Consider the following 57,671-nt stretch of genomic DNA (forward strand, 5'->3'; position numbering starts at 1 on the left):
CAATACATTAAGTATTATAATGATGAAAGAATCAAATCAAATTTAAACAAAATGAGCCCGATAAAATATCGAGCTCACTATTATCAAAATTAATTATAAATTTGTCTAACTTTTTGGGTTCAGTCTAGAACGGATTAGGATTTATTACTTTAGATTATATTATTAGTTTTAATAAATAGTTTGATATCATTAATAATTTGATTTGTTCTGTTATTCAACTTCACAGATTTATTAGTGTTATCAAATTTATCCCAATCCGATGTTCCAATAGAATTTGAGAGATTATAAGTTGCGACTGCAAAATTATTTCTATTTAGAAAACTTATTGTATCTGGATAATTAGCTCCACCTAATTGCTCGGCAATTATTAAAACTTCTGGAATAAAACTGGGAAATCTTATAGATAACATTTTTTTTGTTTCAGTGGGTGAAGCGGGTACACAGAAAAAATTAAGTTTAAGATATTTAAACGATGAATCTAAAAATATACTTTGCCATCCAGCTCTCATTACGTTTAATGATTTGTCACTATGTGTATTCACAAGATGTTTGATAGTTGATGTTTTTCCAGAATTCTGCACTCCAATTATTAATATTGCTAATCGCATACTATTGATTTAAATTTTTGTTTAATGATGGATTTTATTTTAACCCAAAAAATATTATCCCAAAACAATAGGCTTAATCAGCTTATCTTTAATGTGAATCAAGTTGAAATTAACATCTTTTGTGGCCGTGCTAAATGCTTGGTCGGAATTTTCAAACGACGCAAAAATTAACACTTGGGATTCAACATACAAAGAAGCTCTTTTTAAGAAACTATGGAAATTTTCAATAGCGGCATCTTGCTGTTTTGGTTCATCCATCATGATTAATCTAGGGTGATTCCCATCGAATTTAATTGATGCATCTAATAAACTAAAAGTGTAAGCCCAAATACATCTTATAAAGTCACTCCCAGACGAATCAAATCTTATACTGTAATCTTTTGTTTCTTCTCCGAAAGGCTTACTAATAACAGGTAAATAATTTTCTCTTGAAATATGTATAAATTCATTTTGTTGACTAGTGTAGTTAAATTCTTTCAGTAAACCCTTAAACTGTATTTCTAAGAATGTTAACTTTTCTTCATCAGAGGCTGAAAAAAAGTTCTTAGGTAATTTGCTTTCATCAATCACAATTTTTTTCCAATTTTCTGATAATTCTTTTAAATCTTCAATCAATTGGTTGAAGTCTTCAAGGTATTTATTGTAAAATTCTATGCGTTTTTTTAGATTAAGTCTATGCTCAATTTCTATAATTGACGGCAATCTTTCATCAGATATTAACTCCTTTTTTATTTGTCTAACACTTGCTCTTGCCTCTGATAGTTTAGCCCTATATAAATCTAATTTTTTGTCTTTTTCACTTATTGTTTTTTCCTGACCTTCAATATAAACGGTAACCATTTTGATTTGAGCATCAATAAAATCAATATTATCTTCTAAACGCATTGGAACCTGTTCAACTTCTAAAGGTAATAAAGAATCACTGATATCTTGATTACATGTTGGACAGGTTTCAATAGAAGTTTTTAAATTAAAGTCGGACCCAAGCTTTTTTACTTTTAAAGCTCCTTTATTCTTTCCTAAATCAATTTTCAGCAAACTTAATTGTGATTTATAACTGCGTAATCGGTCTTTGTCAAAATTTAATTCAGTTGATAGTAATTCATAATTTAAAGATAAACTATTAATGAAATTATTTAATTTTCCAAGTTGCGTTTCATCATTTGAAATATTTTGACCAACTGAAAACACAGCTTTATTTTGTGTCAATCTTAATTCTTCAACTTGTAAGTCGATATAATTTGAAATAGAATATTCTTCCTCATCATTAGTTAAAAAAATATTTAATCCTCTATAATCATTAATTATTGTTGGTTTTTGCTCAAGTCCCACAATTTTTCCGCCACCTTTTTCCGCAAGTCGAATGAACTGATTGTTTAAATTACTCCATTTATCTTCAACGATTCTCTTATTAAAGGCAATTTGTTGTTTCCTTTTTTTATTTTCAGTTACATCTAATTTCAAAAGAAACTCTATTGCTCTTGCTTCTTTATTTGCTAAACCAAAATGTGGCATTGTCGCAAAAAAATCAGACCATCCTGACTTTTGTTCAATCATAAATGAAGAAGCAATTTGTTGAATATACAGTTTTCTCGAGTCACCTGAATTTGTCAAAACATTTGGTAAATTCCAATTTAAAAAATTTTCTAAAAAGAGATGAAATCCATATATTTCATCAGTAGCGCCTCCTTTATCGTGAATGTACATTGGTTTAGATTCAGGTAATATTTCCTCTGTATCATCAATCAATTTCCCAAAATAAACATCTACTAATTGTGGTTTTCTGTCTGAATTACTTACCACGCTTCTTTTAATGGTAATGATTTCATTCTTACTGTTTTCTATTTCTAAATAAACGAAAGATTGCACTACTTTATGAAATGAATCTTTAGGATATTCTACTTGGTCTCTAAAGACAGACTGCATAGTTTTTTCATTTTTACCCCCTATTATCTCTTCAAAACCTAGACAATAAGATATTGCTTGAAAAAGGCTACTCTTCCCGCTAGTATTATCAGCTCTAATAATATTGAGCCCATTACTAAACTCGTAATTTGAACCAAACAGTCCCGAGTCAGTATTTACTTCAAACTTTATTTTGTTAATTTTTAACATTGAATAATGACCATTTATTTGAAATAGATTCTATTCTATTATCTGTTATTTTCTTTTTCCCTACAAATTTCAAAAACTCGAATTCTTCTTTAAAAATTTCTGCGGTGACAATTAACTTGAAAAACTCTTCTCCTTTTTTCGTCAACAAATATTTTCCGTTTTCTATAATACAGATGTTTTCTGACACGCAAAACAAAAGTGCTCTATTGAGTGCTGGTTCAATTCCCCAAACAGCAATATCTGTATCATAATTATTTTTTATTAATTCTAAAACTTCGTCTTTATTCTTGTCATCTTTTAATGCCCAACTCAATAAATGCAATTTTAATAGGCTAGATTTATTACCTATACATGTAGTTGATAGTATCATAACTATTTGAGCAATCTTATACATAGGCCTATAATCAACAGGAATTGAGATAGGCTTTTTCGAAAATTTTAAATCTTTTATTTCAAAATCTTTCATTTTTATTCAAAATTTATTGGGCATCGCAAAATCCAATCAGCAAGTACCTGATTAGTTAAATTTATAATCATTTCCTGCTCTAACTTTGGGAAAGCAATGTTTAACTTGGTTTCCACCAAACTTCTAAAACTATAATATAAATCATTTTTATTTTGAACTGGAAACATGCATTTCTCTATAACTTCATTTTCTACTAAACTTACAATTGATAAAAATTTTTCATATTCTGTAGGGTATTCTGTTTGCCATAATCTCAACAAAATATTCCCGCCTAAAAAAGAAGCTATTGTTTTTTCAGTTAAATCATCAACACGTTCCTCAACGTTAGGCGCATTTTTATCAAATCTTGATTGATGTTTTCTTTGAGCATTTTCAACTAAATTTATTTTTTTACCTTTCCATTTTAGCTTTTCCCCCTCTGATATTTCTTCAGTTGGAGATAAATTTACTTTTTGGTTAGTGGCATCCAAAGCAAGGCTTAAATGCGGATGTAGAAAGCTAATGTCTTCAAAAATAACTTCAAAATTATCATTATCTATTATAGATAACCCCCAAGATTTAACTTCATCTCGCTTCGAAGTACAGTGGGCAATTATATCATTTTTACCATAAGTAGGTGTGACAAAATACCATTTATTAATTCTTGCATCTCCCAAAAATTTTTGTAACTGTTTTTCATAAGTTTTAAGCTTTGTTAAATCCTTTGTGATTTTATCTCTGTGCTTTTCATATAGTTCTGAACTTGAATAGGACTCATCTGGACAATAGCATTGAAAAACTTTTCCAGTTCTGGTGAATCCTTCAATTCCATAATCTCCTGGGGTAGCCTTAACTTCCTGATAACCTTCTTCTCTAAAATTTTGTTTAAAGCAAATTTGACTTATAGATTCCCATCTATCTCCGTCAAAAGTTCCAAATTCAGTTTTTATCATTTAATTAATCTTAAATTTAAATCTCCATCTAATCAAGTTATATTGATTAAATGAATGCTTACAGGATAGTTAGCGGTGAACAATATATAACAATAAACACACATTAAACAATCACTAATTTTAATGATATTTTATCTAACTGAAATAGGTGAGTTCTACTCAATAATGAAACAAATATTATTCTTTATCTCATAGTTTTTTTCGAAAAATCTCATTCTCTAATTTTCAGAAAATTCATTATTTATCAAAAATATCCATAAAGCATGATGAAATAATTACGTATTTATACTGAATTTATTTATCCGCAAAAAAGTGCAATATTTACAGGATAGCAATAACCCTAAAAAAACTTAGTACTCAAAATGGACTTATTGGATTATCCAAATAGAGAAAATTGGCAAAAGCGAAGGGATTGGCTTGACACAGAACTAGAGAATGCTCAAACAGGATTCTCATATCTTGTGAGTGACCATTCAATCGCACTTTTTATAGATATGGAAATTGCATTTTGCTCTGGTGCATGGATATCCGTTGTAATCATGTCTGTTTCTGTAATTGATGCTCATTTGAGAGAAACTGAAGCTATGGATAATAAAATTGGGACAGCAAAATTGTTATCAGAATATTATGAAGGAGAAGACATTGATTGGTTAAGACAATTAAGAAATAAGTATGTTCATCATAATCTTGACAAGCCTATATTTGAAATAAATGACTGGTATAGCAATCAAGAACAATTGGAATTAGAAGCAACAAAAGCAATTTTAATGACAATTAAAGCAATATTTCAAAGCCCTGGAACATAAAACGGAAATATGGGCTGTGCAAACGATGGTTTACTTTCATGTATTGAAAAATACCTAAAACAAGAAAAAGCTTCTAATAAAGAATTATTTATGAAACGAATTGATAAATTAAACAGCGACGAAGTTTTTAAAGGAAATATTAAAAAAATCTGATTTTTGATTAAATAATAGCTGTACAGCAGAGTTTTGTAATGTTAGGTGTTTACGGAAAAATTTGTATTTCTTTTCTTTTTGAAATCTTTACTTCAACCCTTTTCGGTACATTTGTAAGTATCAGTGGTAAAACCAACCACTATAACTTTAAATCATGGAAAGTTTTATTTAATGTTATGAAACACGAGTTTGACCATAAAGCCAATGTAGAAGACCTCATGCGAAATGCCTGTGATTTTGAAGCAAATGCAACAATCGCAAGAGAAACTACAAAAGAAAAATATAGAAAGCTAGAATCTGACGGACACAATACTTTCAGAATAACTTTGGATGGTTTAATTGCAAGAACAATTCAACAGCTTGCAAATAAAATGAACAACCCTACTGAAAAGATTTCGTATCAAATCAGCCTTGCTATATCTTTTGTTCGAACACATTACATTATTAACGATATGATAATGCATGGTGATTTAATTGAAGCCTTTACACTTATTAGAAAGAATTTCGAAAGTGTAACAAGACTTCATGAAATCGACAAAAATCCACTTCTTAAACTACTAAAAAAAACACCAAATGTTATAAATATCTTCAAAGATGGTGGAAAACAACTTTATCCGACATTGTCCGAAATAGCACATTTTGGCACTCCTAGGGTTGGCGAACTGTTGACAGTTAATTCACATGAAGATGGAAGAATTGGTCCAAGTCTTCATCCTGATTTCAATGATGATGCCTTAGGTTGTTATGACAGACATGCTTATGTGTCTATATATTTTTCATTTTGGCTTATTCAATTTTTAAAGTCTGTATATGGTGAAAATTATGACCATGATAAAGATGAAAAGACTTTTTTTATTATGACTAGTATAGCAGAGGACAATGGCATTATACGAAGGAAAGACTAAACATTCATACAACATAGGTTGTGTGCTATTATGATTTGTATTTTCGAGGTCAATACTTAACCTAAAATTTAGGAAACATTAATAAACAATTATGAAAGACAAAAGACCTATTGACAAAATTCGAGAATCATCTGGACATGCTGAAATTGGTTCCGCCGAAGACGGCGCTATAATTGAAATGAAAAATATAGGTAATCGAATATTGATAATTAAAGAAAAATCAATTTATGAAATGGTTATGGCTGACTCTATCGACCCAGACAGAACAAACATCAATCTACCTACAACAATTCATAAACTTATCATAGACAAAGGTGCAGAATCGGAAACAGTTTCAAGAACTTTATTAACTGCTATGACTTTGTTTAGGACAGAATATATGTTAGGTTCTATTGATTGTAACAAAGTAATTGGTTTAACAATTGATATACTTTCAGAAATTTCAATACTCGAAAAAGAAATCGATGAATATCAAAAAACTGAAAATAAAGTTTCAGAAGAATATGAAGAAAGAAAAAATCAGAATGTTTCATATAAACTCCCTTCTATTATCAATCTTGAATCAAAATGCAAAACTATTTTTCAAAAAGCTGACCATATTGAACAAACCTTAATGGAAATAATAACAGTATTTTACCCAAATCAAGGTTTGACAAAACAGTCACATTTTCCAAATTTTTGCGAAATATTAAAAACAAAATATGGTGAAACTGACCCTTTCGTAGAGTTTATTAAAAAAACACTTTTCTTTATGCAAGTTATTCGAGAATTAAGAAATGGATTCGACCATAGACTTGAGCATACAACTGTTTTAGATTTTGAGTTACAAACTGATGGAAACATACTTAAACCGACAATTGAATTAAAGCACAAAAAAATCAAGTTGGAAAGAACTTCATTAAGTGAATTTTTAGAAATCACGACTAAGAATATGCTTGATATCACTGAGTTAATATTTGTTTTATTAGCTTCAAAAAACAACAGAAATATTGGAATTCCACATGAAGTAAGGCAAATACCTGAAGACCAAAGAAGGAACAAATTTGTAAAATATTGTTTTTGGTCTCCTATTGGAAACGGAGGATTTTACAGCCAATAAATGAAAAATTACCACTAACTAACAAGTTAAGGTAATTTTATTACAATTTTCAAAAACAAAAAACTAATACCAAATACTTCATCCAGTTTTAGGCTCGCTTTTACAAATCTATTAAAATCCTAATAAAAATTTACATAAAAGTTTTTCTCAGGATTTATATCAGCATCATTTAAACCCTTGTCAAGTGAAGAAAAATCACGATTATTTCTTTTCTCTAAAAATACCACTAATTCATCTCTGTTCATTTCAAACCAAGTTTCATCAACCTTAATTTTACTAAATTTAAGGCTGAAATGCTCGGTAACGGAATAAATAGTATTATTGTTTTTTCTAGATAAAACTTGCTTACTCAAGTAGTTTAAAATCTCTTTTTCCTTTAGGCTGTAAGAATCGTTCATTAATTTTATAGGTTATAATAATTTATTTAATATCTGAATTTAAAGTCCAGCCACTATAAAAAGCCCCCTTACAAGTAAATTTGACCTTAATCCATTTTCCATTATCCTGTACAATATCCATTTGAGTGCCAATTGGAATTATGAACTTCACTTTTAGTCTATTGTCTGCTTTATCTTTTAGATACTTTATTGCCGTAGTAACCACTTGAAGCGAATTTTCGATTGTATAGTTATTATTTTCAATCTTTGACTGATTTATAATTAAACTTGGTTTATCATCTTCTAGTCCTAAAATTTCATTATGATAATGTTCGATTACGGGTTGAAATACATAACATAAAAGTACAAGAGAATTAAATATCATACCGTTTTTCTTCCATTCGTCAACAAGACTTTTAAGTTTGTTTAATAACAATTTCTGTTCATTACCAAGTGTAAAATCAACTGATATATTACTTAAATTATCTAACATACTTTGAAATATGTAAACAATTGCTATTTTCTTGTCTTCTGTTATGGCATTATCAACATCATAGGCAATAGCAGCAGTCAATTGGGAATTAATATCTATTTCAAAATCATCATAGTCTTCATCAATATTATTAATAAATTTATAAAGTTGATTTATACTGGTATCAAACCGCAAAATTGATTCTGAAAGCTTGGACATATCGGCAATGCTTTTTGCAGCTACATTTAAACCTGCTAATCCTGAGACAATATCCATTGCGCTCTTCACAGCGGAATTTTCTGGAATAACTGGAAAAGCCTTTTGCCAATTACTTTGAGCTGTAAAAGCACCTTTTAAAGCGTTATGAGAACTATTCAAATCTAGAATCCATTTTGGAATTGTTAATGGCTTGGGATAATTTTCTAAGATTTTGTAAGCTATTGCACTAGAATTGAAATTTGAATATCCAACCATTGCATCATTTCTCATCCATGCGGTAGAATCTAACATAGGCATAACACCCATTGTATATTTCGTTGCACTCTCTACATTGCGCATGAAACTAGTTGACTTCTGAAAGGCAAGGGAAACACCCATAGCTTTTTCAAACATCCTATCTGTTTTCGTAACCATACTGCTTATTGCGGTATACGTTGACATAGACCTTAGTAGTTTATCGTTCATCATGATTTCCAAATATATAGTAACAAATTTAACGATAAACAAAATGGCAAACAAGGTGACTTTTCAACATAATGTTAGTAACTATTTTATTACTAATACGATAAGTAGCAATACATAGAATCTACCTTTGTGTAAATTTATGATTTATGCTTAGAGTTTATTTAGATTGGAACGCATTTAGCAGATTGGATGATAATGATGAAACCTATAAAAAGGCATCAGCATTTTTGATAGATAATTCAAAATACATTATTCCTTTTTCTCATGCTCATTTGCTTGATTTACACAGAAGTTATCTCAAAGTGGGGATAGAAGGAATTACAGGTAAGTTGAATATTCTTCAAAAATATTCGAGAGATTTATTAATTGCTGATACCGACCGTGATGAATTGGAATTCATCAATCCAATCTGTTCTAAGAAAGCAATGGAAATGTACATTCAAACTTACGACCACAACAAAGCATTAAATATTACTATTGATGACTTACTTGAACCATTAGAACTTTTAAAGCCATTATTCAATATTCAAATCTCCAATCCAATAGTAAAGTCTCCTGAAAACATAGATGATAAAGAATATCAAAAACTCCTAAATACAACTCCACGAACAGCGAATAAAATTCAAATGTTAGTAGGTGATTCTGAAACCACATCTTTAGCAGATATAACAGAAAATCTCATTAAGATGTCAGGCAATTTACATCAAGATAATACATATAATGAATTTAGGGAGGCATATCAACAGGATTTGAAAGTTAATACAGGTCGAATGAGGGATAAGCGTTTTGACCCTATTGAATCACTTGACGAGAATGCCAAGAAAATGAATTTAGAAAATTTCATGGAACTGTATGAACGCTTCTTACCAGAAAAAGACAATAGCAGTATCTTTAAGAAAATTCAGCAATTATGCCGTATTTTGGATTTTAACGGATTTTTCTCTGATAAAATAAAAGAGGGACATCATTTAGATAATATTGAAACCGATTATCAACATATTGGATATGCTTCGACTTGTGATGTTTTTATTAGTGCAGATAATAATACAAGAGAAAAAGCCAAGCTTACATATCGATTGTTAAAACTTGATGTAAAAGTATTTACACCTAAAGAGTTTGTTGATTTTACTGAAAAAAACTCAAGTGAATTAGAAAATGGCTACTTATTTTTAGATTTTCTTTCTTGGGTAATTGATGCTCCGCCTACTGTTATTACGGACGAGTTTAAATATCATTATATTCCTTCCTATATTTTAGGATACTTTAATGCTGTTTATCACCCAGTGGATAACGAAAAGCACTTAATCCTACAAAAGTTTGGTTCACCAAATAGAATATCAACGTTCGTAAAAGAAGTTTCTTCAGTTCGTGAAAAACTCTTAGATTTTTATGGGAAACCAACTCTTGAGCAAAACGAAATAAGTGATTATTTCTATGCTATATGCTGGTTAACTGAAAACCTAGTATTGATTGAATTAAAATATGTTGATAAAAATCTTGAATTACACATCAAACAATGCCAAAAAATTCAAACGGAAGATATTGGGCTTATTTAGAGAGCTAGAAATATTTTAAGCAAAAATCCAACACCTGATTCATAATCCAATGTTAGGTTTCTATGATTCAGCAATGCTATTGCCCCTGATACGTTTGTGGACATAACAAATAAAAATTATATTTGAAAAGTATATAAAAGAATCGTTTGACAATTCATTTTTACACATTGCGTGTTTTTTATTGTCGAATACAAATAATTAAAATCAACATCTTAAATTCATACTTCTTTTGTAAATTACATATATTTAAGAGTTGTGCGAAATGATTTAAAACGATGAGCAAAAAAATCAAGAAACGGATTCTATTCGACATATACTCAAATAACCTATCGGACTTTAAAACAAATTTAAAGCCCAACAAAATAATACCAACTGAAATTGGTCTTTATTGTCCATTATGTACACAATATTATGGAGAAGATAAATACGAACAGTTAACGTTAGAGCATAATCCTCCAAATTCATTAGGCGGAAAAGACAATATATTGACATGCAAGCAATGTAATAATTCTTCCGGCTCAAAAATAGACAGTGAAATTTTGCTCGCATTGAACGAATTAGATTTGATGGGTTTTAAACCAAATGCGTCCTTGAAAACACGATTATATAACCAATCAACTGGTGAAAATGGTGTCAACGCAACTGTAAATTTAGATTCGGAAGGAAAATTTATAATAAATATCAGCCCTGCTAATAATCCAGCTGTTAAGGATGCATTTCTTAATAGTTTCGAGTACGAATACAATTCAGGTTTGCCATTGATTTCTAATTTTGAATCTGCAGGGTTAAGTCAAAAATTGAATTTTGAGTTTAAAAAACCAAATAAAAGGAATGAACGATTAGCAAGTATTGGCCTTTTAAAAATTGCCTATCTAATAGGATTTGAAAAGCTAGGGCATGCATTTGTAGTTGGCAAACACATGGAATTAATACGTAGCCAAATAAAATATCCAGAAAAAGAAATTATCAGTAAACCATTTTGGATTCATAACAATTATACTGACGATTTACTCGGTGTAAATATTATCACCAAACCAAAAGAATTAAAAAGCTTCCTTATAGTTTTCGATTTGCAAACTAAATCGGATGTTTACAGAATTGGAATTTGCATTCCGGGATATGATGAAAACGACATAAATGTTTACAATAACATTGAAACCCTTCTTTGTCAAGGTGAAGGAGATTTGAAAGTTGAAACCAATAGTTATTTAAATACAGAATTCGATATCAAGGGCGAAAATAATTCTTTGTTACCGATTAAATTTTGGGAGGAAATAACCAAATAATTATCACTTCGCACAACAGCGGTTTGGCGAAATATTCGAATCGTTCGGTGTTAAAATACCACTCTAAACTTGAGATTCTATTTCCATTTTAGCTCGAATAACTTCTTTAATATCTAGAATCATTTCTTTAAATGAAGTTTTCAACATGATTTCAGTAACATGATTTTTTAAAATATCTAAATCGTCTTTTATCAAGTGATGAGAATATTCTTTTTTATTATCAGAATCCTTGTAATCCGCTAAAATCTTATCTCTTCTTTTTACTACAATCTCATTAAGTTGCTCTAAAAAAGCTTTATTTGTAATTAATTGTTTGTAATAAATATCAAATAATTCAGTTTCTGAAAACTTTATAAAATCTGGATTACGACCGTATTTTTTCCTGAGTTCTGAACCCATCATAAAAAAAGACATAAAATCTCCCTGTCCAGCGCAACCTTCTTTATTGTTAAAACAGTCTTCAAACCGAACATTCTTTTGTAGAAATTCGTTGAGAAAAACTGTTTCAAATACACATCCGGATATTGAACCTAACATTGAGAATGAAGTTTTATCTAAATCTTCAACTAAAACATTCCATTTAACAGATGGCATCATTCTTACGCCACCACCCCATTTGTGTTTGGAGATAGCATTTTCATTATACATAACCCAAAAATCATCAACTACGAAATCTGGATTAGCTTCAGATTCTAAAAGGTCAACACAAAAATGCCCAACCTCGTGCCATAAAACTCGCAGTAAATCCTCTGAAAAATCCATAGTTATTATATTTAGAAAATCAAATTTAAACATAAATACTTCCCCTAACAGCGGTTTTATGAAATTGGGGGTTTTAGTGTTTAATGGAACGAGCTTTTTGTATATTTGGCTTCAGTCCTAAATGGAATGGTTCAGGAGTAAATTTCCCCAACTTCATAAAGCCGGCGGGACGTTTGCGTAATTTTAAACAGACACCGTAAATGATAACAAGAGGATACATCGTTGGAAAAATAGTTGACGATTTAGCTGGACTAAAATATCAAGTTGAAACTCGTAACAGACTTCAGTTATTTGATTTGACAAAATTTTGTGAGGATTTCTTTAAAGACCTTTTAAATATTGTTTATAGTCTTAACTTGACAAATATTAATACTGAAAGAAGCAATAACCCTGGTATTGATTTAGGCGACAGTAAAAAGCCAATAGCATTTCAAGTTACTTCAACAAAGACATCTCAAAAAGTAACTGACACACTTGAAAAACTGACACAAGTGCAAATTGATACTTATAAAGACATTAAGGTTTTCATTGTTGGCTCAAAGCAAGGGTCTTATACAATTAACCAAGCTCTCATTGATAAAACACAGTTCAACGTTGACACTAATATTATTGACATTGACGACCTTCTAAAAGATATTGTGGTTCTGGAAACAGAAAAGTTAGACGAAATATTCAGTTTATTTAAACGAGAATTCCGACAACTAAAAATTGAATTGGAGCCAATTGATTCACAAGGAAACTTCCAATCTTCTTTATACAATCAATTAGAAGTTACACCTAATCGCCCAGCACTTAATGCAAGTAAACTTGCGGACAGATTTGACGAAGATGATGTTAATCTTGCTTCAATACAGGAACTTTATAAAAAACTATTGGGAGTTCCGCGAGTGACGAGAGAACTTCTTGCAATAATTGCAGACAAAGGAAAGTTTAAAGGATATAATCACGACTGCCACGAATGGGGAGTTTTGCCACAGGTTTTAAAAAACTTCCTTAAAATGTCAGATGACGAACTTCAAAGTGAATTAGCAATTTTAGAAGATGCAGGTTTAATTTACTATGGTGAAGATTGGATAGGAGAAAAGCTTTTTCACTATGTGACATTATCTTGGTATACATTAAATGAAGTTGTTAATTGGGCAAAAGACAATAACGTTTCGTTAAGGCGACTTTTTAATACTATGGACTTTACAGAACTTGATGAATAAAAAAACTACGCATAACAGTCGTTTGGCAAGATTGCGAATTTTGTAGTAAATTCAAGTTTATTTTTCGCAAGAAATTTTATCTTTAACAGAAAATAATCAGTTCCGTAATTCGCAACCTCGCCAAGCGTCGGAACGCTATAAGCAATTGTAAAAAAAGGATTACCTTGAGTTAAGAAACAATGAATGAATTTCAATATCGATTATCACAAAATCAAAAGACTGAAATAGCTCAAAATCTAATTGACATTTTACACAGAGATGCTGACATTTTCGATTCTACTGTAACATTTATTTGTAATTGGATGCGCACTGGACCTGATGGAAAAAGAAAAGCTTTTTTCGATGTCTGGGATATTGTTTTAAAGAATTATCTACCAGCAACAAGACCGATTTTATTTCGCACGTGCGGAAGAATTAGTAAGAACGGTAAGATTGCAAGTTTTACTGGACGACTAGAATGTGCACGAAGAATAAGTGAAAGTAGTGGCTTTTTAATTATTTGTGATACTAAAGAAACTCTTGAATATGAAGAACGTTTTTACAAGCTAGGTAGTTACAAACATACATTTTACCCTCTTGTCAATGTTTTAATTAAGGCAAGAGATTCTGGAGGAAGTGGATTTTCTGAAAGCTTCTTGGATGAGTTTATTGGCGAAGATGAATATATAATGAGGATAAATCTAGGTTACTCGTGCAGTTTTAAGTGGGTGAAAAATGTTTGAAAAACATTAAAAAAACTGCCCATAACAGCGGTTTTAAGCAAGTAGGGGTTTAAGGTGTATCTAGAAGAGCCAGTGTTTGCATTTCTCCTTTTTTTCGACTTTTTTCTTTCAATCTTTTCGGTATATTTGTAAACATCAGTAACAAAAGTCCCCACCTGCTCAAAGCAGGCGGGACGTTAGCTGTCATTAGTTTGAAATCCGTAAGTATCAAATCTACCCTATCAGAAAGTTAGAGCAGAATAAAAGTGACTGCTTGTTTACTTAATTTTTGTAAAAAAACAATATGGCATTTACAAATATTATTAACCAATCTATTGCAATTATAAAGCTTTATTGTCCAAATTTATTAGAGTTTATATCTGAAAAAGAGTTTGGAGAATTTATAAGAAAATCTATTAACCATACTAGTCAAAATGGTGGTGGCACCACTAATAATAACTTTTTAGTAACCTTTTTTCGTCTTGTAGGAGAACATTCTACAAATGAATCAGAAATAACAAGAACGGAGTTTAAATACTTCAATTATGTACTCGGTAAGTTTTTAAAACTTGGAAAAAATAAAGCGTTTAAAGATTTATTAATAGGTGTCATATTTAATTTCGAACAAAGTAGTTTTAAAAATATTTTAGGTGAGATTGGTGCAGGTCTGACGTTAAGTACAATATTTAAATTGAATAAATATGAGAAAAGTTTGTCGAATGGAAAGAGTGTTGATTTTGAATTTATCGATAACTCGAATAACATAATATTGGTAGAAGTTCTTAATATAGAATTTGACTCAAAAAGATACCATAACCCACAACTTTTTCAAAAATTTATTTGTGGACGTTTACAACAAAAATTCAATGATAAAACTTTAAATTTAGATGATACGGAAAAAGCTAAACTATATATTTTTCCTGTTTTACATGGATTTACAATTGAAATTATTCGTGAAAATGCAGATTTTTTAAATAATTTATACAAGCGTGAGTTTAAAGAAATAGGTTTTAATAGTTGCATGCCAAGAGTATTTATTAATATTCAAGGTACATATTTCGATTTTTTTACCACAAAACAGATTTCAAATCATGAATTACAATAACTCTAATGTCAGCGAACAGCAGTTTGCCATAATTTAATATACAACCTTTTAAAAAACATCATATCTGATTTTAAATCCAGATTTCGAAATTTAACTATTAGATTAGATATTCGTTATAAAATGATTATTTGCAAACTCAACAATTTTATAATAATCAACCAATAATTGGTTAGATAACTGAATGTTCTCTGCTACTAAGAAAGCTCTGCATTTGCAGGGCTTTTCTGCTTTTATAGCGTTTTGTATTTCACAAACGCATACGATTTTGTATACGATTTGAATCCAAATAAAAACATTCTATCCCAAAATCTACAATATAGATAGAGCTTTATCTGAACGCCACTACATTTAACATGTTGCTATTAAACGGGTCTAATAGTTGTTTAAATTCACATAAATTACTTAGTAAATTTCAAAAAACTATTGTTTTATTTATCTCAAAATTTAAAATGGTTGTGTATATTTATTTAGTTTAGCAGAAATTATATATGAAAACGATATCCTTTTTAATATTCCTATTCTTATCTACAAGTATTTGTCATGCACAAGAAATGTTTGAATACGAAAAGAAAATCAGAGGCATTGAAAACTTTAAAACTTCTGAATTAGAGTTTTACAATTCAAAAGAAAACATAAAACTATATGGAACTTTAATAGAGCCTAAATCTCCGTATGATAAAATTATAATTATTGTTCCCGGTTCTGGAAAGGATACAAGAAACAATCATCCTTTATTGACCGAGAATTTTCTTTCGAACGGAATTGCAGTATTGCGATATGATGAAAGAGGAACTGGACTGTCGGAAGGTGTGTTCAGCACCGCAAACTATACTATTACGGATATGTCCGATGACTTGACGGTTATATTCAACACTATTAAAAACAATACTGCTTTTGCATCAAAGAAAATTGGATTAATCGGACATAGTCAAGGTGGAATGGTAACAATGACACTAATTGAAAAGGGTTTAAAACCAGATTTTTTATTACAATGGGCGGCACCGGTACAAAAGCATGGCGCTTTTTTTAAATATCAGCTAAAAACAGGGATTAATAAGTTTGAAGATGAATTGATTTTTGAAAGTGATGAAAAAAAGCTGGAAGTAATGGACATTTTTCAACAAGCATTTGGAGGAACTCCAATAGAAGAGGACTGGAAAACCAACTGGAAACCCGATTGGAAAATATCAAAAAAAGCTTTAAAAGAAGCTACGAAAGCAGGCTATACTAGTAAAAATTACAAAAGATTTCACTACGCAAATTTTGTATTTTTCAAACATATTCTTAAGAAAAATTTCGAGGACGTTTATAAAACCATTGAAATCCCTACACTTTATGTTATTGGCACTGACGACAAATACGTTGACCCAATATCAGAAACAGCAGTTTTAAAGTCATTTCAGAATGATAAAATTAAAATATTAGTTTTTGAAAACTTAAATCATTACCTCACTAGAGGCGAATTATCTTTATCTACAATGTATGAAATTGACAATTTGCCCAAAAATGAAATTACAAACTGGATTAAAAATCAATAACATCTGCTAACAACGATTTTGAACTATTGCGAAAAATGCACAAAATTCGCATTTTGCTTATCACAAGATATTATATATTTACAGAAACAAACGTTTTCCGAACTTCACAACAGCGTAAAACCACAGAATGTTACCAGCAATATTAAACAAGAAGCACATAAAAACGTAATAATAATAAAAATCAGGAGTTTAAACCTCTAATAGTTGTCAAAAAACAACTAGAAGTAGCGACCTTACAACTAACAATAGCGGTATTTATTTGCATTCCCGTAAGCTGACAAAATACCTTTGTGGCATCACAAATTAAAAATATCATGATGCAAAATTCAAAATCAATTGGCAATAAAATTGCAGAAGCAAGAAAGAAAATCAATCTTTCGCAAGCAAACCTTGCACAGCAAGTATCTATTAGCGCACAGGCTGTTGGAAAATGGGAACGCGGCGAATCTATGCCGGACATAATGACCCTAAACCGACTCGCTGAAATTCTAGGAGTAGATTTAAACTATTTCTCCGAAACTTTCAAATCATACAAATCAGAGAACTCATCTGAAACAACAGAAAAGCAATCTGTAGAAATACCAACTACAAAATCTAAAAATAATTCAGGTTTAAATTGGAATATGTCTTCAGGAAACTGGGTAGATGCTGACTTTTCAGGGCTTAACAATCTTAAAGATAAATTCAGTACTTCAAATATGAAAAACTGTAAATTTATTAGCTCAGACTTATCGGACTTAACATTAAACTCCAATAATATTGTAGGTTGTGATTTTTCTAATTCAGATTTGAGAAACAGTAAGATTAAATCTTGCGACTTATCGAACAACCTCTTCATAGAATGTTCACTTATAGACACGGAGGTTTCGTCAAGTGAAATTAAAAACTGTAATTTTTCAGAGTCCAATTTTTCTGGAATCGAATTTAAGACAACAGAACTTAAAAATTGTATGGTAGAAAATGTAATTTGGAATCTGTCTTCATTTGAATTGTCTCATATTTCTAATATAGTTTTCAATGGCACAATAGAAGATTGCTCTTTTAACAACTGCTCTTTTTCAAAAGTAACTTTTAAAAATGTAACACTTCAAAATACTTTTTTTAAAGGCAGCAAACTAAAAGGAATTCAATTTATTGACTGCCAGGCTGACCGAATGACGTTTGAATTTCTTAAAAACGGGAAAGCTGATTTAACTGGCCTAACATTATTAACTGAGTAACAATAAAACAGTTCCGCTACTAAGACAAAGCTTCAGAGAAATCTGAGGCTTTTTTGTCTGTATTTATTTCTTTAATTCTCTTTGCGTGCGGGTACCTGTGCTAACGTTGTATACCTATCTGCATGATCGGGATAGAAATCCAGAAATGTTTTTGCAACAACCTTTACAAATCAATACGTCATTTTAGTTAATCATTTCTTAACCCCTAAAGAAAATCATCAGCATTAATATAAATTCGCCTTGTCAATTCGTACGAAATAAGCTATATTCCAGTAAAAGACTAATTACTATGATATCCCAAAACAAATCTTAAAAACCACTTTTAAAAATTGATTTATACAACACTTTTAAATATTGCGATTTTTCAGGGAATAGTCTTAGGCTTAATTATTTTAAAGTCTTCCTTATTCAATAGTAATTCAAATAGATATCTGGTGTACTTACTATTTACACTCTCCATTATTTTACTGAATCATGTTTTTGAGATTGAAGAAGTATTTACCTCCTATCCTCTTCTACTCTTTATCGACCATGTCGAGTGGGTGTTTCTATTACCAGTTTTCATCTTCCTGTTCATTATAAACCGGATTGATGAAACTGTAAAAAGCAAACAAAAAACGTATTTGTGTTTTATTCCATTTGTCTATTCCGCCACCCTTAATATTACACGTGATCTTGATGGTGTTGCAGGAATTTATACTATTTCTGAGTCAGGAAACGATCTATTGACCATACTTGGCCTTATTCACCTTTTTTTGGCCCTTACATTCATCCCATTTCTGTTGTTTTATTCTTATTTTATGATAAAACATTTAAAAGATTCAAAGGAAAGAAAATGGATAATTACCTTACTAACAATTATTTCTTCATTGATATTTGCTTTTCTCATTACCTATCTAGCCGGTTTGTTTCTTCAATTTGACATTTCTCCTACTATGAGTGTTCTGGCTTTATCTGCAACATTCATAATTCACTGGACTGCTTATGTAGGTATTTACAAATACAAATTGGCCAAAAACAAAGATGCTGTTTATAATTTTCTAAATAACGATTTAGCAATTTCGTATACCAATCTGCCAATTGTAGAAAATAATATATCTGAAGAAAATAGGGAATCGATCACAGCAGATAATCTTTATTTTCAAAAACTGGAACTTCTTTGCAAAGAAGAGCACATTTATACTGACAGTACATTAAACAGAGAAAAAGTCGCTGAAAAACTAGGCATAAGCGCAGGATACGTTTCACAAATTGTAAACACAATAACAGGAGACAACTTTGCACATTACATTACTCAATATCGAATTGAAGCCGTCAAGGAAATGATTTCAAATTCTGAATATGAAAACTATAATTTATTGACCATGGGATTAGAATCTGGGTTCACTTCAAAAACGACTTTTTATAAAGCTTTTAAAAAAGTTACTGGTCAGACACCAAATGAATATAAAAATACCAGCAAATAAGTACCATTTTATACATTTTTAAGCTTTTGAAACCTCTTGCAATTTCTATTATGTGAATTTTGGATCAAAATAATTCAAATCACTTTTTATGAAAAAAAACTTTTTATTACTTGCCATTCTGTTGGCTTTTTATTCTGTCAATGCTCAAAATGAAGCCGATGCAAATCCTTATCAGAAAAACAATGAAATTAAATTAAATGCATTTGCTCCTTTATTAGGGTCTTTTCAGGTCAGTTACGAAAGACATTTAAATCATCATTCATCATTAGGACTTTCTATTTATAAAGTGTTTGACAATACCACAAATGAGATAGATTTAAATTATTCAATTTCTCCTTACTATAGACGATATTTTGGCAAAAAACATGCAGCTGGCTGGTTTGTTGAAGGATTTGGAATGCTGACTTCAATTGATGGCAAAAAAATATATCCCTCAGAAGATCATTCAATTTATACTGAAAACCCTGACGTTATTGATTTTGCTCTCGGTGCTGGTGGAGGTTGGAAATGGGTCAGTAAAAGCGGATTTCTTTTTGAAGCGAATGTTGGTTATGGCGGACTACTATTCAACGCAAATAAAACAGACCATAATATTGTTGCAAAATTTGGACTGAGTGCTGGATATCGATTTTAAAACAATAATTTCAAAATAATCATCCATGCTGGTTAGCTATTTGAATACTTCACGCTACTAAGACAAAGCTTCAGATTTCTCTGAAGCTTTTTTTGCTTAAACTTACTTTTAAAAAATTTGTTTAACAAGCTATAGCTTTGCAGTGCTTTTTTAGTTTTTCCGTACTATTTGACCCGTAACAAGCTCACCTCTTTCTTTAAATTCATTATCAGAATAATAATTTAAAAATTGTACAGGAAGACCAACACCTGTTACAAGAGATGAGGTTGTTTGCAGGTGGTAATGCAGATGCGGACCTGTAGAATAACCGCTGTTTCCAGCCAAACCTACCTTTTGACCTCTGACCACAACATCTCCTACTGCCCCTATTATAGAGCTTTTTTTAAGATGAAGCATAAAGGAAAACTCTCCATTCAAATGGTCAATAATAATATAATTCCCTAACGATTGCTTGCTATTTTTAATTCCCGGAACATTATCCGGAATAGCGTTTTCTACAGCTATTATTTTTCCGTCTCCAGATGCATTTAAGCGTTTTCCGAAACAATAATAATCTTCATTTTTTGTACCATCTCCAGAATTTCCTCGTCCGTTTATTATTTGCACAATGTCCATCGCATACCTTTGATGGCGATGTGGAGCAAAATGATGGTTTTGTTCTAATGATTTTCCTCCGGCAACTACGTACCACTCGTCTTCAAAAGGCAATTCCAATACTGTTTTTGTCTTGTAATTTAAATAGATGTCTTCGTCGTACTTTCCTCCATCGCCTATTAAAATATCTGCACAAGAGATGAATAAAAAAATAAAAACGAATGTAAAAATGCTAACTGTAGTTTTGATAAGTTTCATGATTAAAATTTATAGATAATACCCAGATTTATTTGATGTTGCAGTTCTCTGTAAGCACTTGGCACCTGAAGTCTTGCGTAATTGAAATTATAAGTTGCTTTTAACTCAAAATGATTGGAAAGTTTATAGCCATATTCCAAATCCCATACAGCACTTTGATAGTGATCTAAAGCATAAAATTTAGCTTCGGCGTTGGTAAATCTAAGTAATGTTACAGGCAACGTCAGTTTTGATGATAAATATTGTTTTTCATCTAATTGATAACCGAATCTGCCTGCGATCCCAAATTCCTGGTGTAAAGTATAATAATCCCCATTATTAAAAGTAGAATTCTCGTTAGTGTAGATAGATAAATTAGTTTGCGATTGCAATCCTAAATGCACAGAAAATCCATTTTTGTTATAAAGCTGTTTGAGATAGGAAAAACCCATTCCCATTTTAGAATAATCATTATTTAGCTTGGATGATAGATCTGTTCTTAATTTGGTTTCAAGATAGTCTAGCTGAACTTCAAATAGGTTTTGTTTTTTACTTGTTCGGGTATAATTTAATTTATATACAGGACCTTCATACTCATACATTGCTACTGGGGCAAATTCGAGATTTTTTAAATAACCGAAATTATGTCCTACGGAAAATTCCAGTTGTTTTTTTTTGGGCGTGGTTTGTGATTGAACAGATACCGCAGAAAAGAGCGCAGTCGTAAACAGGATTCGTTTTAATTTCATATAAATTTGAGATGATTAAGTTGATTATCATGGGCAAAACTAAATGAATTAAAAAATGGCAAGGCCGAATATCTTAAAACTGGAGAAATCCGAACCTATTTATTCGTAGTACGGAAGCTGCTTGGTGTCATTCCTGTTGCTTTTTTGAAGGCAGTGTGAAATGTGGTTTTTGAAGTAAAACCTGATTCTAAACCTATTGCAAAAAGGCTGTAATTTTCAAAGTCCGAATCAAGAATCATTTTCTTAACAGCTTCTACACGATAATTATTTATAAAATTGGCAAAATTATCTCCAGTAATCACATTGATTAACTGCGAAACATATCCTGCACTTATCCCTAATTGTTCTGCAACTTTTTCTCTATTTAAATTACTGTCTTTATAAATTTGATGTTCTTCACAAAGTATTTCCAGCTTTTTAAAATAAGGGTTTTCTTTTGTAAATAAATCCAAATTAGTCGTTTCGGTTTCTTTTTTAAGAATTACATTTTCAGTCAATTCCTCAGAAAAAAAGGCAACACTTTTATTTAATAATTCTTCTATTCCTTTCTTATTACCTGCCAATCTGAATTTAAAAACACCATAATAAGCTGTAAAATGAATTAAAAATGCAGCAAATAAGGCCAGAATACGCATACAAAAGGAAAGATCATATTCAAAAAACAACGCTATTAGAATTGCAGTAATCCAAGAAAGTAATAATGTAAAAACCAAAGACCACAAAAAAGTAATCCATTTTTTTTCTTGTTTATCCTTTGAGAATTTAATAAAGCTGAAAGTATAGACAGCCATAAAAGGTATAAATAGGAGAATAATAAAGAAATCAAAGTCTTTTAAAGTTTGTATAAAAATTTTAAGAACATTTGGGATTTTAAAAATATGCGCTACATCATCACAATCATAAAAAATATTTGTAATGGCCGAATAAAGAAAAGGAACAAATAACCATCGAATTTTTTTCGAGTGTCTTATGGGATGATTTACCTGATGAATAATAAACATAAAGATGAAAACCGGAAAGATAAATGCCCATTCAATATCATCAAGAAAAAGTAGGAAAGGGATACCATTGTATACATCTATTATTTCAAAAACAAGATTGGCAATAAGAAGAGATAGCGTAAATATTGCATAAGCTAAATATTTATTTGCATTGCTCTTAAATAGTGGTGATTTTAAAATAATTGCCCCAAGAACTATTCCTTGAAAAATTGCCGTGTTAAAAAATAGTGTAAATATCAATCTATATAGTGGTTGTTTAAATATACTGCTATAACAGTAGTTATAGTATAAAATTATTTTAAGGGTATTACTTATATTTCTTTGACGAAACTATACTTAATTCATTTCATTTACTGTTAAAGAAAGTACAATTAAAACTAAATAAAAAGACAAGATTTAGGAAGCAAATGGGTTACCAAAAGTGGTTTTATTTTTGAAGTTAATGTTGGTTGGGAAAACTTTTATTTAATGCTGATAAAACAGACCACACCAAAGTCGCGAAATTTGGTTTTCATTTAGTCCAAAGATTTTAAAATAATAAATGGTCTGGAAAATAGTTCGAGAATTGTCCTATTAGAATAAATCACACTAAGAAGGGTTGATATTTCATTATTAAATGAACAAAAAAACAAGTATTTGAAAGATTTTAAAAAGAGTATTTCTTAAAAATCAATTAAAATAGTGCGAAATCCTAAAATATGTGTACATTTGCACCGGAAAAAAACAGAGTACAATCTATATATAAAACACTGAAAAACAGCGTTTTTTTATAAAAAACAGAATATGAAAAGAGTTATTGAATACAGAAAATTGCTTGAAGTTGACAAAAATGTTACTTTAAAAGAATTGAAAACTATTTACAGAAACAGCATGAAAGATTCTCATCCTGATAAATTTGTAAATGATGAAGCTGGAAAATTGGCAGCTGAAGAAAAAAGTAAATCAATTATTGGTGCTTACCACTTTTTAGTAAGTATCGCTGCTGAAACTGTTGAAAAAAACCTTCCTGAATACACGGATACAATTACCAATTCTAACATTCACGATTTCCATTTGGAAAAACAGACTTTGTTTGTAAAATATTTCAACGGAATGGAATACGAATACATTGGTGTTCCAAAAAACATTTATGTTAAGATGGTCAATGCAGAATCTCCAAACCGATTCGCAAAAAGACATATTTACGGAAACTTCATCTATAGAAAATCAGGTGAAGCTGCTGAAGATTAATATACTTCTTATTATACTATATGAAAAGCCTTTCTTTACAGAAGGGCTTTTTTATTGCCAGTTATGACATATTTTATTTCTGCAAACGCTATTACTATAAACGCAGGTTGGAAAACTATCACCGCAAGTGCTTCAACTATAAATGCAAGCTGGAAAACTATAAACGCTGATTGGAAAACTATCACCGTAAGTGCTTCAACTATAATAAATGCAGTCCGTTACTTTAACGTGATTTCAACTGTTATAGGAATATGATCTGAGATTTCCCTTGCCTCGTTTAGATTTTCAAAACCTTCGTAGAATTGGATTGCTTTTGGATTACTGATCGAGACTCTTTCAGAATGGTACCAAAAATTATCAAACTCAGAAGCAAGACAATTTCCGTTATTATATTCTCTTTTTAATGATGTTTTTTGATTTTTAAATACAGAATCATACCCCATTTTCTTTAACGGATTGAAAACACTGTGTGACTGTGGGCAATTAAAGTCGCCTGCAAAGACTAAATTTAACGTAGGATATTCGTTGGGCAGAAACTTAAAGTATTTGATTTCCGTTTCCGGCTGTTTGCTTTGTGTGATAGCATGAAAAGTAACGAGGGTAAATACTTTTCCGTTGTGTTCAAAAGTAGCAAAATAAGGTTCTCTGTCGATTTCCTGATTGTATTTTTGCTCCAGCCATGCTTCCTTTTTGAGTTTTACTTTATTTGTTCTCCACAAAAAAGCATAGCGCTCTCTCTTATAGGAACTCCCCGAAGTAGGATCACTGATAGTATAATCCCATTGAGTTCCTTTACGATTGAGTTCTTCGGCTATTTGAGCAACTGCTTGTGCTCCTCCGCTACCTGCTACCACTTCCTGAATAGCAACGATGTCAAATTTTTTGATTGTATTGACAATAAAGAGGATGTTTTCTTCTGATTTTGATTTGCCCAGGTTTTCTATATTCCAGGAACAAACACTGATTTGAGCCTGAAGTACTGTCAGTAAAAAAAACGCTATTAAAGTAAATACTCTTTGCATTTATAGTCTTTGGGTTTTGACAAATATAGTAGTATAAAAACAAAATCATCAATCTTCCCAGCCGCAAAGTGTGAGTCCAAAATCCTGAGCCTGCTTTTTAGTTGTCTCGATAATTTCATGTTTACAGGCATTCAAACCACGACAATTTTCTTTAAGATGGTATTTTTTTGCTCCACCTCCAGTGCAGACATACACTTTGGTTTCTAAAGTACTGAAAGCCGTTGTTATAAAAAACAATATCAAAAAGAGTATTTTTCTCATATGTATTTTATTTATATAAACATACCGTTTTAATTGGCTGTCAGTTCGTATTCATTTTCTTTTTTATCTTTTGCCTTTAACTGCCCGTTTTTAATCCATTCTGCACTAATTTCGATAGAATCACCATCTTTATTGATAATAATGCCTGCTCCATATTTTCCTTCGATATTAATCATTCCCTTCACTTCGTTGCCATTCTGGTCGCGCCCGCTTACTTCATAATTGTATTCGTAGTGTCCGGAAGTTCCGGTGCGGTATTCGTATTGGTATTCTTTGTCCTCGTGGTATGTTTTAGCCTCTTCCTGCGTGATGGTTTTAACATCGTTGGACTTGATTACTTCCTTGTAAAAAGAATTAGGTTGTGACTGCGGTTCTTTATGCTTGCAGGCCAGTAATCCTATTGAAATGATGAGTACTACTTTTTTCATAACTGTTTGTTTTAATCAAAAGTAGGTGGGTTTGGGTGGATTTGGGTGTGGGAAACCGTAATGGGCAAAATACGGTTACTTGACATTCTCTTTCGACTCCAAAAGAAACCAGGATGCAGCATAAGCAGTAAAGGTTCCAAAAAGTCCTACTCCACCAGTCATTAGAATTACTGCAATTAACCTTCCTTCAGTGGTAACCGGAAATTTATCCCCATAACCTACTGTAGTTATGGTTACATATGCCCACCAAACTGCATCTTCAGCTGTTTTTATATTACTATCCGGTGTCTTTTCAACTTGTAGAATAGCTATAGAAGAAAAAATAAGCAGCATTATTGCTATGACGGAAACTGTGGCAAAAGTCCCTTTTGCTTTATTTCTAAAAATATGACTTGCAATTTTTTTAGCAGAACGAAATGCCCTTAAGATCCTTATTAATCTTATTAATCGCAATAATCGCCCTGCTCTGAAATAATCTATAACAGGAATTATAGCTATTAAATCAATCCAACCCCAACGCATAAATTCCAATTTGCTTTCTGCTTTCCTGAAACGAATTATAAAATCTATTAAGAAGACAAAACACACGGCGTTGTCAATAAAAGTTAATAATCTTGAAGTTTCTTTAGGTAAGACACAAAAAGTATCGACCAAAAACGAACTTAAAATATAGATTGACAATACTAATATCAATATATTAAAATAGGTGAGTTTTTCTTCTGTGTTTTTTAATTGATCCATAATTGTGTGAAATATTTAAAGGATAAAGCCAAAACTTTAAGTTTTAGCTTTATTATGGTGCTATTTTCTTTTTTAAAGAGTGATACTAATTTTTTTTACATTTCTATCTATAAATAACTGCTTTTTCTTTTTGTAATCACTATACATTTTGATATTTATCTCTAATAGAAAAATGCTGCTTGTTAAATCAAGCCTAGTTTTTCAATACACATTCTATGAATGCTTTTCTGGGGTGCAGCGCTTGGTTTAATTGACAACATCTTCTAATCGAATTGATAATTTGTTCTTCTGAGAATTTTGGATACTTTCTTTTTATCAAGTTTTTTAAATAATCATCCTCCCACTGTTCTGAGCAAGCAAAAAAACCCTATCCCTAAAATCTCTGATTTTTTGTTATCATACTTCTTATTGCTAATGATAAAAAGGAGTATCAACTACAGGTGCAAACCAATGTAAAAAGTGTTCGAAAATATTGATTATTGAAAAAACTAAAGTTATTAATACTACTCCTTTTATAATAAAATATCCTTTATTGTCTTTTCCGATTTCAAGACTGTCAATACGGTCACCCATTGTCAGTTTTAAAAGATTATGAGCTATATAATATGACAAAAATGTAAAAATGAATGTAAAACCTGTATAAACAGATATTCTTTGCATTACTTGAATAAAAGTATCGTCAATGGTTTTAGAAGAGATAATTATTTCTATTGCATTCTCAGTTTGGTCTAATGCCACTTTCAAAAACATATAAAAAGTGATCAGAATTGAAGAAAACCAAATCGCAAAAGACGTATTTATCTTTTCTCCAGCTTCAGATTTGATATTTTGTTTTTTAATTAAAAACTGCAGTAGCATTAATATTAATGCAGTAGCAACTACGGCTACAAGACAGGTGAAAAATAAGCTTTGCTTGTTCATATTATTTTGATTTTAAGGATATTCTCCAATTATTTAAATTTGATATTTCGTTTGAAATTATTCCTGGCCTAACATTTGGCATTGTTGTTTCCCAAAGAACATACTGTTGATTTTCATATTGAAAAGTCAATCCATCAATTGGTAGGTTTACTCCAAGTATTGAATGACTATAAAATTCGCTACTCATTAGTGCAACATCATAATTATAATGCGATAGAATTGTATAAAGCAACAATGTTCTTGTATCACAATCGCCTTTTAAACTGTATAAAAATTCAACCGGAGTATTTATTCCAAATCTTTGAAAACCGTCACATTTTGCATTCGGATTAGATAAATATTTCCTCGTAAAACCATCATTGTATAAACTTGGATTACAGTCTTCTTCTAATATTAATACATAAGGAATATCTTGAACGAAAGAAACTATCATTTCAGCAAACTTATTTTTAGACAATTTGTTTTTTACTTGGATGCTATCAAATAGATGATATAATCCATCTAATTTAACTCTATCATTTTCTTTCAGACTGAAAACTATTTTGTCATACGAATCTACGTTTGATTGTGAAATAGATAAATTCCTTTTATAAACATGAGCTTTATTTACATCACTCTGTTTTAATTTATAATATCCTTCATATTTATTCCCATCATAATCTTTCCATACTCTATATTTAGTAATGTAATAATCCTTTTCGTTATTTGAATTACTGTCGGTCTCATCTGTATCTTTATTATCTACAATTGGTCGTCTTCTCTCTTCTGTCTCTCTTTGAGCATCTACTACAACTGGTGATGGATTATACCTATTAGTGCTTTGGGTAAACGATTTTATCAAAGAGCCAAAAAATGCAATCAACAAGATTATTCCCAAAATTCTAACTATCCACTTTAAATATGGAGCAAGAAATCCTAAAAGCAAAATAATTATATAAAAACCAATGAAGTATACAAATCCGGGCAAAACTGATATTAGAAATCCCAAAAACAACAAAACACCAAAAACTCCAATTATTTCATTTAGACACCCAACTCCTGATGATGTAACTCCAACGCCTACATACTCCCACTTTCCCCAAATATTGTCATTGTGATTTTTGCATTTAAATTCTTTTCGGATATAATTTCCTTTAATTTCTGTTTTACCGGTTTCAACATTGCTGAGAATACAAATATCATCTACAGAGTAAGGCTCTTTTATAGTTGTAGTTTCTATACTAATTGGTCCAATAATCTCATTTATTTCTTCTCTTACAAAATCAACAACATATCCAGTAACAAATGCATTAAACATCCCAAAAACTTCATCTCCTTCAGTTTGATGATACTTACGAATCATCTCAAATTCAAACAATTTAGGTTCTAAAACATTAATACCGAATGTTTTTTTATTGGCTGTTATTATAACTGGCAGTATTTCCGGGAGCTTGCTTTTTGGAAATACTTTCCCTTTCATTCTTTTTTCTGAGCTAATATTTTTGAAATCATTAGGAAAGACAAACGGTCTATTTTTACTAAAGTCATCGATAGAAACGCATAAGATTTCCGCCTCATATATTTCAAAATCGAATAAATCCAATTTATCGTAATCATCTGGGATTTTATTTCCTCTGTATTTTCCGTTTATTGTTCCCTTTAAATACGTTCTTCTTGGAGTTAAAATTTCTTTTGTCACTTTGACATACGACAAACCATCCTCTCCCAAAAAAGGCTCTTCCTTAATAATATTTACTATCTTTTCCAGCATTATGACAGTTTCTCGTTCTCTGGTTCTTCTTCCGGTATATTATATAGAAAATCCAAAAGACCTACTTGGTTTTCAACAATTACTGCCATATTCATTCTTTTAGTCCTGAAAGGACAGTCTAGCCAATATTCATATTTCACCATAACATCATTTTTATATTCCTGAGATATTTGAATTAAAAAATCGTTATACTTTGTGGAATTAAGTTTTTTAAGTTTTTCAAGTACTGTTTTTAGTCTTTCCTGTGAGTTCCGATTGTATTTTTTAATGTTATTAGTTAACAATTCTGAAAACTTTTTTTTAGTATCATCATATTCTTCTAATATGATTTTATGTTCTATTAACATCCTTTGGAAATAGTAATCAGAAGTTTTAATATCATTGATATTCTTAGATTTTATTTCTTTTTCCAACCAATTGAAATCTTTAGTATTTATAAGTTCTTCCCTTAGTTTAATCAATTGGGCATTCTTATTATTCTCTAAAAACATTTTTGCAGAAATATTTCTCGCGTAATATTTAAGGCCTATTGGCACTAGAAAGATTAAACTAATAATTACTGTTATTATCCATGAAAATGGATTTTCAATAAGCAGTAATTGGATGGTTTTGATATAGAAATTACTTCTATCAAGCAAGTTATTTAAAGCATTGTAATTATTGATTTTGTCTTGAATCAACTTTGAAATATCGGTTTTAAAAGTATCAAATTCATTTTTTGCATTTGACGAAACTGTGATCTCCAGCAAATTATCTAGAAAGTTTTGATCAGAAAACAATTCGTTGTTTAATAAATTTTCTAAATCATTTAATAGTTTCTTTTTTTCTGCTTGTTGATTTCGGTTTAGAAATAAATTTTCATCAATCTTATTAAGATTTTTAAATTTTAAAGATGTCTTTGACAGAAATATGCTATCTCCTTTAATTTTATTTTTAACTACTGAAAGTTGATTATTTAAACTATTGTTTTCATTAAAAGTAGAATAAGTTGTTACTTTCCTATTGAAATCATCATAAAATTGAAGTTCATTATCTATCAATGATTTATTAGTCATTGAATATAATTTTATTCTTTCCTTTAATTTATGTTTCTCAATACTATTTTGCACTGTTGATGATAATAAAAGCACATTTAATGGTTGTGCAATAATAATTGCTAAAAGCATCATAAATCCTAATCTAGAGAACATTGACAAGGATAAAAAACTGGAATTTTCAACATTATCATTTGCTACAGGATTTTTTCTTCTCTTCTTTTTTGACGCTAAAGGGATTATAGCAGGTGAGATTGTATGTAATAACAATAAATACATATTTACCACCATGGCTCCCCAAAACACACCGATTGAGCCACTAATCCATTTTGCTCCTTCAAACAATGAATATGCAAAACACGTAGCACTAAAGAAACAACCAACAAATATTAAAACCACAAAAAAACCTATAAATGCAAATCTTATTTGAATTCGCTTTTTACATCTTTTTAGAATGAAGTTGTCTTCTCCAGAACAAGTGAAAAGAAAAAGTCTTATTTCATTAACCGTTTTGTTCATCTGCATTTATAGGTTTAATATAACTATCTATATTATCATCTATTTTTTTCATTTCTCTCTCCTTATATTTTGTCACGGCATATTTGGTAAGTTCTTTTTGTATGTTAGTTAACATTTTCTTCTCAAAGATGATCCTTTCTGCCTCGTGATTAATTGTTAAGTGTCTTTCAATACCTTCTTTATCCTTATATTTATCATATTGCACTTCTATGCCATATTCTGCCTTCATTAATTCATCACGATTTTCTGCTAAATAATCGTAGGTTGTTTTGGTTAGCATTAATTTGAAGAATATTGGAGTCAACTCAATAGCCATGAAGAGTAATGTGATAAAAAATGAGATCCAAAAACCAGAAACTTCGTGAGCTATTTTGATTCTCTCAAGTAAACCATCCAAACCATTCGCAATTTTTTCATTATTATTCCTTTCTCTTTCTTTTGCAATTCTTAACTCTCCCTTTCTTTTATTCAACTCCTTTAAATCCTCACCATTTTGCTTGTCAAAAGCAACTAACTGATTTGTTAAATCATCTAATTGCGACTTCAGGGCTTTTGATAAAGGTCCATTTCCAGCCGCAATCTTGCCAGCTTTTCCCATTAAATTATCTGTGTAAGCTTGCTCAGCAGCTTTAATTCTTCCGTTTAAGGTATTTCTTTGTTGGGCAATAGAACCAAATTCTTTTTCAAGTAATTTTTCTCTATCGGCATAAGTTTTATCAACTTTTGACTGATACTCTGCCTGCTGCTCCAATTGTTTTTCACGAAGTTTAATATCAATTTCTGTCTTAAACATTCTTATTTCAACTGGCTTAGAAATTGTCATTGCTATAATTACTCCCATTAAAATCCTTGGTAAAGCGCTTTTTAATTCCCCAATGGTTATTGCTTCTGTCCCATCTCCTTTACCTGTACTTGTTACAATAAATCTGTCGATGTTAAAAATCATTAACCCCCAAATTATTCCAAAAAAAAGTGCCAATAAGACTGTCTGGATATCAACTGGGTTTTCAATTGCAGAGCCTCTTGGTTCAAAAATAGTATAGAAAGCATATCCGCCGGCAAGACCTGCCATGGCTCCTGTAGCAAATACAATTCCTCCTAAACACATATATTTTATCTGGTCAGAATATGTCGCTCTTTCTAAAAGATAGCGGTCACCACCTGCACATTTCCAAAGGAAACGCATTACGTTTCCCGATTTTGGTAATTCATAGTAATCTCGTGTCATATAAAATCATTTTGATTAAACGTTTTGTGAAAAATTGCCATTGGCTTATCTTGTACTTTAACTTTGCAAATATTGACTATTGGTTTATCAAAATTCACTTGAATAGCAGGGTGGGTCAGCTTTGGCAAAAGTTGTGGATTTAATTTTAAGTTAAGATTTGAAAAGTTAGTTTTAAAGCTATTTGAGTTTAGTGTTAATTGTGGTTCAAATTTTAATTTGTATTTTCTTTTTTGAAAGAGGCCATACACTATAAAATCGAATTCTTTTTCAAATTTTTTAAGGTTAAAAATCTTACTATGTTTTTCTAATGTTATATGACTTCCAAAACGATAATAAATAGCATTTCTAAAACTATAATTTATAATAACATAACTATTATCAAAAATATGCTCTGTCGTATATTCAAGTTTAAACACCTCAATTTTTCTTTCTTTTCTGAAAAGAATCACAAAGGATCTAGCTATCAAAACTTTGAAAAAGTTTAACGCTTCTAATAAATATGACAAATAGTGTGAAAACAAATTTTTAAGTATTTTTTTTATTTATAAACCCATACGTTAAAAACGAAGCAACTGTAACAATATCAATGGGAATCCAAATTGCTTTATTATATAGATAAACAGGAATAAGCGGATTAAAAACTATTGCAATTGCAATAAACAGAAGCATCCAGAAATTATTTTTATTTTGAGATTCCTTCAGGATGATTGTTACGGCTACAATTGTTACTACAATTCTCAAAAAAGTATAATACCTAATAGGTAAATCAATTATTCCTATTAGCAGTAAAATGGCACAAATAGTATAAATTTCTCTCATAGCTTTTACATTAGTAAAACTCTGTTATGCATCAATCTCTCCCAGTTACAAAACCTTTAATCGTTATAAATCAACCAGATATAAAACTAAGCTTTATCACCTAATTTTTTTTAAGTATTTATACCTAATTTTCATTCCGCATACAACCCGACCGTTTCCAATAACTCCTTTTCAAACAAATAGATATCATCAATGGTTTGAATTGCCTGTCGGCTCTCTGTTTTGTTGTCATTGAATAGCCCGATATATTTTTTACCACCATTAAGATGCAGTCTACACAGTGGTTTTCTGTTATTATCATCTAATAAAATTCCAAAATAAGATTGCGTGTCACGGTAAACAATTCTGTTGGTTGGTAATTTTCTCCTTAAAATGGCAACAACAATCCTATAGGCTTCAAGTTCTTCTTCACTAGTATACACACGACTCTCATCTTCTTTGGTTTCAACACGGTCTTCCTGTTGTTTCTGAGCTTCTTTATTGAGAGCGGCGTTAAGACGATCATTTATTTTATCCCCAACAAACTGACTGAATCCTTTTGAAACTAAATCCTTAAATTCCTCCATGACTTTTTCCGTCAATCGTCCGGCATATACTTTATTTGCAAATAATTTCACGAATTCATTTGATGGATTGGTTAATTCATCATTAATCTGTTTTCTTATTTCCTGAATGTATTTTAAAGAACTGGCGTTATTGACAATATTAGTAACATCGAAACTGGATTTGTGAAACTTTGCAATTTCAACAATCACATTTTCCTTTAGATTTGTCACATCAAATTCTAAGAATGGCTTGTTATCCATTTTATTTTTTTCTTCCAGATCAGTAAAGAACTGATAGATAATTCCGTTTGTTAAAAGAGCAAACCGGGTTTTACTTACGTGGAAATACCGAAATAACTGAGAGTTATGTACAGACAGGTTTTCTTTCCAATTTTTACATTCGACAATCAGAATTGGAACTCCGTCTTGAAAAACGGCGTAATCAACTTTTTCTCCTTTTTTAAGCCCGATATCAGCTGTAAATTCAGGAACTACTTCTGTAGGATTGAAAGTATCATAGCCTAGAATGTTTATAAAAGGTAAAACAAAAGCATGTTTTGTAGACTCTTCGGTTTCAATTTTGTCCTTTAGCAGTGTAATTTTATCTGCCAAGGTTTTGAGTTGTGTATTTATTTCCATAACATTTAACTTAAATCTTCTGTATCCGATTTAGGAGTTTCCTTTTTCACCATTTCAATTCCTTCATCCCTGTCTAATTCGGTTGAATACAAATTACTGACACCTATTACCTGCCCATTTTGAGAGGATTTCAGCGTAAAATAATATTTTGAGTTCTCAGAAGTGTTTTTTTCGTAATTTTTGTCCTCAGGAGCATTAGTCTTTACAGATTCAATTCCGTTTTTACAATTCTGTTTTGTAATATACATTTCGCTTTTCAAAATAATGGCCTCATCAGATGACCATAAATTAAAATAGAATTGATTGTTGCTGCTTCTCTTTATTACAAATTTTGGATATTCCATAATCTTTATTTTTATCTAATTAATATTTTTGCTATTTCATTCTTTCTTGAGCTTCAATCTGTTCACCGTACCAAAATTTCTGAGTTGTAAAATCAAGAGGCCAGTTTTTCTGTGCTTTTGACTTTATTGAATTATTTTCGATAGACAGCATATACTCATAATCCTCTATTTGTTGATTAATCCAAAATTCTTGAGTTGTAAAATCATCCGGCCAATCCCTTTTTGCTTTTACTTTTAATTTTTCAAGTACAATCTCTTTTTCTGCATTTAGACTTTCTTCTTCATTGCCAGAAACAGGATTACTATTCAATTCTTTTGTTACACTTTGCTTTTCGGGCTGATTTGAAATTTTGCTGTCTTTTTCTCTTATATTTGAAATTAAAATAAGAGCTATTATCACTGTAACCCCTATTTTAAAACCTTTAGCAATCGATGAGTTTTTCCAAAGCGCATAAAGACCAACAGGAAAAAAGAGTATACAGAGCAATACTACAAGCCAAGTCTTTTCATACCAAGAATCAGTAGTTTTATTATTTTTTGAAAATGAGTTTGAATTATTTACTGGTTTTTCATTTTTAATAGGTTTCATATTCTCAATTTCATCTGGGCTTTTAGCAGTTAATTTTGCTATACAGTCAAATATTTTCATCAAATGCTCGTTAGCTTTTGTGACTTCATGAGATTGATTGAATGTCCCTAATTTACGCCTCACTTCTACTGAAATTTCAGTTTTATTTTCACCCAATCTATTCAGATTTATATCAATATATACGCCTAAGCTTAAAAACTCTAAAGCTTCATAAGTGTACTGATTAAATATTTCATTGGAAGCCGTGAACTTATATTTATCATTGATTAAACTAATATTCAACACACTTAATTTGACCCTTTCGATTGAAAAATCTACTTGAGTTGACTTTTTTGGATTAGGAATTGCTAATACTGCCATAATTATTTTTTTTATACCCCAAACTTAAAACCAATAAAAACCAATACCTTACGGAAAACCGTAACGCGACTTCCAATTTTTCTTAAGGCATAAAAAAAGCTCCCGAAGGAGCTAAATGTGACAGAATTTACATGTCGAAAAACTAGACGATTCCTAAGTCCTTTGCAATGGACACAAGATGTACCGTGTTATTTGCACCAAAATATATTTTTAGTTTGTTGATCCGTTTTTCAATGGTACTTTTGCTATTAGGTGTAATGCCTGCTTCTTTGAAAGTATCCTCCATATTTTCCTGTGCCACACCTATGGAAAGATATTTGATGAGCTGGATATCGTAATTGTCTATTTCATTGATCGTTTTATCCTGAAATATGTACTGAAGTTCCTGCGACAGGTATTTTTCACCATCATTGTACACATATTGGACTGCTTTTTTAAGCTCTGGAATACTATTGCGGTCTTTCATGACAAAGCCATTAACACCGGATATATCGAACAAAGACTTGATTCGATACGATTTATCTTCGATGGAAAAAGCAATGACTTTCATTTCCGGAAACAGTTGTTTTACTGCTGCTATTAATTCTTCTCCTGAATTGAGTTTGTTTACCCGATGATCCGGTTTAAAAGAAAGATCAGTAATCAGTAATTCGTATGGACGTTTATCTAAAGCGGCTTTTTTGATTTTCAATAAGGCTTCATCACAATATTTTGCATACTCTATCTCAGGAACATCAAGTTCCCGAAGTACATGCACAACCGCAATGTCATTAAAATCTATGTCTTCGGCAATTAAAACTTTTTTAAACATATTCAAAAACTATTTGGGAAATGAAATTTTTACTTTGAACCCTTTACTGGTTTCCGATTCAAAAGTAATAGTTCCTTTTATGCTGTGAATACGGTTTTCCACATTCTGTAATCCGTTTTTTGACAGCAACTTATCATCTGCTCCAATTCCGTTATCTGAATAATTTATTTTAATGGAATTTTCACTGCCTTCAAAACCTACAACTGCCAAAGTGCACTGGCTGTGTTTTTTCATATTGACCAATAATTCCTGTAAAACCCTATATGTGGCAATCTTTTTTTCCGAAGACACTTTAATCCAGTTGACTTCATTGTTGTCTTTAATGATTACTTTGACTTTATCACTATTATAACTGGAGAGCATTTCCTTCAAGTTGGATTCAAATTTATCTCCGGTTGTTATTTCACTATTTTCTGCAGAAATATTCCGGGTCCTTGCATAAATCTTATCGAGATTGTCAATTAATGCTTCTCTCTTTTCGGGAATTTCCAAATCCTGTGTTTCGGCAAAAGTCATGGTATGATAAACATCATTGGCGAGTTCGTCATGGAGTTTTTTTGAGATTCGGGTTTCGGTTTTATAAACTGCTTCTCTGTTTTTATTTTTAAAATAATTGATTAGATAGGCAATAGCTCCTATAAGAAGAAGAAAGGCAGAAAGAAAAAAGTATTTTTGGTTTTTTTGTCTTTCAAATTGGAGACTGTCTTCTGCTTTTTGTGCTTTTAAAACTAGGTTTTGTTCTTTTATTTCCCTTGTGTCATATTTAAATTTTGCGAACTGGTTTTTAGCTTTTACACGTATTTTTTTAATACTGTCATTTAAATGTATAAATTGAATAGCATATTTGTTTTTCCCTTTTCCATCATTATGAGCCATTAAAAATTCTAAAGCTTCCAATCGCTCATCAATACTATTTTTGTCTGTTGCCCATTCGTAAGCTTTAAGCGCATTATCTTTTGACTTGTTCAAATCTTTGTCTTGGTAATATTCCGAAAGATGCAGGTAGCTTTCTATAATCCCGTACGAATCCTTTACTTTGATTTTAATTACCAATGCTTCCTTCATCAAATCCAACCCTTTTGCTCCTTCTTTTGCCTTGGAATAAGCAAACCCCAAATTATCTAAGTATAAGGCTCTTCTTTTTTCTAAAGTATCCAGAACTTTTGATTTCAGGATCTTTTCCAAAATTTTTATTGCAGTACTATATTCGTTTTTTTGTATATATACTGCTGCAATGTTATTGTCTAACGCAATTTTAGCAACAGGATCATTTGTCTTTTTTCTTGCTTGCTTATAGAACTGCAATGCATCATCGTAATTAGAAAGTTCTTTAAATGATACACCATAAAGAGTATTTAAATAAGTAGTGTATTGTGATTTTAGCTCTAAGTCTTTAATAGTTATGATGTAAGATTCCGCTTCAGTAAGTATTACTTCACTTTCCACATAATCTCCAAAAGTTTGTTGACAACTGGCCATCTGAAGTAAATTATATGCCACGTTTGCGCTGTCTTTTTCCAACTCGTATAGTCCTTTGGAACGCCTATAATAATGGTAAGCTCTGTCAAATTTTTTAACTGTATCATAGTAATAATCTCCTAAACCTAACAATCTTCTCGCTTCAGTCTTAAAACCACCTGTTTCTGGAGACTGGTTTGCCTTCTCTTTTGCAGTTTCGACACATGAAATGAAGCAAAAGAAAATTAATAAAACAAAAAACGGGGAACGTACCATAAAAGTTACTTTCCCCGAAATTAGTAATTTAATCCGTATAATGTAAAAATTTTATTACGGTTTAGGTGGTTTTATTGGAGGTAAATCATCTCCAGGCCCTGGAGGAGGCGGTGGTGGATCAAGCTCAAGATTTGCCGTGATTGTATCTGTCAGAATACTATCTGTCGCTCTTCCGGTTTCGGAATGAATTTCCTTCTGTTTTGTGAATTTATCAAAATGCGGCGTTGAATTTCCATCTACTGCCTCCGTATCACATGATACCAACACTATGCCCGATATTGCAAACGCTGCAATAAAAACTAACTTTTTCATAACTTAATTGATTAAAAATTAAACAAGGGTCTGGCCGTTCGGATCTTTGACCGAATAATACTAATGCACCAAACCGTTACATGGTTTTGTTTGTTTGGGAAGTGAAAGTGGGCTGTCACACAAAGGAATATCTATACTTCCCGGATAAAAATCCCAATGTGGAAAACCGCACTTTTGTTTAGAAGTAGTTTTGTACATTTGTTCTTATCGCGAATAGAACAAGAACTAATTCTGAAGCAAAGATGCCCCCTTTTTGCTGCTGTATTGATAGGCAATTCCGGAGATTCCTACTAATCCCTGAGATTCCGATAAATTCCTAAAAAATCCAATTAGCTTATGGTTAAAGATTACTTACATGATTATAAGAAGGAAGTAAAAGACAAATATGAAATAGAAAAAACTGGAAATCATTCCAGTCTTTTAATCAACCCTTCACGAGCAAACCTGAGAAAATTATGCTTAGAAATTTTCAAGAACAATACTAATTCAGATGATCTAAAAAGCTTCTCTTCTTTTTTTGGATTTGAATTTAATCCCAATAACACCAATAAATTAAAAGAGCAGACTGACAAGTTCAGGCCAATAGGAAGTTTTTTCAAAGGTGAGACTGATTTAGCTGATATTGAAGCGGTGAATTTAGCGGCAATTCTAGTCAATTTTGAAAAAAGACCTTATCTTAAATATGTAAAAGCAGATTTTGGAAATAGCAGTGAGAAATTAGATCTTGAAATAACAAAAGAAGAGAATACAGAAAATAAAACAAAGCATCAAGCATCAAACATTATACCTGAAAACTTCATAGAATCTGCCCTTATTGAAATTGCAATCAAGGATAAGAATGATAATAATAAAAAGGAAACAACGAAAAACAAACTCCTATTAATTGTTTCTTCACTGCTCATTTCCTTTCTTGTTTTTTTAGGTATTACAACATTTATTGAGAAAAAAGACTGTATGTTGTGGAAAGAAAATCATTATGAGGCTGCAACTAAAGAGGAAGCTGCAAAGGAAAGCAATGGCGATATAACTTTTATTACAGATGAAAATAAGCATCTGTTAACTGACTTCAGAAAAATAGAACCTTGCGATACTACCAAATATTTTAAAAATGGAAAAGCTTGCATTTGGCGGGGAAAGTCTACTGAAGGAGAATATGAATATTTTACAGCCCCTGGATTTCATCCTATAACAGGAAAACCATTAAGAGAAATAACTCCTTATATGATCAAAACACATTTATCAGGCAAATCCGACAAGTAAAAATCTTTCTCATTAAAAATTTTCCTATATTTGAGTAACAAACTCAAAAACAAAAACTATGGAAATTAACTTTTTAGCATTATTGCTTGCCGCGTTATCAACACTTGTTGTTGGATTTATATGGTATAACCCAAAAGTTTTCGGAGGAATCTGGATGAGAGAATCCGGGACAACCGAAGAAAAAATGAAAGGAGCCAATATGATTATGATTTTTGGACTTTCAGTAGTTTATGCTTTCTTGATCTCGTTTTTACTGCAAATGCTGACCATTCATCAATTTGGGGCACTTGGAATGGTTGGTGGTGATCCTACCGCTGCAAAACCTTCTTATGCTGCTTTCATGGCGGATTATGGAGATGCGTTCAGGACTTTCAAACACGGTGCTTTACACGGATGCTTGACTGGTATATTCCTTGTTTTTCCACTTATCGGTACCAATGCATTATATGAAAGAAGAAGTTTTAAATACGTTATGGTAACTTCAGGCTTCTGGATCGTATGTTTTACCATTATGGGCGGAATCATTTGCGCAATGAAGTAATTTAACATTTATTTATAAAGCAATCGCTCTACATTTGTGGAGCGATTTTTTTTAGCCTTGGAAACAGCCTCTTTTAAAATCTATACTTCTATCTCCCAGCTTCCGGCAAACTGGGACAAGATTGCTGTGAGCAATGCTTTTCTGCAAACCTCTTATTTGAAAGTGCTCGAAGAATCCGCACCGGTAAACATGCAGTGTTTTTACATCGGTATTTTTGAAAATTCCGAACTCATTGGGGTGGCACTTGCGCAGTATTTAAATCTAAACCGATTGGAATCTTTTGGAGAAAGAGACAACTGCCTGAAAACAGTAATCAGAAATTTTGTTTTCAAAAATTTTGCCTCACATGCTTTATTCCTCGGGAACAATATGATTACAGGTCAAAACGGCTATGTTTTCAATAAAGAAATCGATTTCAAACACATCAGCGAATTATTATTACAATGTGCTGATGCCATTTCTCTTTACTTCCGAAAACAAAAAACAAACATTCACATTGTTTCGTTTAAAGATTTTTACCAGCACTGTGCCGTTGAACTTAAAAAACATAATTTTTCAAACGTATACGAGTTCAACACACAGCCCAATATGATTTTTGAGCTGGATCCGAATTGGAAAACCAGCAACGACTATGTAGCTTCATTCTCAAAAAAATACCGGGACCAATTCAAACGGGCGCAGAAAAAATGCGAAGAAATTGAAGTTCGTGAATTGCGTTTTGATGAAATTGTTTCAAACGAAGAACGCATTTATGATTTGTACCATCATGTTGCTAAAAACGCTCCTTTTAATACTTTCTTCCTGTCCAAAAATCATTTCTCAATGTTTAAAAAACAATTGCAGGATCAATTTGTGCTGTGTGGTTATTTCTTAAACGGAAAATTAGTGGGTTTCCATACTCTTCTGATAAACGGAAACGTTTTAGAAACGTACTTTTTAGGCTATGACAATCATATCCAAAAAGAGAAAATGCTGTATTTGAATATGCTTTACAACATGACAAAATACGGCATAGAAAATCAGTTTAAAAAGATTATTTTCGGAAGAACAGCGTTAGAAATCAAAAGTTCTATAGGAGCCCAACCCGTTATGATGTCAGGCTTTATTTACCACAGTAATTCCTTCATTAATAAGTACATCAACAGAATCTTCAAAAGACTGGAGCCAACATTAGAATGGCAGCAAAGACATCCGTTCAAAGATTAACCTAACTGTTCTATTTCTTCCTGAACTGCTTCCCAATCTTCCAACAGCTTATCTAATTCTGATTTTTTCTTATTGTAAGCGATAAAAAAGTTAGCATCCTCAACATGTTTGTCATAATTGGAAGCCAAAGCCTTATCATCTGCCTGAATGTCTCTTTCCAATTGTTGGATTTGACTTTCAATCTTGCTTAAGCGATTTTGAAGTCCCTTATTTTTCTTCTGATCTTCATAAGAAGTTTTGGCTGTTTCTTTTGGAGCTTCTTTTTTGGCAATATCCTTTTTTTCAACTTCACGCATATTCTCCAGATTGCGCTGTTCTAAGAAATAATTAATATCTCCCAGGTATTCCTTGATTTTCTGGTCTTTGAATTCGTAAACAATATTCGACATATTCTGAAGAAAATCCCTATCGTGAGAAACCAGCAAAAGTGTTCCTTCGTATTTCTGTAACGCAGCTTTCAACACATTCTTAGATTTGATATCCAAGTGGTTTGTAGGCTCATCCATCACCAAAACATTAATCGGCTGCAATAATAATTTACACAATGCCAAACGGTTTCTTTCTCCTCCGGAAAGAACTTTTACTTTCTTCTCTACATCATCACCTCTAAACAGGAAAGAACCAAGCATATCACGCACCTTAGAACGGTTTGTATCTGTTGCCGCGTCTTCCATGGTTTGAAGCAATGTAATTTCACCATCTAAGTATTCAGCTTGATTTTGGGCAAAATAACCTACTTGTACATTATGCCCTAATTTGATAGAACCTTGGTATTCGAATTCATTCACAATAGCTTTAATGAAAGTCGATTTCCCTTGTCCGTTCTGACCCACAAAAGCAATTTTACTTCCGCGTTCCACTAAAAGTGAAATGTCCTTCAAAATGGTCTTATCACCATAAGCTTTGGTCACATGTTCTGCTTCAATAACCACTTTCCCTGGAACTTTCGAAACCGGAAATGAAATATTCATCACCGAATTATCATCTTCATCAACTTCTATTCGCTCTACTTTATCCAGCTTTTTAATCAAAGACTGCGCCATCGAAGCTTTGGATGCTTTGGCACGAAACTTCTCAATTAACTTTTCTGTTTCCTCAATTTTCTTAGCCTGGTTTTTTTGTGTAGCCAATTGCTTTTCGCGAATTTCATGGCGAAGCTCTAAATATTGAGAATAGGGTTTGTTGAAATCGTATGCTTTTCCTAATGAAATTTCGATGGTTCTGTTGGTAACGTTATCCAAAAACATTTTATCGTGGGAAACAATCACCACGACTCCAGGATAGTTACGCAGAAAGCTTTCCAGCCAAATAATACTTTCTATATCCAAGTGATTCGTTGGCTCATCCAGCAGCAGAATATCATTCGCCTGAAGCAATAATTTCGCTAATTCAATACGCATACGCCATCCACCTGAAAAAGTTTCTGTCTGGTTGTTAAAAACATCTCTTTTAAAACCCAATCCCAAAAGAATTTTCTCTGTATCCCCTACATAATTATAACCACCTAATAATTCAAATCGATGGGTATAATCGGACAGGTCTTCTATAATCTGTGAGTACTCTTCGCTTTCATAATCAGTACGGGTGACCAATTGATGATTGATTTCCGCTAGCTTTTTCTCAACTTCTTTTATATCTGTAAATGCCTGATAAGCTTCTTCGAGTACAGTTCTTCCTTGTTCAAAATCAATATCCTGACGTAAAAAACCAATACGAACTTCCTTCTCAGTAGCAATACTTCCTGAATCAGGGGCAAAATCTTTCGCCAAAATCTTCAGCATTGTCGATTTTCCTGCGCCATTTTTTCCAACAAGTCCTACTCTATCACCAGCTCCCATTCTAAAAGTGACTTCTTCAAACAAATAAGTTCCTCCAAACGAAACCGACAAATTATGTATATTAAGCATATTTACTTCTGATTATTCCATTATAAAAAAGCACAATAGCGTACCTTTGTTGAAAATTTTTGCAAATGTTAAAAAAAGGATTGAAACTAAATAGCATTTTAACAGGAAGTTGTCCTAAATGTCAGGAAGAAAGCATGTATGTCAAAAAAAACATGTATAATCCCGAATTTACCATCAAGATGAACGAAACCTGTAGTCATTGTGGTACGCGTTATAATATAGAACCTTCCTTTTTCTATGGCTCTATGTATGTAAGTTATGGTTTGGGTGTTGCTTTAGGGGTAGCCGCCTTTGTAATTTTCTATTCTTTGTTCGAAACGAGCATGAAAACTGCTTTCATCGGAATTACCGCTACACTGATTCTATTAATGCCAATCATCATGCGTTTGTCCCGAAACATCTGGATCAATATTTTTATCAGTTACGACAAGAACTGGAAGGAAAATAAATAATTCCTGAAGTCTTATTTAAAAATATTTCTTTACACGACTTTTTTGGTGCCAAATTATCCCAAAAAGCAATAAGACAATCCATAAACACTCTTCCCAAAGTCACCTTAACATTACCGGAAGTTATATTAAGTTGTAGAAGGCTCTACTTTCCTTTTTTATCAAATCGCTTAGTATCAATCTGATTATCTAATGGTATTCCATTCTCAATATTCTCGAATAAGGCTTTCGCCAAAGCGGGTCCGAGCATTACTCCTCGCGTCCCTAATCCATTAAGAACATGCAAATTTCTATGCGCCAAATGTGTACCTACCAAAGGCCTTCTGTCCTTAACTGTTGGCCGCACTCCGGCAAAATGCTCAATAATTTCAAACTCACATTCGATAATTTCCTTTAAATTACCTATTAACTCTTGCTTTCCATCTTCCGTTGGACTATCCGTTTTGTCATCCCAATTGTAGGTTGCGCCAACTTTAAACAAGTCATTTCCTATCGGCAGAATAAAAATATTGGATTTCAAAACCACATCCAGATTCAAATCGGGTGCTTTAATGATCAGTAATTCGCCTTTGGTTCCATCTAAAGGCAACTGGTTAAAAAACGGGTTTTGATGCAATCCGAAACCTTCGGCAAAAACAATATGCCTGGCCTCAACCTCTTTATATTGAACAGAATTCTCTTTAAATTCAATTGCCGAATAATCAAAAGTCTCATTGATAAAGCAATCATTCTCCTGCAAAAACCGAACATACGAATTAATTAAAACAGCCGTATCAACGTATCCTGTTTGTAGTACTTCTCCAAATCCGAATTCAGAATTAATAGACTGATATTCTCTATGGATAATTTTAGAAGACAGAAATGGTGCCAAATTAGGTTTATCAGCCGCATGAAACCAATTGTTCTGCTCTTCAATAGAAGCAAATTTCCTAAAAATAGGAATTTTGAAATTAAACTTTGCGTTGATCCGCGCTTCAATAACAGCATAAAATGGCAATCCATACTCTAATTGCTCTTTAGCTTGCCAAACCTGACTAAAACGTTTTAAAATAACCGGATTATACAATCCTCCGGCAATTCTGGAAGAAGAACTGGAAAAATCATCAACAACAAGAAAAGATTTCCCGTTTTGCAAAGCCGTCTCAGCAAAACAAATCCCGGCAATTCCGGAACCCACAATTAAATAATCAATCATAAGGCAAAAATATAGAAATAAAAAAACTCTCGCCTAACAGACGAGAGTATTTTATAAAATTGGAGAAATTTGATATTAGTAATTCCACATATCTTGCTCGAAATTACGAACTTTATCTTTTACTCTTTCAGATTCGATCAATTGCATTAATGAGTTATCTTTCATATACTCAACAATTTCTCTATCGTTATAAACGTTTTCTTCTTTATAAGTAAGTGCATTGAAACGACGTGAGTTTAACAAATGATCAAAAGAGATTGGCATTGATGAATTTTTATCGTTGAATGCTTTCCATTCGTGTAACAATTCACGTGCCCCTGGATAGAATACCCAGAATAATTCAATATAATCTTTTTCTTCTTCTGATTTACCCATCGTATAAACGTCTGGAATAACAGGGCAAATACCTAAAATTCTGTAACGTAAATCCGACTGGCGTTTGTCAAAATACCACAAACCTACTATTTTGTAATCTGATACATCAATAGAAGCTAAATCAGTTTTCACTACGAACTCATCAGAAATTTTTCTGGTAGCTGCAATGGTATCAGTTTTCATTTTACCAGTTTTTTGCTTAACCATTTTTTTACCTTTCTTGACCATAGTATACTCTGGTGTCTGAACGATTCTTGTTCTGAAGGCATCTGGATCTTCATTCATTTGCTCTCTACCTGCATCACTTGTATCTGTTTTAGTCAAAGAAGCATTGATGTCTTTTAGCGTTTTCTTTTCTCTGAAATAGCTATCACCATACACTTCAGTAATTTTACCAGATTTGATACCTTTTACCAACACATCATATAATGAACGACGGTCGTTACCAACACCGGCAGTATCAATTGGGTAATACAAAGGGAAGTTGATTCTTTCATCAAGATCGACAATTTCCCATGTTTTTTTAGACATTAGAACATCACGATCATCAATATAACCGTATTCCAATGGCTTGTCGTTATCTTTCAATTGTTGCGCTGCCGATTTAAGACCAATTTCAGCTGGTACTTTAGCGTTCAACAAATTAGACTGTGCATTAGAAGCTGTGCTTCCTGCAAAAATAGTAACGAAAACTAATAATAAATTTCTCCAATTCATAATTTTATAATTCTAGCGTTTAAATAATTAAACGAAATTCATATTTTTTTATTGTACTTCGAAAGTACAAGTAGAAACTCTCTTAGCAACCTGATCGATTCCAGAGAAAGAAGCTTTAATTTCAGAGATAACTACAACATCACCTCTTCCTGCTTTAGAAATAGCAGCTCTAGCTCTTGAATCCATTTTGCTACCTGAACATACAATTGTAGGTTGACCAGGAACTTTGATGTTAAATTGAGTTACATTAACAGTTACAGGGAAATCGAAATCTTCCATTACTGCAGTGATTGTACAATTCTCTAAGTTTGATTTCGGGCCTTTAGCAGCTACTTCACCACGGATTTTTCCAGTTGGAGCAGGTAAGCCTTTGATACGGAATTCTTTTTTGTCGCTAACAACTTTACCATCAGGTAATTTTGCAGAAACATTAATCATAACTGATGTACCAGCGCCTGGTTTTAAAACGTATTTACCGTTTCCAACCTTAGACATACCGGTAGCATTAGCGTTTACATTATTGTCACCAACACCAGCAAAAGAGATTGACATAGGGTTAGGTACACCACGGTAAACTACATTCATTTTATCAGCAGAAATTGTAGCAGAATTTGGTCTAGGTACAACAACATAGCTTCCTTCGAATTTAAGAGGAATGTTTTTTCCATCTTCTAAGAAACTAAATTGACCGTTGATTTTTTGCTCTCCAACAGCACCAGCAGTTAATGAGATTACTGCTTGACCGTTTTCTAATTTTCCAGGACCTTGGAATGAAGTTGGTACAGTAGATTCATCATAACGACCTAATACAACTTTACCTTTAACATTTTCTCCTTGGAAATAAGCATTCTTTTCTAAAACTACAATTGCTTGATAGTTACTGTAAGAAGCAGTTTGAACAGCCGCTTTTCCTAAAGCTGCACTGATCACATCAGATTCTGCTTTCTTAGCATCATTTTGCCAAGCTGTTAACTTAGCAAGAGAAGCAATCGCAGGAAATCCTTTGAAATGGTAACTTAAATACTTGTCTTTTAATCCTTCTTTATTAGCTACGTCAGCTAAATCAAATTTCTTAGTGATCTCTGCAAGGATTGGAGAGTATTTTTTGTCTCCCAAAGCAGCTTTCATATCAGCTTTATAAGCTTCAATAGCAGCAATAACTTCAGTACCTCTTTTAGAATAACCTTCACCAGTAAACCAGCTGTTATCTAAATTATCGGCTTTATCCATTGCTTCGTAAGGCAATTTACCATTTTCCTCTTTTTCAACTCCTTTTAAAACTTCAGCTTTTAAAGTTCCAACAAAGTCATAGAATTTTTTAGTAGCTGTTTCAACTTTATGAGCTGTAGCTGCTGCTCCGATAAATTCACCTTTTGCTTCTGACGCCTTAGCATCTAAAGCTGCCAACATACCGGCATTATTTGTTGTAGAAGCACTGTTCGCACCTTCGAATTTTTCATTCATCAATCCGAAAGCTGACAAAACTTCTTTCGACATGTTCATTGCCAACATCGCGATGAAAACCAGATACATCAGGTTAATCATCTTCTGTCTAGGGGTTAATTTTCCTCCTGCCATTTTTTCTAATTAGTTTTTTGTTATTAAATAAAATTTATAGTTAAAAAACTAATTATCCTTTGTTACTCATTGCAGAAAGCATACCACCATAAACATTGTTCAATGAAGCAATGTTAGAAGTCATAGACTGCATTTGTTCTTTTAATTTAGATGCATTTTCAGCAATTTCGCTGTTAGCTTGTGCGTTACGAGAAGCGCTTTCTAATTGTACTTTATATAAGCTGTTCAATGACTCCATTTGAGCAGCTGCCATAGACATTTCTTCAGAATATTTCTTTTGAGAAGCAATAGCATCTACTGTTGGAGAAATGCTTTTTGCAGCACCTTCAAAGTTTTTAATACTATTTCCTAAGCTAGACATTAATTCTCCATCAATTTTCGCTTCTTTCAACATAGCGTCTAATTTTTGAGAAAGTAATCCTTGTGCGTCAGTTGCGTCTTCTTTTTTAGTTTTTTTATTAGCTTCACCACCAGCTAATTCTGGGTAAACTAGAGACCAGTCAAGATCTTTTTCAACAGGTTCGAAAGCAGATAAAGCAAAAATTAATGCCTCTGTTACCAATCCAATCGTCAACATTACAGTTCCAGTTAAGAAACCGAATTCAAAGTGAGCGATTTTAAATAATGCTCCAAGGATAACCACTGATGCTCCCATACCGTAAGCGAAATTCATTGCTTTTTTGCTTAAAATTGCCATAATAAATAATTTTAGTTAAGTTAAATATAAAATAAAGTTTGGTTAGTTAATTATTTTGCGTTTCCAGTCACGTTTGTACCCATATAATCCTGGATTGTACGGAAACCGATATAACTTCTTGCCGAATCTGCATATTCGAAATCACGAGTTCCAACTTGTAAGAAGTAAGAAACATCTTTCCAAGAACCACCGCGAATAACTTTTCTCATATTACTGTTATCAGATACATTTGGGTTCATTGTTGACACGAATTCATATGCTGTAGGATCATATGAAGAATCTGTCCACTCTGAAACGTTACCTGCCATGTTATACAAGTTATAATCGTTTGGTTCATAAGATTGAGCTTCAACTGTATATAAAGCCTGATCTGCAGCATAGTCACCACGAACCGGTTTGAAGTTCGCTAAATAACATCCTCTGTCATTTTTAGCATAAGGTCCACCCCATGGGTATGTTCCAGACTCTAAACCACCACGAGCAGCATACTCCCATTCAGCTTCAGTTGGAAGTCTGTATGTACTTACGAAGTCTTGGTGACGTCTTTTTCTTTCAGCATTGTGATATAATGTTCTCCAAGCACAGAATGCTTTAGCTTGCTTCCAGCTAACTCCAACTACAGGATAATCTCCATAAGCTTGGTGCCAGAAATAATCATTATGCATTGGCTCATTGTATGAGTAAGCAAAATCTTTAATCCAAACTGTAGTATCAGGATAGATTTTCACTTCTTCTTTACGAATAAATTCTTTACGCTTTCCAACTTTAGCTTTTGCAGCAGCTTGAATATCCATCCATGAATAACGGAATTTCAATTTTTCCACATCAATAGTTCTTAAACCATTGTAAGCTTCTTCAGCAGGAATGTACATAGAATCCATAACTTCAGTATAGTAAGCATCTGGATACTGGCTTGTATTCCATTTCAACTCAACTTTTTTGTTAAGCTTTCTTCCTGCGTAAGGATCATCCCCACTACCTACACTATAATAGTTATCATACATATATTTGTCATATACGCTCATATTTGTTGTATCTGCGTCAACAAAAGCATAATCAGCTATACTTCCTCCTTTTTTTGAAGATTTAGGATCGCTTTTCTCTCCTAATTCGTCAGCTGAAATAGCCAAACGCATTCTAACAATAGAGTCTCTCACCCAGTTTACATACTGTCTGTACTCACTATTAGTAATCTCTGTTTCATCCATGTAAAATGAACGAACTGTTACTGTTTTTGTTGGCGCATCTTGTACATTGGCTAAATCATCATCTGATTTACCCATAATAAAAGCACCTCCAGGTACTAAAGTCATACCATAAGGCTTCTCTGGATGCCAAGCTTTTCCTTTGACACCTACAAGCTGTCCGTTATCTTTCGAACCGCAGCTGTATAAAAATGAAACCAATACTGTTAATAAAATGAACTTCTTCATATAAATTTGGGTTATGTATGTATTCGTAAGTTTTAAGGGCGTAAACCTATTTATTTATTTTCTAAAAAACAATTTTTTTATTAAAAAAACCTTAAAAAAATTCTATTTAGATTTATTACGCGTTAATTATACTACTCTTTTTTATTTTTAAATAAGATTTTTCCGTTGTGCTTTCCACCATCTTTCAGGAACTTCTCCATTGCAGGCTGCCAAATAATCTTCATGCATACATGGCAATAACGTTGATTTCTTTAATTTATTATTGCTGTTTGAAATAAATGGAATTTCAATCCACCATCTTTCTGTCATATTACTCTTATAAAAAATAAGATCGTCCTCCAGAGCCACAATATATTTTATATATTTTTCTCTTGTCCCAAACGGATATTCATTAGACCTGTAATGAAACCCTTCTATAAAATACCAAATGATTTGAGCTATCAAAACCGATTCTTGTCCTGAATCATTATGATTGAAAACTCCAAAAGAGGCTACTTTATCGCTTATTCCGGCATATCTTGACAAAGCACAAATTTCTTTGCCGGAAAAACCATTAGGCACAAAAGTAGCAAAATTCCCTGAATCCGAAGATTTTACTGCATTTAAATCCAAACTTACCAAATCAGCGTCGCGAAACACGGGTTCAGCAATAGTAGGATTGTTGCAAACTTCCCCCAAACGGTAGGCATCAAAATATAACTTTTCGATCAAATCAATCTCTTCCTGAGAATTAAAATACGTCTGATAACCAATATTACTATAATTAAACAGATTGTTAGGCTCATCTACGATCATTTTCGACAAATAAGAATGCGCCGGCAAACCAGCTTCTTTTGCAAAATCAAATTTGCTGTCAATAGAAACCACATTGACCATTTGTTCCAAAGAATCAAAAGCACGGTACATCGCATACGTCAAATCCTGAGAACCGCCCAGAACAATCGGAACGATATTATTTTTAATCAATTCAGCAACTGCCGTTTTCAATACATAATATGTATCTTCTAATCTGTTTCCCGCTTCGATGTTTCCTAAATCAATGATTTGCGTTTGCCAGTTCCCGGGAAATAAACTATAAAATTCTTTTCTGACATGCAGTAAATCGACACTATTATCAGACAGCCCTCTATTTTCCAATACGCCAATAATTGCAATGGAAACGTTTTCCAGATTAGGAAAATCAGTATCGGTGTGAAACACTACTTTTTTCCCTAAAGTCTGAGAAGACATTCCTTGGATAAATTCTAAAAAATCTGCCTCTAATGGCTGAAGAAAATCAAATGCCATAGGTTACTTCTTTTTTGCTGCGGGTTTTTTAGCGGCTGCTTTCTTGACTGCTGTCTTCTTAGCCGGTGTTTTCTTCTCTATCAGTTCTTTTACCTGATCTAATGTCATCGCTGCCGCATCGACATCTTTGCTCAGCTCTATTTTTATTTTCCCTTTCGTAATTACCGAACGACCCCAACGGGCTTTTTCTACCAGAATACCTTCGGCTTCCCAATTATGAATTACCTTATCGATATTCTTTTGCAGTTTATCTTCAATAAGTTCTTCCACATCAGATTGTGATAGATTATCAAAATTATATTTTTTACTTACGTTGATAAACAAACCGTTCCATTTGATGAAAGGACCGAAACGACCCACACCTTTTTGTACCGGTTCATTTTTATAAGTAGCTATAGGCGCATCTGCTTTGGCTTTGTCATCAATTAGCTCCTGTGCTCTTTCCATTGTAACATCCAGAGGCTCTTCTCCTTTAGGCAACGAAATAAAAGCACTTCCGTGACGTACATAAGGACCAAAACGTCCGTTACTGACCTCAACTTCTTCTCCTTTATATTCACCTAGGTTTTTTGGCAGAAGAAATAAGTTCAATGCCTCTTCCAAAGTAATGTTACCAATATTCTGTTCTGTACGAAGGCTGGCGAATTGTTTGTTCTCGTCATCTGCATCACCAATTTGAGCCATAGGCCCGAATTTACCCAAACGCACACTGACCTGTTTTCCTGTTTTAGGATCTTTACCTAAGATTCGCTCTCCGCTTTCTCTTTCGGCATTTTCTTCTACATTTTTAACTGTCGGATGGAAATGATTGTAGAAGTCCTGCATCATTTTTGCCCATTCGATATTTCCTTCTGCGATTTCGTCAAAATCCTGTTCTACTTTGGCAGTGAAATTATAATCCAAAATAGTATCGAAGTTTTTAACCAGGAAGTCTGTTACAATAGTACCGATATCTGTTGGCACTAATTTGCCTTTATCTGAACCTGTATTTTCCTTCAGCAGTTTCTCTCCTACTTTTCCTGATTGCAATGTCAATTGCGTGTAATTACGTTCCTGACCTTCCAGATTTCCTTTCTCAACATAATTTCTGTTGATAATCGTAGAAATTGTCGGCGCATAGGTTGACGGACGTCCGATACCCAGCTCTTCCAGTTTCTTAACCAAAGAGGCTTCGGTGTATCTTGCTGCTGCACGGGTATATCTTTCCGTAGCAGTGATATAATTGTTAGTCAGCTTTTCATTCACTTTCATCGCCGGCAACATGCCTTCTTGTTCTTCCTCATCATCATCATGCCCTTCGAGGTATACTTTAAGAAACCCTTCGAATTTGATTACTTCACCAGAAGCGGTAAAAAGTTCTTTATGATTATTGGCTTCGATTTTTACATTGGTTCTTTCCAATTCAGCGTCACTCATTTGAGAAGCCAGCGTTCTTTTCCAGATCAGGTCGTACAAACGTGCTTGATCTCTGTCGATATTAACAGTGTGTCTTGTCATATCTGTAGGTCGGATCGCTTCGTGCGCCTCCTGAGCTCCTTTGCTTTTATTAGCAAATGTTCTAGGCTTAGAAAATTCCTTTCCATAGGATGCAATAATCTCGGCTTTGGCAGCTTCCATAGCTTCAGAGGAAAGATTAACGCTATCCGTTCTCATGTAGGTAATAAGTCCGGCCTCGTACAAGCGTTGTGCCAGCTGCATCGTAATTCCTACCGGCAAATACAATTTACGTGCCGCTTCCTGTTGCAGGGTTGACGTAGTAAAAGGTGCTGTAGGTGATTTTTTAGTAGGTTTCGTTTCTAAATCCGCTACCTTATATATAGAACCAATGTTCTGATTCAGGAACTCTTCGGCTTCTTTTTTTGTATTGAAGTTCTTTGGCAGTTTCGCTTTGAATGCTTTTCCTGCTTCGTTTGTAAATTCTGCCACAACAGAATAAGATGCTACGGCTTTGAAGTTTTGGATTTCACGTTCGCGTTCTACAATCAACCTTACGGAAACAGATTGTACACGACCGGCAGACAATCCGCCTTTGATCTTACGCCATAAAACCGGAGACAATTCGTAACCAACCAATCTGTCTAAAACACGACGAGCCTGTTGCGCATTGACCAGGTTATAATCTATTTCACGTGGATTATCAATGGCCTTAAGGATTGCATTCTTGGTAATCTCGTGAAAAACAATTCTTTTTGTTTTCTTCGGATCCAGTTTCAGTTCTTCTGCTAAGTGCCAGGAGATTGCTTCTCCCTCACGGTCCTCATCGGAAGCTAACCAAACCATTTCTGCTGATTTAGACAACCCTTTTAATTTGGTTACCAATGCTTTCTTATCCGGAGATACTTCATATTTGGGCTTGAACCCATTGGCGACGTCTACCCCTATTTCTTTAGAAGGCAAGTCAGCAATGTGCCCATAACTTGATTCTACCTGGTAGTCGTCCCCCAGAAATTTCTCAATTGTTTTTGCCTTGGCAGGCGACTCAACTATCACTAAATTCTTTGCCATTTACTCTTTGTTTGAACCGCAAAAGTATGGGATTTTTTTAAATATAATGTTTTTGTGAATTTTAAAAGTGCATTTTACCCTTGAATTGCTTGTTTTTTCCGTTCAAAAGCAAAATAAGTGAAGTTTGAGAGGCGCTCCTTCTTCGGAATAGGAAAGCAGTCGTTTGGAAATCAAAAAATGATTTACACCAATATATATAGGTATAAAAATAGCTTGTATCGGTTTTGAAATTATTGGTACCTATTAAAGTATAAAAAGTACCAATCACAAAATCTTTGGTACCATATACAAAATGATTAGTACCAGCTATTTTATTAAAAGTACCACTTATAAAATCATTCGTACCAGCTACAAAATGATTAGTACCAGCTAAAATATGAAAAGTACCACTTATAAAATCATTAGTACCAGCTACTTTATCAAAAGTACCAATAGCTTTATTAAAAGTACCAGCTATAAAATCATTGGTACCAGTTACAAATTGACTAGTACCAGCTAAAGTATAAAAAGTACCAGCTACAAAGTCATTGGTACCAGTTACAAAACGACTGGCGCCAGCTAAAGTATCAAAAGTACCACATACAAAATCACGGGTACCAACTATAGTATCAGCAGTACCAATATTTCAAAGATTCATTTTAAATTATTTGGCAGAAAAAACCAATACAGAACGGTTGTTACTGACTATCAGGCGTTTAGTCCTTTTCGGATAAAAATCTAACAATAGCTCATTATTTTTTGTAAGAATTATATTGTTATTTAGAAATACCCTTTCTACATTTGAGTGATTTTGTAGCTAAACACATACAGAAACACAACTTAAAAACTTAAATTATTTTATTATGAGCAGAATTAGAAAAGAAGAGTACACGAGTTTGGGAGACTTCGTGAGAGAAAGTTTTGTCAGGGACCAGGAGATTATTATGGTTCGTTATCCAAAACTGAATGCAGCATTCCTAGCCGATTTTACAGCCAAGCTGGAAGAAGTTAAGATTTTAGAAAGCGGACTGGTTTTGACAGAAGAGCAAAAAAACACCACGGCAAGTTTGTATACGGAAGCCGCCGAATTGAACAAAGAGCTAAATTTTTTGAAGAGTTATATAAATAATGCAGGTCTTGACATTGAAATTATTATTTCGCTGAAAAATGATTTGGTAAAAAGCAATATTGAAGGGGCGGTTTTGAAACTTGAAAGTCTGAAACAATTTGTCAGCGCAAATTTGGCCGCACTTGTTGCAGAAGGTATGATCCCGACGTTTGTTAGCACTCTTAACGAACATAAAATTAGCCTGTCAGAGAAAAACGCAGCCCAAAACGTTTTTATGAACAACCGAAAAACACTGACCGAATCGAACATTACACAATACAATGCCTTGTATGGTTATATCTCGAAAGTGGTGAATGCGGGAAGGCTGATTTTTGAAGATACAGTTAAGAAAGACGAATATAGTATTCGAAGGGCGGTGAGCAGAATGCGTTCGGCTAGACAGCCGGAGAAAGAAAAAACAGCCTGATTTTAGACTTGTTCAGGTAGACCCCTGCTGTTCGTAAAGTGCAGTCAGGGGTCTTTTTTATGCTTTTTTTTCGACCGATTTATAAATTCATCGGTTAAAATCACAAGCTGCTATTACAAATAAAGAACTTATATAACTTGCTAATCAATAAGAAAAATCAGTTTCTCTCCTATCCCATACAATAATTTGTTAAATCCCAACTGCCATCTTGTCAGATTTTTTGTTTTGCACTATATTTGCGAGAGAATTTGACTTATGGAAAAGATTATTGAAGAAGAAAAGCAAGGTACCAGCCTTGTTTTGGAACAAAAAGAAGGAAATACCAAGAAGCTTTTTATTGAAAGCTACGGCTGTGCAATGAATTTTTCTGACAGCGAAATTGTAGCTTCCATTTTGACCAATCAAGGGTATAATACTACCCAAAAACTGGAAGAAGCAGATTTGGTTCTTGTCAATACCTGCTCCATTCGGGACAAAGCCGAACAAACAGTACGCAAGCGTCTGGAGAAATACAATGCGGTAAAACGTATTAATCCCGGAATGAAAGTGGGCGTTTTAGGCTGTATGGCTGAACGTTTGAAAAGTCAGTTCCTTGAAGAAGAAAAAATAGTAGACCTGGTTGTAGGTCCCGATGCCTATAAAGATTTACCGAATTTATTAGCCGAAGTAGAAGAAGGCCGCGATGCTATTAATGTCATTTTGTCGAAAGATGAAACTTACGGAGATATTTCACCGGTACGATTAATGAGCAACGGAATTACAGCATTGGTTTCGATTACCCGAGGCTGTGACAACATGTGTACGTTTTGTGTAGTGCCTTTTACCCGCGGACGCGAACGCAGTCGTGAACCACAAAGTATCATGAGTGAAATTCAGGATTTATGGGACAAAGGATTTAAAGAAATTACACTTTTAGGTCAAAATGTAGACAGTTACCTTTGGTACGGTGGCGGATTGAAAAAAGATTTTACCAACGCTTCTGAAATGCAAAAAGCAACGGCTGTCGATTTTGATCAATTATTGGAAATGGTTGCAGTAGGCTTTCCTAAAATGAGGATCCGTTTCTCAACTTCAAATCCTCAAGACATGCATGAAAGTGTATTGCACGTCATTGCGAAACACCCAAATATCTGCAAACATATTCATTTGCCGGTACAATCAGGAAGCAACCGCATTCTAAAAGAAATGAACCGCTTGCACACACGTGAAGAATACATGACTTTGATTGACAAAATTAGAGCTATCATCCCAAATGCGTCAATATCACAAGACATGATTGCCGGTTTTCCAACGGAAACGGAAGAAGATCATCAGGACACTTTAAGTTTAATGGAATATGTAAAATATAATTTCGGTTATATGTATTCGTATTCGGAACGTCCTGGAACTTTGGCTGGAAGAAAAATGGAAGACGATGTAACAGAAGAAACCAAAGCCAGAAGATTACAGGAAATTGTCGATTTACAACAAAAACACGCTTGGTACCGCAGTGAGGAATTCATTGGACAAACGGTAGAAGTTTTGGTTGAAAAAGTTTCAAAAAAATCGGCTGAAGAATTTTCAGGAAGAAATTCACAAAGTATTACAGTTGTTTTCCCAAAAGAGAATTATAAAATTGGTGATTTTGTTTTGGTTGAAATTGAAAGCTGTACTTCCGGAACATTGAAAGGAAAGGCTGTTGGTTTGAGCGAAATGAGTTAAAAAATATAAGCCACAGGAACACCGATTTAAAATTACTAATCAGTGGAAAAAAACAAATAAATGGAATCAGTTCAAGCTATAAAACAACGATTTGAGATTATCGGAAATGATCCGAAGCTGAATCGTGCCATAGAAAAAGCAATCCAGGTAGCCCCTACGGATATTTCGGTATTGGTAGCCGGAGAAAGCGGTGTTGGAAAAGAAAGCATTCCAAAAATCATACATTCGCTTTCGCACAGAAAACACGGTAAATACATTGCTGTAAACTGTGGCGCTATTCCGGAAGGAACCATTGACAGTGAGCTTTTTGGACATGAAAAAGGCGCTTTTACCGGAGCAACAGGAACACGTGAAGGTTATTTTGAAGTCGCTGACGGCGGAACTATTTTCCTGGACGAAGTAGGTGAATTACCGCTAACTACACAAGTACGTTTGCTGCGTGTTTTAGAAAACGGTGAGTTTATAAAAGTAGGTTCCTCTCAAGTTCAGAAAACGAATGTGCGAATTGTGGCTGCTACCAATGTAAATTTGTTTGACGCTATCGAAAAAGGGAAATTCCGTGAGGATTTGTACTATCGTCTGAGCACCGTTGACATTACGTTGCCTGCATTACGCGACAGAAAAGACGACATCCATTTACTATTCCGAAAGTTTGCCGCCGATTTTGCACATAAATATAAAATGCCTCCATTACGCCTAGATGACAATGCTGTTCAAGTATTGCAAAAATTCCGTTGGAGCGGAAATATTCGTCAGTTGCGAAATGTTGCAGAACAAATTTCGGTTTTGGAAACCAATAGAGATATTTCTGCCAATACCCTGCTTTCTTATTTGCCTCAGGAAGGAAGCAATCTGCCTTCGGTTATAGGCAAAAAAACAGAAAGTGACTTTTCAACCGAAAGAGACATCCTGTACAAAGTACTTTTTGACATGAAAAGTGATTTGAATGATTTGAAAAAACTGACATTGGAACTAATGAAAAGTGGCGCTTCCAAAGCCCATGAAATTAATCCGAATCTGATTCAGAAAATTTATGGTTCCAAAGAAAATGAAAGCGAGATTTCTTTTGAAGAAGAACCAAGAGCCGCTGTTCTTTCGAATCAAAACAATACTGCGGACGATGATTTTGACGATGATGACGAAGATTATCTTTTTGCCGAAACCGTAGAAGAGGAAGACTCCCTCCGATTAGATCAAAAAGAAATAGAACTTATCAAAAAAGCATTGGACCGTAACAAAGGTAAACGGAAAGCGGCTGCTGATGAACTGGGAATTTCAGAAAGAACACTATATAGAAAGATCAAGCAATTTGATTTATAAAATTGTCAATTGTTAACGGAATCAA

At 32.7% G+C, this 57,671-nt stretch carries 57 protein-coding genes; 22 read left to right on the forward strand and 35 right to left on the reverse strand.

Going from position 1 to position 57,671, the window contains the following annotated elements:
- The first annotated feature begins 6 nt into the window (after positions 1-6).
- Positions 7-93, forward strand: a complete 87-nt coding sequence (locus ACRDEC_RS03390) for an IS3 family transposase (RefSeq protein ID WP_431497060.1) — start codon at positions 7-9, stop codon at positions 91-93.
- Between the two features lie 56 nt (positions 94-149).
- Here the strand turns inward: ACRDEC_RS03390 and ACRDEC_RS03395 are convergent, their stop codons facing one another.
- The 4 genes from ACRDEC_RS03395 to ACRDEC_RS03410 are packed head-to-tail and all read right to left on the reverse strand — an operon-like array spanning position 150 to position 4,121.
- Positions 150-608: a hypothetical protein gene (locus ACRDEC_RS03395; RefSeq protein WP_431496929.1), complete on the reverse strand. Its 459-nt coding sequence runs from the start codon at positions 606-608 to the stop codon at positions 150-152.
- 54 nt (positions 609-662) lie between these two features.
- Positions 663-2,723, reverse strand: a complete 2,061-nt coding sequence (locus tag ACRDEC_RS03400) for an AAA family ATPase (RefSeq protein WP_431496930.1) — start codon at positions 2,721-2,723, stop codon at positions 663-665.
- Positions 2,710-3,189 (reverse strand): hypothetical protein, encoded by a 480-nt coding sequence (locus ACRDEC_RS03405; protein WP_431496931.1) that lies wholly within the window; start codon positions 3,187-3,189, stop codon positions 2,710-2,712. The genes ACRDEC_RS03400 and ACRDEC_RS03405 overlap by 14 nt, the downstream gene beginning before the upstream one ends.
- Before the next feature lie 2 nt (positions 3,190-3,191).
- Positions 3,192-4,121: a hypothetical protein gene (locus ACRDEC_RS03410; protein ID WP_431496932.1), complete on the reverse strand. Its 930-nt coding sequence runs from the start codon at positions 4,119-4,121 to the stop codon at positions 3,192-3,194.
- 362 nt (positions 4,122-4,483) lie between these two features.
- Here ACRDEC_RS03410 and ACRDEC_RS03415 point away from each other — a divergent pair, with 362 nt between their 5' ends.
- From ACRDEC_RS03415 to ACRDEC_RS03430, 4 genes are all read left to right on the forward strand, one after another.
- A complete protein-coding gene (locus tag ACRDEC_RS03415) occupies positions 4,484-4,927 on the forward strand; it encodes a hypothetical protein (RefSeq protein WP_431496933.1) in 444 nt (147 codons plus the stop codon).
- A gap of 9 nt (positions 4,928-4,936) precedes the next feature.
- A complete protein-coding gene (locus ACRDEC_RS03420) occupies positions 4,937-5,080 on the forward strand; it encodes a hypothetical protein (RefSeq protein ID WP_431496934.1) in 144 nt (47 codons plus the stop codon).
- A 38-nt stretch (positions 5,081-5,118) separates the two neighbouring features.
- The gene (locus ACRDEC_RS03425) at positions 5,119-5,985 is read left to right on the forward strand and encodes a hypothetical protein (RefSeq protein ID WP_431496935.1); all 867 of its coding nucleotides are present in this window, start codon (positions 5,119-5,121) and stop codon (positions 5,983-5,985) included.
- Between the two features lie 91 nt (positions 5,986-6,076).
- Positions 6,077-7,084 (forward strand): hypothetical protein, encoded by a 1,008-nt coding sequence (locus ACRDEC_RS03430; protein WP_431496936.1) that lies wholly within the window; start codon positions 6,077-6,079, stop codon positions 7,082-7,084.
- Positions 7,085-7,203: 119 nt separating this feature from the next.
- On the opposite strand, the gene ACRDEC_RS03435 is transcribed toward ACRDEC_RS03430, so the two are convergent.
- Positions 7,204-7,482 (reverse strand): hypothetical protein, encoded by a 279-nt coding sequence (locus ACRDEC_RS03435; RefSeq protein WP_431496937.1) that lies wholly within the window; start codon positions 7,480-7,482, stop codon positions 7,204-7,206.
- A 22-nt stretch (positions 7,483-7,504) separates the two neighbouring features.
- Positions 7,505-8,593 (reverse strand): hypothetical protein, encoded by a 1,089-nt coding sequence (locus ACRDEC_RS03440; RefSeq protein ID WP_431496938.1) that lies wholly within the window; start codon positions 8,591-8,593, stop codon positions 7,505-7,507.
- Positions 8,594-8,763: 170 nt separating this feature from the next.
- On the opposite strand from ACRDEC_RS03440, the gene ACRDEC_RS03445 reads away from it, so the two are divergent.
- Together ACRDEC_RS03445 and ACRDEC_RS03450 are read left to right on the forward strand one after the other, a co-directional pair.
- Positions 8,764-10,173 (forward strand): hypothetical protein, encoded by a 1,410-nt coding sequence (locus tag ACRDEC_RS03445; RefSeq protein WP_431496939.1) that lies wholly within the window; start codon positions 8,764-8,766, stop codon positions 10,171-10,173.
- Positions 10,174-10,448: 275 nt separating this feature from the next.
- Positions 10,449-11,459, forward strand: coding sequence for an HNH endonuclease (locus ACRDEC_RS03450; protein ID WP_431496940.1), 1,011 nt, complete (start codon positions 10,449-10,451; stop codon positions 11,457-11,459).
- A gap of 63 nt (positions 11,460-11,522) precedes the next feature.
- On the opposite strand, the gene ACRDEC_RS03455 is transcribed toward ACRDEC_RS03450, so the two are convergent.
- Positions 11,523-12,221: a hypothetical protein gene (locus ACRDEC_RS03455; protein WP_431496941.1), complete on the reverse strand. Its 699-nt coding sequence runs from the start codon at positions 12,219-12,221 to the stop codon at positions 11,523-11,525.
- 200 nt (positions 12,222-12,421) lie between these two features.
- On the opposite strand from ACRDEC_RS03455, the gene ACRDEC_RS03460 reads away from it, so the two are divergent.
- The 7 genes from ACRDEC_RS03460 to ACRDEC_RS03490 all read left to right on the forward strand — a co-directional run bounded on the left by ACRDEC_RS03460 (position 12,422) and on the right by ACRDEC_RS03490 (position 20,093).
- On the forward strand, positions 12,422-13,429 hold the full coding sequence (locus tag ACRDEC_RS03460; RefSeq protein ID WP_431496942.1) for an SMEK domain-containing protein: 1,008 nt from the start codon (positions 12,422-12,424) through the stop codon (positions 13,427-13,429).
- A 179-nt stretch (positions 13,430-13,608) separates the two neighbouring features.
- Positions 13,609-14,151, forward strand: coding sequence for a hypothetical protein (locus ACRDEC_RS03465; RefSeq protein ID WP_431496943.1), 543 nt, complete (start codon positions 13,609-13,611; stop codon positions 14,149-14,151).
- A gap of 283 nt (positions 14,152-14,434) precedes the next feature.
- Positions 14,435-15,235: a hypothetical protein gene (locus ACRDEC_RS03470; protein WP_431496944.1), complete on the forward strand. Its 801-nt coding sequence runs from the start codon at positions 14,435-14,437 to the stop codon at positions 15,233-15,235.
- A gap of 488 nt (positions 15,236-15,723) precedes the next feature.
- Positions 15,724-16,773 carry an alpha/beta hydrolase gene (locus tag ACRDEC_RS03475; RefSeq protein WP_431496945.1) on the forward strand — a complete coding sequence of 350 codons (1,050 nt, stop codon included), beginning with the start codon at positions 15,724-15,726 and terminating at the stop codon, positions 16,771-16,773.
- Positions 16,774-17,087: 314 nt separating this feature from the next.
- On the forward strand, positions 17,088-17,993 hold the full coding sequence (locus ACRDEC_RS03480) for a helix-turn-helix domain-containing protein (RefSeq protein ID WP_431496946.1): 906 nt from the start codon (positions 17,088-17,090) through the stop codon (positions 17,991-17,993).
- Between the two features lie 434 nt (positions 17,994-18,427).
- Complete coding sequence (locus ACRDEC_RS03485) at positions 18,428-19,459, forward strand: helix-turn-helix domain-containing protein (RefSeq protein WP_431496947.1); 1,032 nt, start codon at positions 18,428-18,430, stop codon at positions 19,457-19,459.
- 88 nt (positions 19,460-19,547) lie between these two features.
- Positions 19,548-20,093 carry a DUF3575 domain-containing protein gene (locus ACRDEC_RS03490; protein WP_431496948.1) on the forward strand — a complete coding sequence of 182 codons (546 nt, stop codon included), beginning with the start codon at positions 19,548-19,550 and terminating at the stop codon, positions 20,091-20,093.
- A 150-nt stretch (positions 20,094-20,243) separates the two neighbouring features.
- Here ACRDEC_RS03490 and ACRDEC_RS03495 read toward each other — a convergent pair whose 3' ends face one another.
- The 3 genes from ACRDEC_RS03495 to ACRDEC_RS03505 all read right to left on the reverse strand — a co-directional run bounded on the left by ACRDEC_RS03495 (position 20,244) and on the right by ACRDEC_RS03505 (position 22,914).
- Entirely contained in the window at positions 20,244-20,945 is a 702-nt protein-coding gene (locus ACRDEC_RS03495; protein WP_431496949.1) for a M23 family metallopeptidase, read from the reverse strand.
- A 2-nt stretch (positions 20,946-20,947) separates the two neighbouring features.
- Positions 20,948-21,673 (reverse strand): hypothetical protein, encoded by a 726-nt coding sequence (locus tag ACRDEC_RS03500; RefSeq protein ID WP_431496950.1) that lies wholly within the window; start codon positions 21,671-21,673, stop codon positions 20,948-20,950.
- Positions 21,674-21,768: 95 nt separating this feature from the next.
- A complete protein-coding gene (locus ACRDEC_RS03505; RefSeq protein WP_431496951.1) occupies positions 21,769-22,914 on the reverse strand; it encodes a helix-turn-helix domain-containing protein in 1,146 nt (381 codons plus the stop codon).
- Positions 22,915-23,457: 543 nt separating this feature from the next.
- On the opposite strand from ACRDEC_RS03505, the gene ACRDEC_RS03510 reads away from it, so the two are divergent.
- Complete coding sequence (locus ACRDEC_RS03510; protein WP_431496952.1) at positions 23,458-23,904, forward strand: KTSC domain-containing protein; 447 nt, start codon at positions 23,458-23,460, stop codon at positions 23,902-23,904.
- 218 nt (positions 23,905-24,122) lie between these two features.
- Here the strand turns inward: ACRDEC_RS03510 and ACRDEC_RS03515 are convergent, their stop codons facing one another.
- The 16 genes from ACRDEC_RS03515 to ACRDEC_RS03590 all read right to left on the reverse strand — a co-directional run bounded on the left by ACRDEC_RS03515 (position 24,123) and on the right by ACRDEC_RS03590 (position 37,961).
- Positions 24,123-24,926, reverse strand: coding sequence for an endonuclease/exonuclease/phosphatase family protein (locus ACRDEC_RS03515; RefSeq protein WP_431496953.1), 804 nt, complete (start codon positions 24,924-24,926; stop codon positions 24,123-24,125).
- Positions 24,927-24,974: 48 nt separating this feature from the next.
- On the reverse strand, positions 24,975-25,187 hold the full coding sequence (locus tag ACRDEC_RS03520) for a hypothetical protein (protein ID WP_431496954.1): 213 nt from the start codon (positions 25,185-25,187) through the stop codon (positions 24,975-24,977).
- A gap of 29 nt (positions 25,188-25,216) precedes the next feature.
- Positions 25,217-25,615, reverse strand: coding sequence for a hypothetical protein (locus ACRDEC_RS03525; RefSeq protein WP_431496955.1), 399 nt, complete (start codon positions 25,613-25,615; stop codon positions 25,217-25,219).
- 75 nt (positions 25,616-25,690) lie between these two features.
- Positions 25,691-26,356 carry a potassium channel family protein gene (locus ACRDEC_RS03530; RefSeq protein ID WP_431496956.1) on the reverse strand — a complete coding sequence of 222 codons (666 nt, stop codon included), beginning with the start codon at positions 26,354-26,356 and terminating at the stop codon, positions 25,691-25,693.
- Positions 26,357-26,767: 411 nt separating this feature from the next.
- Positions 26,768-27,277, reverse strand: a complete 510-nt coding sequence (locus ACRDEC_RS03535) for a hypothetical protein (protein WP_431496957.1) — start codon at positions 27,275-27,277, stop codon at positions 26,768-26,770.
- Position 27,278: 1 nt separating this feature from the next.
- Complete coding sequence (locus ACRDEC_RS03540; RefSeq protein WP_431496958.1) at positions 27,279-29,027, reverse strand: hypothetical protein; 1,749 nt, start codon at positions 29,025-29,027, stop codon at positions 27,279-27,281.
- Positions 29,027-30,580 (reverse strand): DUF4407 domain-containing protein, encoded by a 1,554-nt coding sequence (locus tag ACRDEC_RS03545; RefSeq protein WP_431496959.1) that lies wholly within the window; start codon positions 30,578-30,580, stop codon positions 29,027-29,029. Before ACRDEC_RS03545 ends, ACRDEC_RS03540 begins: the two co-directional genes overlap by 1 nt.
- Complete coding sequence (locus tag ACRDEC_RS03550; RefSeq protein ID WP_431496960.1) at positions 30,564-31,766, reverse strand: DUF4407 domain-containing protein; 1,203 nt, start codon at positions 31,764-31,766, stop codon at positions 30,564-30,566. The genes ACRDEC_RS03545 and ACRDEC_RS03550 overlap by 17 nt, the downstream gene beginning before the upstream one ends.
- Before the next feature lie 38 nt (positions 31,767-31,804).
- Positions 31,805-32,314, reverse strand: coding sequence for a hypothetical protein (locus ACRDEC_RS03555; RefSeq protein ID WP_431496961.1), 510 nt, complete (start codon positions 32,312-32,314; stop codon positions 31,805-31,807).
- A 19-nt stretch (positions 32,315-32,333) separates the two neighbouring features.
- The gene (locus ACRDEC_RS03560; RefSeq protein WP_431496962.1) at positions 32,334-32,627 is read right to left on the reverse strand and encodes a DUF6804 family protein; all 294 of its coding nucleotides are present in this window, start codon (positions 32,625-32,627) and stop codon (positions 32,334-32,336) included.
- Between the two features lie 131 nt (positions 32,628-32,758).
- Positions 32,759-33,811: a type I restriction endonuclease gene (locus tag ACRDEC_RS03565; RefSeq protein ID WP_431496963.1), complete on the reverse strand. Its 1,053-nt coding sequence runs from the start codon at positions 33,809-33,811 to the stop codon at positions 32,759-32,761.
- Between the two features lie 5 nt (positions 33,812-33,816).
- Positions 33,817-34,155, reverse strand: coding sequence for a YegP family protein (locus ACRDEC_RS03570; RefSeq protein WP_431496964.1), 339 nt, complete (start codon positions 34,153-34,155; stop codon positions 33,817-33,819).
- A gap of 31 nt (positions 34,156-34,186) precedes the next feature.
- Positions 34,187-35,104, reverse strand: a complete 918-nt coding sequence (locus ACRDEC_RS03575; RefSeq protein ID WP_431496965.1) for a hypothetical protein — start codon at positions 35,102-35,104, stop codon at positions 34,187-34,189.
- A gap of 142 nt (positions 35,105-35,246) precedes the next feature.
- Positions 35,247-35,915, reverse strand: a complete 669-nt coding sequence (locus ACRDEC_RS03580) for a response regulator (RefSeq protein ID WP_431496966.1) — start codon at positions 35,913-35,915, stop codon at positions 35,247-35,249.
- Positions 35,916-35,924: 9 nt separating this feature from the next.
- Positions 35,925-37,649 (reverse strand): tetratricopeptide repeat-containing sensor histidine kinase, encoded by a 1,725-nt coding sequence (locus ACRDEC_RS03585; RefSeq protein ID WP_431496967.1) that lies wholly within the window; start codon positions 37,647-37,649, stop codon positions 35,925-35,927.
- A 54-nt stretch (positions 37,650-37,703) separates the two neighbouring features.
- A complete protein-coding gene (locus ACRDEC_RS03590; protein WP_431496968.1) occupies positions 37,704-37,961 on the reverse strand; it encodes a hypothetical protein in 258 nt (85 codons plus the stop codon).
- A 336-nt stretch (positions 37,962-38,297) separates the two neighbouring features.
- Between ACRDEC_RS03590 and ACRDEC_RS03595 the strand changes: the two genes are divergently transcribed.
- The 3 genes from ACRDEC_RS03595 to ACRDEC_RS03605 are packed head-to-tail and all read left to right on the forward strand — an operon-like array spanning position 38,298 to position 40,968.
- On the forward strand, positions 38,298-39,221 hold the full coding sequence (locus tag ACRDEC_RS03595; protein ID WP_431496969.1) for a hypothetical protein: 924 nt from the start codon (positions 38,298-38,300) through the stop codon (positions 39,219-39,221).
- Positions 39,222-39,279: 58 nt separating this feature from the next.
- On the forward strand, positions 39,280-39,762 hold the full coding sequence (locus tag ACRDEC_RS03600) for a DUF1761 domain-containing protein (RefSeq protein WP_431496970.1): 483 nt from the start codon (positions 39,280-39,282) through the stop codon (positions 39,760-39,762).
- A gap of 36 nt (positions 39,763-39,798) precedes the next feature.
- On the forward strand, positions 39,799-40,968 hold the full coding sequence (locus tag ACRDEC_RS03605) for a GNAT family N-acetyltransferase (RefSeq protein ID WP_431496971.1): 1,170 nt from the start codon (positions 39,799-39,801) through the stop codon (positions 40,966-40,968).
- Here the strand turns inward: ACRDEC_RS03605 and ACRDEC_RS03610 are convergent.
- A complete protein-coding gene (locus ACRDEC_RS03610; protein WP_431496972.1) occupies positions 40,965-42,875 on the reverse strand; it encodes an ABC-F family ATP-binding cassette domain-containing protein in 1,911 nt (636 codons plus the stop codon). The two genes, ACRDEC_RS03605 and ACRDEC_RS03610, sit on opposite strands and share 4 nt — an antisense overlap.
- 65 nt (positions 42,876-42,940) lie before the next feature.
- On the opposite strand from ACRDEC_RS03610, the gene ACRDEC_RS03615 reads away from it, so the two are divergent.
- Positions 42,941-43,327 (forward strand): DUF983 domain-containing protein, encoded by a 387-nt coding sequence (locus ACRDEC_RS03615; RefSeq protein WP_431496973.1) that lies wholly within the window; start codon positions 42,941-42,943, stop codon positions 43,325-43,327.
- Between the two features lie 142 nt (positions 43,328-43,469).
- Here ACRDEC_RS03615 and ACRDEC_RS03620 read toward each other — a convergent pair whose 3' ends face one another.
- The 8 genes from ACRDEC_RS03620 to ACRDEC_RS03655 all read right to left on the reverse strand — a co-directional run bounded on the left by ACRDEC_RS03620 (position 43,470) and on the right by ACRDEC_RS03655 (position 53,733).
- Positions 43,470-44,519: an NAD(P)/FAD-dependent oxidoreductase gene (locus tag ACRDEC_RS03620; RefSeq protein WP_431496974.1), complete on the reverse strand. Its 1,050-nt coding sequence runs from the start codon at positions 44,517-44,519 to the stop codon at positions 43,470-43,472.
- A 75-nt stretch (positions 44,520-44,594) separates the two neighbouring features.
- Positions 44,595-45,611 (reverse strand): gliding motility protein GldN, encoded by a 1,017-nt coding sequence (gene gldN, locus ACRDEC_RS03625; protein WP_431496975.1) that lies wholly within the window; start codon positions 45,609-45,611, stop codon positions 44,595-44,597.
- A gap of 48 nt (positions 45,612-45,659) precedes the next feature.
- Positions 45,660-47,189 carry a gliding motility protein GldM gene (gldM, locus tag ACRDEC_RS03630; RefSeq protein ID WP_431496976.1) on the reverse strand — a complete coding sequence of 510 codons (1,530 nt, stop codon included), beginning with the start codon at positions 47,187-47,189 and terminating at the stop codon, positions 45,660-45,662.
- Between the two features lie 52 nt (positions 47,190-47,241).
- Positions 47,242-47,886, reverse strand: a complete 645-nt coding sequence (gldL, locus tag ACRDEC_RS03635) for a gliding motility protein GldL (protein ID WP_431496977.1) — start codon at positions 47,884-47,886, stop codon at positions 47,242-47,244.
- Between the two features lie 50 nt (positions 47,887-47,936).
- The gene (gene gldK / locus ACRDEC_RS03640) at positions 47,937-49,319 is read right to left on the reverse strand and encodes a gliding motility lipoprotein GldK (RefSeq protein WP_431496978.1); all 1,383 of its coding nucleotides are present in this window, start codon (positions 49,317-49,319) and stop codon (positions 47,937-47,939) included.
- 147 nt (positions 49,320-49,466) lie between these two features.
- Complete coding sequence (locus ACRDEC_RS03645) at positions 49,467-50,606, reverse strand: formimidoylglutamase (RefSeq protein WP_431496979.1); 1,140 nt, start codon at positions 50,604-50,606, stop codon at positions 49,467-49,469.
- A 3-nt stretch (positions 50,607-50,609) separates the two neighbouring features.
- Positions 50,610-53,111: a type I DNA topoisomerase gene (topA, locus tag ACRDEC_RS03650; protein ID WP_431496980.1), complete on the reverse strand. Its 2,502-nt coding sequence runs from the start codon at positions 53,109-53,111 to the stop codon at positions 50,610-50,612.
- Positions 53,112-53,172: 61 nt separating this feature from the next.
- Positions 53,173-53,733 carry a hypothetical protein gene (locus tag ACRDEC_RS03655; protein WP_431497061.1) on the reverse strand — a complete coding sequence of 187 codons (561 nt, stop codon included), beginning with the start codon at positions 53,731-53,733 and terminating at the stop codon, positions 53,173-53,175.
- A gap of 220 nt (positions 53,734-53,953) precedes the next feature.
- Between ACRDEC_RS03655 and ACRDEC_RS03660 the strand changes: the two genes are divergently transcribed.
- From ACRDEC_RS03660 to ACRDEC_RS03670, 3 genes are all read left to right on the forward strand, one after another.
- The gene (locus tag ACRDEC_RS03660) at positions 53,954-54,625 is read left to right on the forward strand and encodes a hypothetical protein (RefSeq protein WP_431496981.1); all 672 of its coding nucleotides are present in this window, start codon (positions 53,954-53,956) and stop codon (positions 54,623-54,625) included.
- A 255-nt stretch (positions 54,626-54,880) separates the two neighbouring features.
- Positions 54,881-56,326, forward strand: a complete 1,446-nt coding sequence (gene miaB, locus ACRDEC_RS03665) for a tRNA (N6-isopentenyl adenosine(37)-C2)-methylthiotransferase MiaB (RefSeq protein WP_431496982.1) — start codon at positions 54,881-54,883, stop codon at positions 56,324-56,326.
- Between the two features lie 60 nt (positions 56,327-56,386).
- Positions 56,387-57,646, forward strand: coding sequence for a sigma-54 interaction domain-containing protein (locus ACRDEC_RS03670; RefSeq protein ID WP_431496983.1), 1,260 nt, complete (start codon positions 56,387-56,389; stop codon positions 57,644-57,646).
- The last annotated feature ends 25 nt before the right edge of the window (positions 57,647-57,671 follow it).

Source organism: Flavobacterium sp. (assembly GCF_050696275.1).
Lineage (GTDB): Bacteria > Bacteroidota > Bacteroidia > Flavobacteriales > Flavobacteriaceae > Flavobacterium.

Bases quoted from the DNA above. Each gene is read 5' to 3' on its own strand.
- ACRDEC_RS03500 (WP_431496950.1), bottom strand. From the start codon at position 21,673: ATGAAATTAAAACGAATCCTGTTTACGACTGCGCTCTTTTCTGCGGTA.
- ACRDEC_RS03455 (WP_431496941.1), bottom strand. From the start codon at position 12,221: ATGGATTTTTCAGAGGATTTACTGCGAGTTTTATGGCACGAGGTTGGG.
- ACRDEC_RS03395 (WP_431496929.1), bottom strand. From the start codon at position 608: ATGCGATTAGCAATATTAATAATTGGAGTGCAGAATTCTGGAAAAACA.
- ACRDEC_RS03400 (WP_431496930.1), bottom strand. From the start codon at position 2,723: ATGTTAAAAATTAACAAAATAAAGTTTGAAGTAAATACTGACTCGGGA.
- ACRDEC_RS03550 (WP_431496960.1), bottom strand. From the start codon at position 31,766: ATGCGTTTCCTTTGGAAATGTGCAGGTGGTGACCGCTATCTTTTAGAA.
- ACRDEC_RS03410 (WP_431496932.1), bottom strand. From the start codon at position 4,121: ATGATAAAAACTGAATTTGGAACTTTTGACGGAGATAGATGGGAATCT.
- ACRDEC_RS03530 (WP_431496956.1), bottom strand. From the start codon at position 26,356: ATGGATCAATTAAAAAACACAGAAGAAAAACTCACCTATTTTAATATA.
- ACRDEC_RS03535 (WP_431496957.1), bottom strand. From the start codon at position 27,277: ATGAACAAGCAAAGCTTATTTTTCACCTGTCTTGTAGCCGTAGTTGCT.
- ACRDEC_RS03580 (WP_431496966.1), bottom strand. From the start codon at position 35,915: ATGTTTAAAAAAGTTTTAATTGCCGAAGACATAGATTTTAATGACATT.
- ACRDEC_RS03430 (WP_431496936.1), top strand. From the start codon at position 6,077: ATGAAAGACAAAAGACCTATTGACAAAATTCGAGAATCATCTGGACAT.
- ACRDEC_RS03595 (WP_431496969.1), top strand. From the start codon at position 38,298: ATGGTTAAAGATTACTTACATGATTATAAGAAGGAAGTAAAAGACAAA.
- ACRDEC_RS03405 (WP_431496931.1), bottom strand. From the start codon at position 3,189: ATGAAAGATTTTGAAATAAAAGATTTAAAATTTTCGAAAAAGCCTATC.
- gldK (WP_431496978.1), bottom strand. From the start codon at position 49,319: ATGAAGAAGTTCATTTTATTAACAGTATTGGTTTCATTTTTATACAGC.
- ACRDEC_RS03490 (WP_431496948.1), top strand. From the start codon at position 19,548: ATGAAAAAAAACTTTTTATTACTTGCCATTCTGTTGGCTTTTTATTCT.
- ACRDEC_RS03570 (WP_431496964.1), bottom strand. From the start codon at position 34,155: ATGGAATATCCAAAATTTGTAATAAAGAGAAGCAGCAACAATCAATTC.
- ACRDEC_RS03450 (WP_431496940.1), top strand. From the start codon at position 10,449: ATGAGCAAAAAAATCAAGAAACGGATTCTATTCGACATATACTCAAAT.
- ACRDEC_RS03435 (WP_431496937.1), bottom strand. From the start codon at position 7,482: ATGAACGATTCTTACAGCCTAAAGGAAAAAGAGATTTTAAACTACTTG.
- ACRDEC_RS03520 (WP_431496954.1), bottom strand. From the start codon at position 25,187: ATGAGAAAAATACTCTTTTTGATATTGTTTTTTATAACAACGGCTTTC.
- ACRDEC_RS03425 (WP_431496935.1), top strand. From the start codon at position 5,119: ATGTTAGGTGTTTACGGAAAAATTTGTATTTCTTTTCTTTTTGAAATC.
- topA (WP_431496980.1), bottom strand. From the start codon at position 53,111: ATGGCAAAGAATTTAGTGATAGTTGAGTCGCCTGCCAAGGCAAAAACA.
- gldL (WP_431496977.1), bottom strand. From the start codon at position 47,886: ATGGCAATTTTAAGCAAAAAAGCAATGAATTTCGCTTACGGTATGGGA.
- ACRDEC_RS03525 (WP_431496955.1), bottom strand. From the start codon at position 25,615: ATGAAAAAAGTAGTACTCATCATTTCAATAGGATTACTGGCCTGCAAG.
- ACRDEC_RS03460 (WP_431496942.1), top strand. From the start codon at position 12,422: ATGATAACAAGAGGATACATCGTTGGAAAAATAGTTGACGATTTAGCT.
- ACRDEC_RS03495 (WP_431496949.1), bottom strand. From the start codon at position 20,945: ATGAAACTTATCAAAACTACAGTTAGCATTTTTACATTCGTTTTTATT.
- gldM (WP_431496976.1), bottom strand. From the start codon at position 47,189: ATGGCAGGAGGAAAATTAACCCCTAGACAGAAGATGATTAACCTGATG.
- ACRDEC_RS03420 (WP_431496934.1), top strand. From the start codon at position 4,937: ATGGGCTGTGCAAACGATGGTTTACTTTCATGTATTGAAAAATACCTA.
- ACRDEC_RS03515 (WP_431496953.1), bottom strand. From the start codon at position 24,926: ATGCAAAGAGTATTTACTTTAATAGCGTTTTTTTTACTGACAGTACTT.
- ACRDEC_RS03610 (WP_431496972.1), bottom strand. From the start codon at position 42,875: ATGCTTAATATACATAATTTGTCGGTTTCGTTTGGAGGAACTTATTTG.
- ACRDEC_RS03445 (WP_431496939.1), top strand. From the start codon at position 8,764: ATGCTTAGAGTTTATTTAGATTGGAACGCATTTAGCAGATTGGATGAT.
- ACRDEC_RS03540 (WP_431496958.1), bottom strand. From the start codon at position 29,027: ATGCTGGAAAAGATAGTAAATATTATTAAGGAAGAGCCTTTTTTGGGA.
- ACRDEC_RS03560 (WP_431496962.1), bottom strand. From the start codon at position 32,627: ATGAGAGAAATTTATACTATTTGTGCCATTTTACTGCTAATAGGAATA.
- ACRDEC_RS03660 (WP_431496981.1), top strand. From the start codon at position 53,954: ATGAGCAGAATTAGAAAAGAAGAGTACACGAGTTTGGGAGACTTCGTG.
- ACRDEC_RS03440 (WP_431496938.1), bottom strand. From the start codon at position 8,593: ATGTCAACGTATACCGCAATAAGCAGTATGGTTACGAAAACAGATAGG.
- ACRDEC_RS03670 (WP_431496983.1), top strand. From the start codon at position 56,387: ATGGAATCAGTTCAAGCTATAAAACAACGATTTGAGATTATCGGAAAT.
- ACRDEC_RS03545 (WP_431496959.1), bottom strand. From the start codon at position 30,580: ATGAACAAAACGGTTAATGAAATAAGACTTTTTCTTTTCACTTGTTCT.
- ACRDEC_RS03620 (WP_431496974.1), bottom strand. From the start codon at position 44,519: ATGATTGATTATTTAATTGTGGGTTCCGGAATTGCCGGGATTTGTTTT.
- ACRDEC_RS03470 (WP_431496944.1), top strand. From the start codon at position 14,435: ATGGCATTTACAAATATTATTAACCAATCTATTGCAATTATAAAGCTT.
- ACRDEC_RS03585 (WP_431496967.1), bottom strand. From the start codon at position 37,649: ATGGTACGTTCCCCGTTTTTTGTTTTATTAATTTTCTTTTGCTTCATT.
- ACRDEC_RS03510 (WP_431496952.1), top strand. From the start codon at position 23,458: ATGAAAAGAGTTATTGAATACAGAAAATTGCTTGAAGTTGACAAAAAT.
- gldN (WP_431496975.1), bottom strand. From the start codon at position 45,611: ATGAATTGGAGAAATTTATTATTAGTTTTCGTTACTATTTTTGCAGGA.
- ACRDEC_RS03590 (WP_431496968.1), bottom strand. From the start codon at position 37,961: ATGAAAAAGTTAGTTTTTATTGCAGCGTTTGCAATATCGGGCATAGTG.
- ACRDEC_RS03565 (WP_431496963.1), bottom strand. From the start codon at position 33,811: ATGGAAATAAATACACAACTCAAAACCTTGGCAGATAAAATTACACTG.
- ACRDEC_RS03575 (WP_431496965.1), bottom strand. From the start codon at position 35,104: ATGGCAGTATTAGCAATTCCTAATCCAAAAAAGTCAACTCAAGTAGAT.
- ACRDEC_RS03415 (WP_431496933.1), top strand. From the start codon at position 4,484: ATGGACTTATTGGATTATCCAAATAGAGAAAATTGGCAAAAGCGAAGG.
- ACRDEC_RS03480 (WP_431496946.1), top strand. From the start codon at position 17,088: ATGATGCAAAATTCAAAATCAATTGGCAATAAAATTGCAGAAGCAAGA.
- miaB (WP_431496982.1), top strand. From the start codon at position 54,881: ATGGAAAAGATTATTGAAGAAGAAAAGCAAGGTACCAGCCTTGTTTTG.
- ACRDEC_RS03600 (WP_431496970.1), top strand. From the start codon at position 39,280: ATGGAAATTAACTTTTTAGCATTATTGCTTGCCGCGTTATCAACACTT.
- ACRDEC_RS03465 (WP_431496943.1), top strand. From the start codon at position 13,609: ATGAATGAATTTCAATATCGATTATCACAAAATCAAAAGACTGAAATA.
- ACRDEC_RS03615 (WP_431496973.1), top strand. From the start codon at position 42,941: ATGTTAAAAAAAGGATTGAAACTAAATAGCATTTTAACAGGAAGTTGT.
- ACRDEC_RS03475 (WP_431496945.1), top strand. From the start codon at position 15,724: ATGAAAACGATATCCTTTTTAATATTCCTATTCTTATCTACAAGTATT.
- ACRDEC_RS03645 (WP_431496979.1), bottom strand. From the start codon at position 50,606: ATGGCATTTGATTTTCTTCAGCCATTAGAGGCAGATTTTTTAGAATTT.